Origin of the sequence: Cohnella rhizoplanae, assembly GCF_948329515.1 — a bacterium.
GTDB classification, from domain to species: domain Bacteria; phylum Bacillota; class Bacilli; order Paenibacillales; family Paenibacillaceae; genus Cohnella; species Cohnella rhizoplanae.
Genome location: NZ_CAOJCN010000006.1, coordinates 1 through 57,671, shown reverse-complemented (window position 1 = coordinate 57,671; position 57,671 = coordinate 1). Strand labels below are relative to the sequence as shown.

At 62.2% G+C, this 57,671-nt stretch carries 48 protein-coding genes, 7 tRNA genes and 1 rRNA gene (1 of these 56 running past the window's edge); 4 read left to right on the top strand and 52 right to left on the bottom strand.

Features of this window, described 5'->3' with window-relative positions; translation table 11 throughout:
- The 15 genes from PQG80_RS11715 to PQG80_RS11645 all read right to left on the bottom strand — a co-directional run.
- Positions 1–2,875 carry the 5' portion of a beta-galactosidase gene (locus tag PQG80_RS11715; protein ID WP_271751528.1) on the bottom strand. 299 nt of this gene lie to the left of the window's left edge, so 2,875 of the gene's 3,174 nt are visible here — the first part of the coding sequence; it begins with the start codon at positions 2,873–2,875; its stop codon lies beyond the left edge, outside the window.
- Entirely contained in the window at positions 2,868–4,193 is a 1,326-nt protein-coding gene (locus tag PQG80_RS11710; protein ID WP_271751526.1) for a glycoside hydrolase family 125 protein, read from the bottom strand. Before PQG80_RS11710 ends, PQG80_RS11715 begins: the two co-directional genes overlap by 8 nt.
- A 288-nt stretch (positions 4,194–4,481) precedes the next feature.
- Positions 4,482–7,622, bottom strand: coding sequence for an alpha-mannosidase (locus PQG80_RS11705; RefSeq protein ID WP_271751745.1), 3,141 nt, complete (start codon positions 7,620–7,622; stop codon positions 4,482–4,484).
- 14 nt (positions 7,623–7,636) lie between these two features.
- Positions 7,637–9,937, bottom strand: a complete 2,301-nt coding sequence (locus PQG80_RS11700; protein ID WP_271751525.1) for a glycoside hydrolase family 3 N-terminal domain-containing protein — start codon at positions 9,935–9,937, stop codon at positions 7,637–7,639.
- 18 nt (positions 9,938–9,955) lie between these two features.
- On the bottom strand, positions 9,956–10,861 hold the full coding sequence (locus tag PQG80_RS11695) for a carbohydrate ABC transporter permease (RefSeq protein ID WP_271751744.1): 906 nt from the start codon (positions 10,859–10,861) through the stop codon (positions 9,956–9,958).
- 41 nt (positions 10,862–10,902) lie between these two features.
- Positions 10,903–11,835 carry an ABC transporter permease gene (locus PQG80_RS11690; protein WP_432432750.1) on the bottom strand — a complete coding sequence of 311 codons (933 nt, stop codon included), beginning with the start codon at positions 11,833–11,835 and terminating at the stop codon, positions 10,903–10,905.
- A gap of 101 nt (positions 11,836–11,936) precedes the next feature.
- On the bottom strand, positions 11,937–13,409 hold the full coding sequence (locus PQG80_RS11685) for an ABC transporter substrate-binding protein (RefSeq protein WP_271751521.1): 1,473 nt from the start codon (positions 13,407–13,409) through the stop codon (positions 11,937–11,939).
- Between the two features lie 161 nt (positions 13,410–13,570).
- Positions 13,571–15,103 carry a response regulator transcription factor gene (locus PQG80_RS11680; protein WP_271751519.1) on the bottom strand — a complete coding sequence of 511 codons (1,533 nt, stop codon included), beginning with the start codon at positions 15,101–15,103 and terminating at the stop codon, positions 13,571–13,573.
- A 7-nt stretch (positions 15,104–15,110) separates the two neighbouring features.
- Complete coding sequence (locus PQG80_RS11675; protein ID WP_271751517.1) at positions 15,111–16,955, bottom strand: sensor histidine kinase; 1,845 nt, start codon at positions 16,953–16,955, stop codon at positions 15,111–15,113.
- A gap of 168 nt (positions 16,956–17,123) precedes the next feature.
- On the bottom strand, positions 17,124–18,416 hold the full coding sequence (gene eno / locus PQG80_RS11670; protein ID WP_271751515.1) for a phosphopyruvate hydratase: 1,293 nt from the start codon (positions 18,414–18,416) through the stop codon (positions 17,124–17,126).
- 358 nt (positions 18,417–18,774) lie between these two features.
- Positions 18,775–20,322: a 2,3-bisphosphoglycerate-independent phosphoglycerate mutase gene (gene gpmI, locus PQG80_RS11665; RefSeq protein ID WP_271751513.1), complete on the bottom strand. Its 1,548-nt coding sequence runs from the start codon at positions 20,320–20,322 to the stop codon at positions 18,775–18,777.
- 1 nt (position 20,323) lies between these two features.
- On the bottom strand, positions 20,324–21,079 hold the full coding sequence (gene tpiA / locus PQG80_RS11660; RefSeq protein ID WP_271751511.1) for a triose-phosphate isomerase: 756 nt from the start codon (positions 21,077–21,079) through the stop codon (positions 20,324–20,326).
- Between the two features lie 10 nt (positions 21,080–21,089).
- Positions 21,090–22,271: a phosphoglycerate kinase gene (locus tag PQG80_RS11655; protein WP_271751509.1), complete on the bottom strand. Its 1,182-nt coding sequence runs from the start codon at positions 22,269–22,271 to the stop codon at positions 21,090–21,092.
- Between the two features lie 100 nt (positions 22,272–22,371).
- A complete protein-coding gene (gene gap, locus PQG80_RS11650) occupies positions 22,372–23,379 on the bottom strand; it encodes a type I glyceraldehyde-3-phosphate dehydrogenase (RefSeq protein WP_271751507.1) in 1,008 nt (335 codons plus the stop codon).
- A 123-nt stretch (positions 23,380–23,502) separates the two neighbouring features.
- Entirely contained in the window at positions 23,503–24,531 is a 1,029-nt protein-coding gene (locus PQG80_RS11645; RefSeq protein ID WP_271751505.1) for a sugar-binding transcriptional regulator, read from the bottom strand.
- 299 nt (positions 24,532–24,830) lie between these two features.
- On the opposite strand from PQG80_RS11645, the gene PQG80_RS11640 reads away from it, so the two are divergent.
- The 3 genes from PQG80_RS11640 to PQG80_RS11630 all read left to right on the top strand — a co-directional run bounded on the left by PQG80_RS11640 (position 24,831) and on the right by PQG80_RS11630 (position 26,387).
- Positions 24,831–24,905 (top strand) — tRNA-Arg (locus PQG80_RS11640).
- 209 nt (positions 24,906–25,114) lie between these two features.
- A complete protein-coding gene (gene clpP / locus PQG80_RS11635) occupies positions 25,115–25,696 on the top strand; it encodes an ATP-dependent Clp endopeptidase proteolytic subunit ClpP (RefSeq protein ID WP_090117073.1) in 582 nt (193 codons plus the stop codon).
- A 520-nt stretch (positions 25,697–26,216) separates the two neighbouring features.
- Positions 26,217–26,387: a sporulation histidine kinase inhibitor Sda gene (locus PQG80_RS11630; protein WP_271751502.1), complete on the top strand. Its 171-nt coding sequence runs from the start codon at positions 26,217–26,219 to the stop codon at positions 26,385–26,387.
- A gap of 70 nt (positions 26,388–26,457) precedes the next feature.
- Here the strand turns inward: PQG80_RS11630 and PQG80_RS11625 are convergent, their stop codons facing one another.
- The 27 genes from PQG80_RS11625 to PQG80_RS11495 form a co-directional block, all read right to left on the bottom strand.
- Positions 26,458–27,210: a MerR family transcriptional regulator gene (locus tag PQG80_RS11625; protein ID WP_271751500.1), complete on the bottom strand. Its 753-nt coding sequence runs from the start codon at positions 27,208–27,210 to the stop codon at positions 26,458–26,460.
- Positions 27,211–27,342: 132 nt separating this feature from the next.
- Entirely contained in the window at positions 27,343–28,116 is a 774-nt protein-coding gene (locus tag PQG80_RS11620; protein WP_271751498.1) for an SIMPL domain-containing protein, read from the bottom strand.
- A gap of 125 nt (positions 28,117–28,241) precedes the next feature.
- Positions 28,242–28,511 (bottom strand): HPr family phosphocarrier protein, encoded by a 270-nt coding sequence (locus tag PQG80_RS11615; RefSeq protein WP_090117078.1) that lies wholly within the window; start codon positions 28,509–28,511, stop codon positions 28,242–28,244.
- Positions 28,512–28,613: 102 nt separating this feature from the next.
- Positions 28,614–29,549, bottom strand: a complete 936-nt coding sequence (gene whiA, locus PQG80_RS11610) for a DNA-binding protein WhiA (RefSeq protein ID WP_271751495.1) — start codon at positions 29,547–29,549, stop codon at positions 28,614–28,616.
- 7 nt (positions 29,550–29,556) lie between these two features.
- Positions 29,557–30,543, bottom strand: a complete 987-nt coding sequence (locus tag PQG80_RS11605) for a gluconeogenesis factor YvcK family protein (RefSeq protein ID WP_271751493.1) — start codon at positions 30,541–30,543, stop codon at positions 29,557–29,559.
- Positions 30,536–31,432 carry an RNase adapter RapZ gene (gene rapZ / locus PQG80_RS11600; RefSeq protein WP_271751491.1) on the bottom strand — a complete coding sequence of 299 codons (897 nt, stop codon included), beginning with the start codon at positions 31,430–31,432 and terminating at the stop codon, positions 30,536–30,538. Before rapZ ends, PQG80_RS11605 begins: the two co-directional genes overlap by 8 nt.
- A 72-nt stretch (positions 31,433–31,504) precedes the next feature.
- Positions 31,505–32,455 carry an ROK family glucokinase gene (locus PQG80_RS11595; protein ID WP_271751490.1) on the bottom strand — a complete coding sequence of 317 codons (951 nt, stop codon included), beginning with the start codon at positions 32,453–32,455 and terminating at the stop codon, positions 31,505–31,507.
- A gap of 84 nt (positions 32,456–32,539) precedes the next feature.
- The gene (trxB, locus tag PQG80_RS11590; RefSeq protein WP_271751743.1) at positions 32,540–33,490 is read right to left on the bottom strand and encodes a thioredoxin-disulfide reductase; all 951 of its coding nucleotides are present in this window, start codon (positions 33,488–33,490) and stop codon (positions 32,540–32,542) included.
- A 61-nt stretch (positions 33,491–33,551) separates the two neighbouring features.
- Positions 33,552–35,291 (bottom strand): tetratricopeptide repeat protein, encoded by a 1,740-nt coding sequence (locus PQG80_RS11585; protein WP_271751488.1) that lies wholly within the window; start codon positions 35,289–35,291, stop codon positions 33,552–33,554.
- Positions 35,292–35,563: 272 nt separating this feature from the next.
- Positions 35,564–36,514 carry a ribose-phosphate diphosphokinase gene (locus PQG80_RS11580; protein WP_090117084.1) on the bottom strand — a complete coding sequence of 317 codons (951 nt, stop codon included), beginning with the start codon at positions 36,512–36,514 and terminating at the stop codon, positions 35,564–35,566.
- A 245-nt stretch (positions 36,515–36,759) separates the two neighbouring features.
- A complete protein-coding gene (gene hisIE, locus PQG80_RS11575; protein WP_271751485.1) occupies positions 36,760–37,419 on the bottom strand; it encodes a bifunctional phosphoribosyl-AMP cyclohydrolase/phosphoribosyl-ATP diphosphatase HisIE in 660 nt (219 codons plus the stop codon).
- Positions 37,416–38,174: an imidazole glycerol phosphate synthase subunit HisF gene (hisF, locus tag PQG80_RS11570; protein WP_271751484.1), complete on the bottom strand. Its 759-nt coding sequence runs from the start codon at positions 38,172–38,174 to the stop codon at positions 37,416–37,418. The genes hisIE and hisF overlap by 4 nt, the downstream gene beginning before the upstream one ends.
- 126 nt (positions 38,175–38,300) lie before the next feature.
- Entirely contained in the window at positions 38,301–39,032 is a 732-nt protein-coding gene (gene hisA / locus PQG80_RS11565; protein WP_271751483.1) for a 1-(5-phosphoribosyl)-5-[(5-phosphoribosylamino)methylideneamino]imidazole-4-carboxamide isomerase, read from the bottom strand.
- 359 nt (positions 39,033–39,391) lie between these two features.
- Positions 39,392–40,009 carry an imidazole glycerol phosphate synthase subunit HisH gene (gene hisH, locus PQG80_RS11560; RefSeq protein WP_271751482.1) on the bottom strand — a complete coding sequence of 206 codons (618 nt, stop codon included), beginning with the start codon at positions 40,007–40,009 and terminating at the stop codon, positions 39,392–39,394.
- A gap of 1 nt (position 40,010) precedes the next feature.
- Positions 40,011–40,631, bottom strand: coding sequence for an imidazoleglycerol-phosphate dehydratase HisB (gene hisB / locus PQG80_RS11555; protein WP_271751481.1), 621 nt, complete (start codon positions 40,629–40,631; stop codon positions 40,011–40,013).
- Positions 40,632–41,921, bottom strand: coding sequence for a histidinol dehydrogenase (gene hisD / locus PQG80_RS11550; RefSeq protein WP_271751480.1), 1,290 nt, complete (start codon positions 41,919–41,921; stop codon positions 40,632–40,634). It lies immediately after the preceding gene.
- A gap of 50 nt (positions 41,922–41,971) precedes the next feature.
- Positions 41,972–42,616, bottom strand: a complete 645-nt coding sequence (gene hisG, locus PQG80_RS11545) for an ATP phosphoribosyltransferase (protein WP_271751479.1) — start codon at positions 42,614–42,616, stop codon at positions 41,972–41,974.
- Entirely contained in the window at positions 42,613–43,848 is a 1,236-nt protein-coding gene (locus PQG80_RS11540; RefSeq protein ID WP_271751478.1) for an ATP phosphoribosyltransferase regulatory subunit, read from the bottom strand. The genes hisG and PQG80_RS11540 overlap by 4 nt, the downstream gene beginning before the upstream one ends.
- Before the next feature lie 293 nt (positions 43,849–44,141).
- Complete coding sequence (locus PQG80_RS11535; RefSeq protein WP_271751477.1) at positions 44,142–44,651, bottom strand: acyltransferase; 510 nt, start codon at positions 44,649–44,651, stop codon at positions 44,142–44,144.
- Positions 44,652–44,654: 3 nt separating this feature from the next.
- A complete protein-coding gene (ppaX, locus tag PQG80_RS11530) occupies positions 44,655–45,329 on the bottom strand; it encodes a pyrophosphatase PpaX (protein ID WP_271751476.1) in 675 nt (224 codons plus the stop codon).
- A complete protein-coding gene (gene lgt / locus PQG80_RS11525; RefSeq protein WP_271751475.1) occupies positions 45,292–46,419 on the bottom strand; it encodes a prolipoprotein diacylglyceryl transferase in 1,128 nt (375 codons plus the stop codon). The genes ppaX and lgt overlap by 38 nt, the downstream gene beginning before the upstream one ends.
- Before the next feature lie 49 nt (positions 46,420–46,468).
- Entirely contained in the window at positions 46,469–47,401 is a 933-nt protein-coding gene (gene hprK / locus PQG80_RS11520; protein WP_271751474.1) for an HPr(Ser) kinase/phosphatase, read from the bottom strand.
- Between the two features lie 178 nt (positions 47,402–47,579).
- Entirely contained in the window at positions 47,580–48,686 is a 1,107-nt protein-coding gene (locus PQG80_RS11515; RefSeq protein WP_271751473.1) for an ABC transporter substrate-binding protein, read from the bottom strand.
- Between the two features lie 16 nt (positions 48,687–48,702).
- Positions 48,703–49,035, bottom strand: coding sequence for a 4Fe-4S dicluster domain-containing protein (locus PQG80_RS11510; RefSeq protein ID WP_271751472.1), 333 nt, complete (start codon positions 49,033–49,035; stop codon positions 48,703–48,705).
- Entirely contained in the window at positions 49,032–50,636 is a 1,605-nt protein-coding gene (locus tag PQG80_RS11505; protein ID WP_271751470.1) for an FAD-dependent oxidoreductase, read from the bottom strand. The genes PQG80_RS11510 and PQG80_RS11505 overlap by 4 nt, the downstream gene beginning before the upstream one ends.
- Before the next feature lie 29 nt (positions 50,637–50,665).
- The gene (locus PQG80_RS11500; RefSeq protein WP_271751469.1) at positions 50,666–51,511 is read right to left on the bottom strand and encodes an ABC transporter permease; all 846 of its coding nucleotides are present in this window, start codon (positions 51,509–51,511) and stop codon (positions 50,666–50,668) included.
- A gap of 13 nt (positions 51,512–51,524) precedes the next feature.
- Positions 51,525–52,328, bottom strand: coding sequence for an ABC transporter permease (locus PQG80_RS11495; protein WP_271751468.1), 804 nt, complete (start codon positions 52,326–52,328; stop codon positions 51,525–51,527).
- Between the two features lie 204 nt (positions 52,329–52,532).
- Here PQG80_RS11495 and PQG80_RS11490 point away from each other — a divergent pair, with 204 nt between their 5' ends.
- Positions 52,533–53,309, top strand: a complete 777-nt coding sequence (locus tag PQG80_RS11490; protein WP_271751467.1) for an ABC transporter ATP-binding protein — start codon at positions 52,533–52,535, stop codon at positions 53,307–53,309.
- A gap of 85 nt (positions 53,310–53,394) precedes the next feature.
- Here the strand turns inward: PQG80_RS11490 and PQG80_RS11485 are convergent, their stop codons facing one another.
- From PQG80_RS11485 to PQG80_RS11440, 10 genes are all read right to left on the bottom strand, one after another.
- Positions 53,395–54,516, bottom strand: coding sequence for an ABC transporter ATP-binding protein (locus PQG80_RS11485; protein ID WP_271751466.1), 1,122 nt, complete (start codon positions 54,514–54,516; stop codon positions 53,395–53,397).
- Between the two features lie 90 nt (positions 54,517–54,606).
- Positions 54,607–55,704 carry a PucR family transcriptional regulator gene (locus PQG80_RS11480; RefSeq protein ID WP_271751465.1) on the bottom strand — a complete coding sequence of 366 codons (1,098 nt, stop codon included), beginning with the start codon at positions 55,702–55,704 and terminating at the stop codon, positions 54,607–54,609.
- Between the two features lie 72 nt (positions 55,705–55,776).
- A complete protein-coding gene (locus PQG80_RS11475; RefSeq protein ID WP_271751463.1) occupies positions 55,777–56,730 on the bottom strand; it encodes an MraY family glycosyltransferase in 954 nt (317 codons plus the stop codon).
- A gap of 129 nt (positions 56,731–56,859) precedes the next feature.
- Positions 56,860–56,935: transfer RNA gene (locus PQG80_RS11470), tRNA-Lys, on the bottom strand.
- Between the two features lie 8 nt (positions 56,936–56,943).
- Positions 56,944–57,028 (bottom strand) — tRNA-Tyr (locus PQG80_RS11465).
- 62 nt (positions 57,029–57,090) lie between these two features.
- A tRNA-Phe gene (locus tag PQG80_RS11460) sits at positions 57,091–57,166 on the bottom strand.
- A 20-nt stretch (positions 57,167–57,186) separates the two neighbouring features.
- Positions 57,187–57,263 (bottom strand) — tRNA-Asp (locus PQG80_RS11455).
- 15 nt (positions 57,264–57,278) lie between these two features.
- Positions 57,279–57,354 (bottom strand) — tRNA-Val (locus PQG80_RS11450).
- A gap of 14 nt (positions 57,355–57,368) precedes the next feature.
- Positions 57,369–57,445: transfer RNA gene (locus tag PQG80_RS11445), tRNA-Met, on the bottom strand.
- A 141-nt stretch (positions 57,446–57,586) separates the two neighbouring features.
- Positions 57,587–57,671: ribosomal RNA gene (locus tag PQG80_RS11440) — 23S ribosomal RNA — on the bottom strand; the annotation flags it as partial.

Below are 57,671 nucleotides of genomic sequence, written 5' to 3'. Positions count from 1 at the left end.
CGTGCGCGTACAGCGCGGCGATCGGCTCGCCGCGGTCGTTCAGCTCGACGGGCAGCGGGCACCAGAGGATGCGGCCGCTGCCGCAAGGCGCCTCGACGACGGCATCCCCGCCGCGGCGAGCGGCATCGTCAGCCGCAACCGCCGGGACTTCCTTGGCGACCTGCGCGATGCGCCGGCTGCCGTAGCTGACCGCGTACTGCTTGCCGCCGACGTCGAGCCTCTCCTCGCGCACCACGTTGGCGGGCGTCCGTTCGCCGAGCGCCGCGGCCAGGCGATCCGTATGCCGCCAGTAGGCGTCCAGACCGGCGGGACCGGTGACGAGCAGCGTCGCGCCCGTCCGGCCGACGATGTCCAGCAGCTCGGCATAGGCCGCGTCGTCCACGTTGTGGGCCGACGGCAGCACGATCAGCTTGGCCGGCTCGTCCAGCAGCGGCTTCAGATCGTACTCGGATACGCCGCGGAACGGCACCTTCAGCTCATAGGACAGCACGCGCGTCAGCCTGGTCGTGGCGTCGAAGGCCAGCTTGCGGTTGGACAGATCGTTCGAGTACGGGAAGATCACCGCTACGTCCTCGAGCTCCCGGCCCTTGAACAGATCGCGCGCCGCTTCCATGAACGCGCCGAAGTCGTACGAGACGTCCGCTTCCGGCTTCTCCGTGCCGTCCGCGCGAAGCGCGCCGATATGGGACTCGTTCGCGTTGTCCATATAGAAGTTCGTGTTCCAGATCCAGTGGATCGCGCCCGCGCCGCCCGCCGCGAAGGCGTAGGCGTACTTGCGCTCCAGCATCGCCTTCAGCTCCTGCTCCGAGCGCTTGGCCAGCCCTTCGGGCGTCTCCACGTACATGATGCCGGTCTCCTGGACGACGTTCGGCTTGTCCGCCGTCTTGGCGAAGATGCCGTCCCACAGCAGCTGGTCGTTCAGCCACCAGGAGTGCACCGTCGTGTAGTCGACCGCCTCTCCGTAGAAGAACGGAGAAGGCCGCTGCGCGCCGAGCGCCTCGTCTTGACCCACGGTCACGAGATGGTCCGGGCACAGGTCCTTGATCGCCGCGACGAGCTGCCGCGCCCACCGGTTGTGCATCTCCATCGAGAACAGCGCGTAGTCGAGCCAGCGCGTTCCCCGCTTGCCCGTGTGCATATCCTGCACGTCGAAGTTGATCTCCTCCGGCTCCGGCACGACGGCGGACGCGAAGTCCGGCAGCTCGCCGGGCGTCATGCCCCAGCGCTCGCGCAGCAGCGAGATCGTCCCGTGACGGGCTTCCAGCCACTCCGAGAAGGCCGCCTGCTCGAACGGATCGCGGCTCGAACGCGGACCGTCCGCGAAGATCCGCGCGGGATCGAACATCGACGGCTCGTTGATGAGATCCCAGTCGACGTGGGTCGTCTTCCGGTGACGGCTGACGATCGTGCGGATGAACCGCTTCTGCGCCTCCACGCTGCGGGGATCCAGGTACGGGTTGACGCCCTCCCAGGTCTCGGGCGTGAAGGAGAAAAAGGTGAAGGTAATTTGCAGCCCGTGCTTCTTGGCCGTCAGCAGGAAGGCGTCGACCGCGCGCAGCGCTTCCTCGGAGACATGGCCGTCCACCTGCATCATGTTGCGGTAGGCCGTCCAGATGCCCGTGCGGATCCAGTTGATGCCGGCGCGGCGCATCTGCGCCATGTCGCGGTCCCATACCGATACGTTCGGAAGGAAGAGGAACTTCCGCGCGACGTCGCTCGTCATGTACGTCATGCCGACGATCGGCAGCGGTCTTCCGTCCTTCTCGAAGTAGTCGCGTCCAGCCCGGATCGGCGTCCCTTCCGCCAGCAGGGCGGGATCGGCGCCCCAGAAGCCCTGGCGGAGGTAGCGGACTTCGCCGTCCCTCGACTCGGCCCGGCATACGACCTTATAGTAGCCGTTGCGTACGTCCGCCTGAACGGGGATCCGCCATACATCCAGCTCCGCCCCCGCCTCGGCTTCGAGTTCGTGCCGGTACACTTCGCCCGTGCCGCCGGCGCCTATCGAAGCACCGTCAGCCTCCCGCTCCACGCGGATGTCGAACGACCACTTCTGCTTGCCGCGATTCGCGCCTTCGCTGCCGAGACGGAGCGTCTGCGCCTGCAGCGTGAGCAGCGGGCGCTCATGCGCCTCATAGACCGCGTAGCTTGTCTTCAGCCAGAGCTCGGTCACGCCGACCGCGCAGAATCGCGCCCACGCCGCCAGCGCCACGAAGCCGCCGCGCGCCACGAACGAATCGCTCAGCGGTTGGCTCACGAACATCCAGCGCGCGCCGGCGAATTCGCCCTTGGTATTCTCCCACAGGACGACCGGGGCGGAGCGCTCGCGGCCGTCGTCCGACACGCCCTTCAGCAGCGCGTATACATGCGCGTCCATAGGCCCAGCGGAGCCCATCTGATGCGGCAGATCGCTTGATTTGCTCACGTGCGGCACCAGATTCCAGGTATCGGCCACCTCGAGCAGCGATTCCTGTCCGGCCAACAACGGGATATCCGCATGCGCCGCGTGCCGCGTCACGCGGTCCGCACGCACCCGCAGCATCTCGTGAATCCGCAGCTGCCGGTGATACGCCGTCTGCTCCGTTTCCGCATGCCAGACGCCGCCCTCGCGGCGAACCGGCCTGCGGAACGGCGCTCCGCCGGCGCTCAAGAGTCCGCCGCCCCTTTTCAGGTACGCGAGGATATCCTCCCAAGCGCCGATCGGGAAGTAGGGAGCGTGCAGGGATACGAAGCCATCCACGTCCGGCCGGCGCAGCCGCTCGCCGAGCTCCTCCGCGTTCGCCACTTCGCCGACCAGACGCACTTCTTCAAGCGTCAGCGCCGGCGCGCCCGGAAATGACGGGTCGAAGAAGACGACGATTTTCAAAGAATTATTCATCGAGCAATCCATCCTTCATCGCGCGGTAGACGAGCTGCGAGAACAAGCTGTTGGACCAGGCGAACCACTTGCGCGTGAACACGGCCGGATCGTCGGCGTGGAAGCCCTCGTGCATGAATCCGGTGTCTCCGTCCGTCGCCTCAAGCATCGCGATCATCTCGAGCTTCTCCTCGGCGGTCGACGCCGTGATGCCCTGCATGGACAGCGCCATATGCCAGATATAATCCGGCGGCGTATGCGGGCTGCCGATGCCGCGCGCGACCTTGCCCTCGTAGTAGAACGGATTCTCCTTGCTCAGGGCGAAGCGGCGCGTGTTCTGGTAGATCGGGTCGTCCGCGGACACGTAGCCGAGGTACGGGATCGACATGAGACCCGGCGTGCCGGCGTCGTCCATCAGACAGTAGTTGCCGTAGCCGTCCGTCTCGTACGCGTAGATCGGCCCGAACTCGGGATGCCGGTAGATGCCGTACAGCTGGATGCCGTGGTCGATGTCGGCTTCGAGCGCCTTCAGCTCGGCCAGCAGATCCATGTCGCGGAACACCCACTCGGCGAATTCCTGCATATGGCGAAGCGCGACGACCGCGAACATGTTGCCCGGGATGTTGTAGTGGAAGTCGCAGGCGTCGTCGCTCGAACGGAAGCCGGACCAGACCATGCCCGTGTAGTTGACCGGCATGCCCAAGCCGCCGTTGCGCAGGGAATCCGTCGGGATGCCGTTGTTGCGCGTGAAGCGGTACGGGGATTGCTCGAAGTGGCGCTGCTCGGTCTTGAACAGGTCGACGATCAGGCGCATCGCCTGCTTGAAGCCGGCGTCGAACACGTCCGCGCGCCCGGTTTCCTTCCAGTACAGGAAGGCGAGGCGCATCGAGAAGCACAGCGAGTCGATCTCGAACTTGCGCTCCCACACCCACGGCGACATCTCGGTGACGTCGGTCGTATTCCAATGCCAGTCGTTGGCGGATTCGTTAAACGCGTTGGCGTAAGGGTCTATCTGAATGTAGGCGATATGACGGCGGATGAGACCCGCGATGATGCGCTGCAGATCGGCGTCGTCCTTGGCCAGCGGCACGTAGTGGACGACCTGCTCGACGGAATCCCGCAGCCAGGACGCCGGGATGTCGCCGGTGATGACAAAGGTCGTGCCGTCGTCCAGCAGTTTGGTGGTCGTCTCCAGCGTGTTGGGGAAGCAGTTTTTGAAAAGCTGGAGCAGCTTCGGACGGTGCGCCAGCCGCTGCTCGGCCTCGGCGAGCACGTCGCGGACGGCCGCCGGCAGCGTCAGCTTCGGCATCGCGATCTGTGGCAATCTGAATTGTTCCATGGCAGGCAGTACCCCGCTTCTATATGAATTAACGAGCTAAATTAATGTGATGACTGTTGCGAACCACCGATTCGCACGATATAAGACGCTGGCGCATTGCTATTTCATTGCGAATCGCCGATTCCCACAATATAAGACGCTGGCGCATCGCTATTTCGTCGCGAACCACCGATTCACACGATATAAGACGCTGGCGCATCGTTATTTCATCGCGAACCACCGATTCACACGATATAAGACGCTGGCGCATCGCTATTCTGTTTCTCCGCCAGCGTCATTTCATTCTCTTTAGCGATCTAAAAGCTTAATGGTCTTAATCTCGAACGGCGCGAACGACAGCGCGATCCGGCCGCCCTCGGCGTCCAGCGCCTCGCCGTCCGACTCGAGCGCGTCCGAGAGCACGGCCCGCTCGAAGGGACGCGGCCAATGCAGCGTCGCGGAGCCGCGGCCGCCGGACGATTCGTACAGGCGCAGCACGACGCCGTCACCGTCCTCCGCAGGCTTGACGGAATCGAGCACGACATGCTCGCTCTCGAACGGCAGCAGCGCGCCCGCCGGCGCGAGCGAACCGCTCTGACGTTCAGCCGCTAGGACGACGTCCCCGGCATTGAGCTCTGCAGCCCGGCGCGCGGTATGCGCGCTCCGCCAGTCGCCCGCGTGCGGGTAGAGCGAATAGGTGAATTCATGCTCGCCCAGGTCCGCGGTGGTGTCCGGCCACTTAGGCGCGCGCAGCAGGGACAGGCGAATCGTCGTGCCTTGGATGTCGTAGCCGTATTTGCAGTCGTTCAGCAGGCTGACGCCGTAGCCGTGCTCCGACACGTCGACGAACCGGTGGCCGCACACTTCGTATTGCGCCTGCTCCCAGCTCGTATTGCGATGCGTCGGACGCTCGAGCGCCCCGTAGGGAATCTCGTATGTCGCCTTGGACGCTACGACGTCGACCGGGAAGGCGACCTTGAGCAGCTTGTGCGCTTCGTTCCAGACGACGCGGGTGCGGAAGTCGATGCGCCGGTCGCCGTGGCAGAACACGACGTCCTGGCTGATCTCCGACCGATGGAGCTTCCAGCGGAACCGCAGCACGTCCATCGTCGCGCCGCGCAGCACGACGCGCTTCTCCAGCAGTTCGGCCTCGCCGGCCGGCTGCAGCTCGTAGCGCTCGTCGATATCCCAGGCGTCCCACAGCGTCGGACGGTCATGGTAGAAGCCGAAGCGGTTCGCGGCGTCGCCCGCCTTTACGATCTCCCGTGCCGCGGCCTTGTCGTACAGGCTGACGATCTCGCCCCGCGCGTTGAACCGTACGCTGTAGGCATCGGTCTCCCAGCTGTCGCCCAGAGCCTGACCGGCCTCCGCTGCGACCGCGCTTGTATCCAAGCGTGCGGCTTGCGAAGCGGCGACTTCGTCCTCGCGCTCGCGCAGCCAGATCGTCTTGTAGCCGAACGCCGGCACCGAAGGCACCCGCACGGACAGACGATCCGCGCCGGCAGTGTCGGCCGCCAGCAGGCCGCCCTCCGCGTCGTACGCGGCGAGCGCCGCCGCGGTCCGGCCGCCGGTCGCCACGGTCGTCAGAACGTCGCGCGCCCAGCCGAGTCCGTTGAAGACGACGTACGCCGTGCCTTGCCCGGCCGTCGTATCGATGCCGGCCGCGAGCGCCGGCAGGATGGCGTCCAGGCTCGCGCGCCCCTTTTCGAAGATCGTCCCGTATTCCTTGTCCGAGGTCGCGTACGCTTCGGTAATCGCCGACCCCGGGATGATGTCGTGGAACTGGTTGAGCAGGATCAGCTTCCAGCCGTCATGCAGGTCGCCGTGCAGCCGTCCGTCCAGTCCGGCGTCCAGCTTCGGCAGCGCAAGGGCATGCCACAGCTCGGCTTCCCGGTACAGCACCTCGGCTTTGCGGTTGCTGCGCTTGTTGCGGCCATGCGTCGTGTACGTGCCGCGATGCAGCTCCAGGTACAGGTCGCCATGCCATTCCGGCAGCTCGCCGCGCCGCGCCTCCGCGCCCGCGAAGAAGTCGGCGGCCGTGCTGTGCTTGCTGGCCGGCTGGCCGACCATGAGATCCCCGCGCTCGACGTACTCCAGCATCTCGCGCGTCACGCCGCCGCCTCCGTCGCCGTGCCCGTACAGCAGCATCTGCTCCGGATAGACGTTTTTCTGACGGTACGATTGCCAGTGCTCGTGAATGTCCTTGGGCGTCGTATGCTCGTTGATGCCGTGGTTGAGATACGACAGCATCGGCGTGCCATCGATGCCGACCCAACGGAACAGGTCGTAAGGGAACACGTTGGTGTCGTTCCAGTTGAGCTTGGTCGTCATGAAGTAGCGCACGCCGCCGTGCTTCAGGATCTGCGGCAGGGACGCGCAGTAGCCGAACGTGTCCGGCAGCCACTCGATGTCCGAGCCCCGGCCGAACTCCTCCCGGTAGAAGCGCTGGCCGTACAGCATCTGCCGCATGAGCGATTCGCCGCTCGGGATGTTCAGGTCGGGCTCGACGTACATGCCGCCGACGAGCTCCCAGCGTCCCTCCGCAACCCGCTCCTTGACGCGGGCATACAGCTCGGGATCGTTGTTTTTCAGAAACTCGAACAGCAGCGGCTGGCTCTGGGCATACCGGAACTCGGGATATTCGCGCATGAGGGCATCCACCGTGGAGAACGTGCGGCTCGTCTTGCGCACGGTCTCCCGGACCGGCCACAGCCAGGCGATGTCGATGTGCGATTGCCCGACCATATGCTGGACGCCCTCGGCGTTGCCGCCGACCGCGCGGACCTCATCCGCCAGCCTCGTCTCGATCTCGGCGACCGCCGAGCCTTCGCGGATGTCCCCTTCGCTCAGGGAGACGTACCCGTCCATTGCGCGCAGCAACGCTTCAAGCAGCCGCGCCCGGCGGAAGTCCGTCTCCGGCAGCAGCACCGCCGCGTCGCGCACGACCGTCGCCGCGTACATCAGACGCTGCACCGGCGCGTTCGCGAGCACGAGCTCGCTGCGGATCGCGGAGATCGGCGGCTGGATGACCGCCTGCCGGTTGAGCGGATCGACCGGCTCCGGGATCGGGTCGTAGAGCTCGATCTCCAGCTCCGGCGCCGCGCCGACGCGGCCGGCATCCAGCGTGACGAACGTATGGTTCCGGTCAAGACCTTGGTACGAAGCGCCGTTCACGCGGAGCAGCCCCTCGCCGCCGGACTCGAACACGAGGCCGATGCGGCCGCCCGAGGCGATCCAATCGACGGGCAGATCTATCTTTTTGCGGAAGAAGTAAGTCGTCCCCTGCTTGCTCGGGAACGGGGCGAGCCCCTCGGTCTTATAGGGAGCGATCCCCTCGTACTGCCCCGGCAGCATGTAAGTCGCGCATTCGATCGTCCAATCGCTTACCTCCGCGCGCTCGAGCCACTGCGCCTCGGACAGCTCGCGAAGGAAGCGGCGCAGGCGTTCCAATATATCGTTAGCGTTCATCGGTCTCCGTCCTCTCTGACGAGCAGATCCGCTGCCAGCGTATCCGCCGAATGCCGTCCGACCAGCACCTTGAAGCGGCCGGGCTCGACGACCCGCTCGTAAGCCGGGCCCACGTATTCAAGCTGCTCCCTGCCTACCTGGAACGTAACGGTGCGCGTCTCCCCGGGCGCCAGCCCGATCTTAGCGAAGCCCTTCAGCTCCAGCGCGGGCCGCGTGCATTCGCTCGCGACGTCGGAGATGTACAGCTGCACGACCTCGGAGCCGGCGACGCCGCCCGCGTTGGTCACGTCGACGGTGACGGTCGCTTCTTCGTCCGGGCCGATGACGGCAGGCGCGACTGTGAGATTCGCGTATTCATAGTTCGTATAGCTGAGTCCGTAGCCAAAGGGATACTGCGGCTTGAGGTCGCTCTCCAGGTACCGCTTGCCCCGCGAACGTTTGCCGTTATAGTACACCGGCAACTGTCCGACGTCCTTGGGGATCGACACCGTGAGGCGGCCGGACGGATTGACGTCGCCGAACAGAATGTCGGCGATCGCATGGCCGCCTTCCTGTCCCGGATACCATGCCTCCAGGATCGCGTCCGCATGCGCGTCGATCCACGGCTCGGCGATCGGCCGGCCGTTGACGTACACGACGACCAGGCGCTTGCCCAGCTTGTAGATCTCCTGCATCAGCTCCAGCTGCACGCCCGAGAGCCGCAGAGACATGCGGTCGATGCCCTCGCCACAGTCCATGTCGTTCCAGGCATCGTCGGTCACTTTGGACGCGCCCGTGCGCAGATCGATCGTGCCGTCGCCGAAGTCCCTCGCGCTGGAGCCGCCGACGACCATGACGACCGTGTCGGCCCGCCTCGCCGTCTCCAGCGCGACCGGGAAGCCGTCCCGGTCCTCGCCGCGGATCCGGCACCCCGGCGCGTACAGCACGCGCTCGGCGCCCAGCTTGGCGCGGATGCCCGCAAGCACCGTCGCGACCTGGTTCGCCGGCTGAGGCGACGTGTAGTCGCCCAGCTGGTTGTAGCCCAGGTCGGCGTTCGGGCCGATGACCGCGACCGTGCCGGCCGACTGCGCGAGCGGCAGCGCGCCGCCCTCGTTCTTCAGCAGGACGATGCCCTCGGCCGCCAGCTGCCGCGCGAGCGCGGCGTGCGCATCGGCGCCGATCGTCTCTGCGGCGAGCTGCGGATCGACGTACGGCCGTTCGAACAGGCCGAGCTTGAACTTGAGCGTCAGGACGCGCCGGACCGCCCGGTCCAGCGCGTCCTCCTTCAGCTTGCCTTCACGGAGCGCCTGCAGCAGATACCGGCCGAACATCTCGCCCGACATCTCCATGTCGATGCCGGCCTCCAGCGCCCGCGCGGCGGCCTCCATGCCGTCCTCAGCGACGTCATGCCCCGCAGCCAGCATGTCGATCGCGCCGCAGTCGGTGATGATCATGCCGTCGAAGCCCCACTCCCGGACCAGCACCTCGTCCAGCAGCTTCGCGTTCGTCGTACACGGGACGCCGTCGATCTCGTTGTAGGCCGGCATGATCGACGCCGCGCCCGCCTCCACCGCCTTGCGGAACGGATAGAGATCCACCTCGAGCAGCTCGCGCCAGCCCATATGGACGGGCCCGGCGTTGCGCCCGCCCTCCGAGCTGCCGTAGCCGACGAAGTGCTTGAGCGTCACGGCGACGCTGTCCGGCGCGTCGAGACGCTCGCCCTGCATGCCCTCCACCGCGGCGACCGCCAGGGCGCCGACTAGATAGGGATCCTCGCCGAAGCACTCCTCCGTCCGTCCCCACCGGGGATCGCGGACGATGTCCAGCACCGGCGAATACGTGACCGCGCCGCCCTGGGCGCGCGTCTCCTTCGCGACCGCGCGGCACATGTCGCGGTACAGCTCGACGTTCCAGGCGCTGCCGATGGACAGCGGCACGGGGAATACGGTCGCGCCGATCGCCATGTGGCCGTGCGAGCACTCCTCGCCGATCAGCAGCGGGATGCCGAGCCGCGAGTGCTCGACGGCATACCGCTGGATCTCGTTCACCGCTTCGGCGCCCCGCACGGGCGAGAGGCCCGTCTCGAGCGTGACGCCCGTCCACGGGTCCGCGCGCAGCGTGCCGTACAGCGAGCCGATGCCGCCTCTCGCGACCTGTTCCTTGAACGTCTCCTTCAGGACGACGTTCCCGTCTTTATGATTATAGGCCTGCCATCCGAACGGCTGGATCAGCTGGCCGACCTTCTCTTCCGCCGTCATCTGCCGAAGCAGCAGCTCCGCGCGTACGCGGGGCGGCTTCGACGGGTCCTTGTAATCCATTTTCTTCTCACATCCCGCTTATTCTTTAACTCCACCGACCGTCAGGCCCTGCACGAAGTAACGCTGGAAAAACGGATAAGCGAAAATAATCGGAAGCGTCGCCAGCACGACCATGGCCATGCGGGCCGTATCCTGCGGCATCGACTGCAGAATCTCCAGGCTGACGGAGCTGTTGGCGGAGTTCTGCTGGATAAACTGCATGCTCGATTCGATCCGCATCAGCATCGCCTGGAGCGGCACCTTGTTCGGATCGTCGATGTACAGCAGCGCGTTAAACCAGTCGTTCCAGTAGCCGAGCGTGCTGAACAGGCCGATCGTGGCCAGGCCCGGCAGCGAGAGCGGCAGCACGATTTGGGTGAAGATGCGGAATTCCCCGGCGCCGTCGATCTTGCCGGACTCGACGATGGCGTCGGGAATGCCGGTGATGTAGAACGTCCGCAGGATCATGATATAGAAGGCGTTGACGGCGAGCGGCAGGATCAGCGCCCAGACGCTGTCCTTCAGACCGAGCAGCTGCGTCACGACGATATAAGTCGGGATCATGCCGCCGCTGAACAGCATCGTGAAGATCGCGAACAGGGAGAAAAAGCGGCGGTACGCGAAGCTGCGCCTCGACACGGCGTAGGCGTACAGCGAGATCAGCACCAGGCTGACGATCGTGCCGATGACCGTCACGAGGATCGTGACGCCATAGGAGCGCAGCAGCGTATCGCCGGTTTTGAAAATATATTGATAAGCATCCAGGCTCCACGCCTTGGGAATGATGCGGTATCCGTCCGTCGCCAGCGTCTTCTCCTCGGTGAAGGAGATGATGACGACGAACACGAAGGGAAACACGCACAGAAAAGCGAATATGCCGGCGATCAGGTTGAACACGATGTTCCAACCCGGCGATGCCTGGTGGAAGTTGCGTTTCTTTCTCATCACGTTGGGCACCGGGTACGCCCTCCTTTCGAATCAGGGATTTAGAACAGCGCGCTGTCCTTGTCGACCTTGCGCACGACGTAGTTGGACACCATGACGAGCACGAAGCCGACGACGGATTGATACAGTCCGGCAGCCGTGCTCATGCCGATCTCGCCGGTGGTCTTAAGGCCTCTGTACACGTACGTGTCGATGACGTTGGTCACCGAGTAGAGCGTGCCCGAGTCGCGCGGCACCTGATAGAAGAGGCCGAAGTCGGCGTAGAAGATTCTGCCTACGGCGAGTAGCGTCATGATGATGATGATCGGCTTGAGCATCGGCAGCGTGATGTTGCGCACCTGCTGCATCTTGCTCGCGCCGTCGATCATCGCCGCCTCGTACAGCGAACGGTCGATGCCCAGGATCGAGGCCAGGTAGACGACGCTGCTGTAGCCGATCGATTTCCACAGATAGACGAGCACTAGAATGTAGGGCCAGACCTTCGGGTCGTTGTACCACTGCATGGCATCCAGGCCGAAGTAATCGAGCGTATGGTTAAGCAGACCGCGGTCCATGCTCAGGAAGCTGAACGCGAAGTAGCCGACGATGACCCACGACAGGAAGTACGGGAGGAACATGCCGGTCTGGTACAGCTTGGCCAGCTTCTTGTTCGCGAGCTCCGACAGGAGTATGGCCAGGGCTACGGAGAATACGAGTCCGAGAACGATAAACGCGATATTGTAAAACAGCGTGTTGCGGGTGATGGACCATGCGGCGTCCGTGCTGAAGAGGAACTTGAAGTTCTCCCATCCGACGTTCTTGCTGTGGACGAGGCTGTACCAGAAGCCGTGGCGGCTGAAACGGTATTCCTTAAACGCGGCGATCGTGCCGACGAGCGGCAGATAAGAGAAAAAGAGGAACCAAAGGGCGCCGGGAAGCACCATGAGCAGCATTACCTTGTTGCGGTTGAACGAGCGGAAGAACGATCCGACCATGTTCGTCATTCCCTCCTATGGTCATTTGTGAATACGGCAAAAAAGAACGAAAGACCGGGCGAATTGCTCACCCGCCCGATCTCGCGATATACGTCCGAATATTAAGCTTTGTTGGCTGCGACCCAAGCGTCCAGCTGGGTTTGCGCCTCGGCGATGACCTTGTCCAGGCCGGCCGACTTGAATTGCTCGATCGCCTTCGGCAGATACGTCGCCGGATCGACCGTGCCGGTCATCAGCGAGGACCAGAATTGCTCCTTGACGTTCTGGATGGCCGCCATCTCGGAGGACACCTTCGTGCTGTCGAAGTTAAAGCCCAGGATCGGGGAGGCGACGCCTTCCGCGTTGAACTTCTTGAACTGCTCCCACTTGTCGTCGGGATCGTTCTCGTTCAGGAAGAGCAGCATGTTGTTGCCCAGCGAGTACGAAGGCATGTTGTAGTTCTGGGAAGCGTCGAGATTCTTCATGTGCTTGTCGTCGATCTTCTCGTAGTGCGTGCCTTCGATGCCCGAGTCGACCATGTTGCGGAGGACCGGATCGGTATTGAGCAGGTTCAGGAATTCCATCGCCTTGTCCGGATGCTCGGAGTTGGCCGAGATCGCCATGATCGAGCCTTGTACCGACGTGTTGGTGATGACTGCGTCGCTGGCAGGCGTCGAGGTGACCGGATAGCCGTTGGAAGCCGACCAGGAGGTCTCTGCGAGCGGCTGGGTTTGCGCGCGGTCGAGCAGCCACTTGCCGGAAGTCATCAGATCTTGCGTCGAGCCGGTCGTCGCGGCTTCAGGCGCTACGTAGCCCGCCTTGTAGTACTTGTGCATGACGTCCAGCGCCTGCTTCATCTCGTTCGTCTCGAGGATGTCGACGACCTTCAGGTCCGATCCGTCCAGCTTGACGGCCATCGGCATGTTCGTCACGAGATAGTCGTACGGCACGTAAGGCACGTAGTTCTTATCCATGGCGAAAGGCGTGATGCCCGGCTCTTTTTCCTTGATCGTCTTGAGCAGCGGCTCAAGGCTCTCCAGCGTGCGCACGCCGGACGTGTCCAGCTTGTACTTGTCCACCAGGTTCTGGTTGAAGCGCCATACTTCGAGCTGCGGCAGCTCCTTGTTCGCCGGGATGCCGTAGTTGTGGCCGTCGACCTTGGATCCGCTCAGGAAGCCCGGATCGATCGTGTCCTTGATGCCTTGGCCGTACTTCTCAATCAGCTCGTCCAGCTCGAGGAACGCGCCTTTACGGGCGTTCTGCACGTAGTCGAAGCCGCCAGCGGAAGTGAACATGATATCCATCGGCTCGCCCGAAGCGACCAGCACTTGCATCTTCTGCGTGTAGTCGCCCCAGTCGATCATCTTCATCTTGATCGTGGCGTTGATCTTCTCTTGGGTGTACTTGCTGACTTCCGCCATGACGGTGTCGACATCCTTCTGCGGCGTGCCGATCGTGTACCAGATCAGTTCGACCGGCTTGTCCGACGCGCTGTCGGAGTTCGCATCGTTGCCCCCGCAAGCGCTCAGCGCGAGCGACAGCGCCGTTACCGTAGCCGCGGCCGTCAGCCCGGCTTTTTTGTTGAATTTACTCATGTTTCTTGTACCCTCCCTTTAATGCATTTCCCTTTAGCAACAATTCAACTTTAATTCATGAAAGCAGTTTCAAATAGAAGACAAAGCTAAGAAATGCTGTTCAAAATAAAGAAAAGACTGCCCACGCGGCAGTCCGGATATACCTATGGGTTCGGCGCGCGTCAGCGCAGCCCTTTGAACTCGGTCGGGGAGATGCCGACGTACTTCTTGAACTGCTTGTAAAAGTAGCCCGTCTCCCAATAGCCCGCCTGGCGGGCGATATCGTGCACCTTGAGCGTGGAGGACTTCAGCAGCTTCTTGGCCTGCTCGATCCGGTATTTATTGATGTATTCCGTGAAGCTCTCGCCCGTCTCCTTCTGGAACAGCTGTCCGAGATACACCGGATGAATATGGTACCGGACGCCCAGCTGCTTCAGGGACAGCTCGTCCGCGTAGTGACGGTGTATCTCCTCGAGCACCTGCAGCACGACCGGGCTACGGCTGTCCTGCACCAGAGAGTCGACGCAGCGCTCGGCGACGGACCGCACCGTCCGCGAGAGCTCCGCATAGTCCGTCGCCGCGTAGGCTTGCCCGATGCTCTGGGAGAACATCTCCGGCTCGTCCGCGTGCTTGATCGCCTTCAGCTCCATCTTGAATCGGACGATGAGCTCCACGGACACTTCGTGCAGGTAAGCCGGCGTGACGCCGTCCAGGCGCCGCAGACGCTCGAAGTCGGCCTCGATGGCCGACGACAGGCCTTCCTTGTCCCTGGCGACCAGCAGCTTGCGGTAGGCTTCCCAGTCGATCGGGAATTCGGCCGGCTCCGCACCGATGAACGTCTCCGTCTCCGCGTAGTCGATCCAAGCCCGCTCCGGATAGATCATGAAGAATTCCTGGGCCTTTTTCGCCTCGCGGTAGCTCGCCGCGATCTCCGTCCGCAGCGGGTGCACGCCGCCGAGAGAGAGTCTCGCCCCCTCGCCGGCGCCGGCTTGCCCGAGGAGCGGCAGCAGCCTGCCGACCAGGTCCCGCTTGCCCTCCTCCTCGGACCGAAGGCCTGCCACGAGGACGATATCGCCGTCCATATCGCGGAAAGGGTACGCGTCCTCGCTTCCCTCGAACGCGCGCACGATGCGTTCGAACGCCTTTTCCTGCGCCTCCGAGAGCGCATCCGGCCATCGCATCAGGGCGATGACGCCGCTCGGGAGCGTCAGCGAGATGCCCAGCAGGGCGGCGCGCTCGTTGAACTCGGCCTCCGAGATCCGGCCGGAGATCCACCGGTACAGCGTATTGTCCTTCATGATCTGAACGTTGTATTGCGACAGCAGCGCGTCCGGCTTGACGCTGTTCAGCTTCTCGACGGCATTGCCGAGCGTATCGTGCAGCTCCTTGACATTGATCGGCTTGAGCAGGTAGTTCTCGATGCCGAGCCGCATGCCTTCCTTGAGGTAATCGAACTCGTTGAACCCGCTCAAGATGATCGCCATCAGGTCCGGGCGGCTCTCGCGGGCGGCGCGGATCAGGTTCAGACCGTTCATGCGGGGCATCGAGATGTCGGTAATCAGCAGATCCACGGGCGTCCGACGGATGCGCCTGAGCGCTTCTTCCCCGTTCTCCGCGCTCCCTACGACCTCCAGGCCGAAGGCGGCCCAATCGATCGCGTCCATGAGGCCTTCGGCGATGAACGGCTCGTCGTCCACGATAAATACCTTGTACATGATCCCATCATCCTCCTTCCGGCCCCGCGGCCTGATCCGTCACCGGGATCTCGATCGTGACCCAGGTGCCCTTGCCGTGCTCGCTCTCGAGCGAGATGCCGTATGCCGGCCCGTACATCAGCTTCAGCCGCTCATGCACGCTCCGCAGCCCGAACGAGCTCTCGCCCTGCTCGGGATAATCGAGCTCCGTCCGGATCTGCGCGAGCCTGTCCGGCTCGATCGCGGCGCCGTTATTGAACACCCGGATCTGAATCGCGCCGTCGCTTGCTCCTGAACGAGAGCTTGCGCCGACCTCGATGGATATACGGTTGTCGTCGCGGTCGCTTTCCAGGCCGTGCACGATATAATTTTCCACGATCGGCTGCAGCAGCATCTTCGGGATCGTGACCGAGGCGTACGCCGGCGAGCAGTCGATCTCGTACGAGAACCTGTCCTTGTACCGGATGCGGAACAGCTCCAGATAGAGCCGGCACGTCTCGAGCTCCTCGCCCAGCGAGCTGTCGGAGCCGCCCCGGACGGAGTTCCGGAACAGCGCCGCCAGGCTGTAGATCATCTCGCCGACATCGCCCGCGCCCTGCGACATCGCGCGCATCCGGATCACTTCAAGCGTGTTGTACAGAAAATGCGGGTTGACCCTCGCCTGGAGCGCGGCCAGCTCCGTCTGTTTGAGGCGGATCTCCGCCTTGTACTCCCGCTCGATCCGCCGGTTCAGCTCCTCCACCATCTCGTTGAAGCTCTGGGAGATCTGTCCGAGCTCGTCCTCGCGCGCGTCCTGCAGGCGCACGTTCAAGTCGCCGCCCTCCACCTTTTTCATGAACCGCACGATCTTGTTGGTCCGCTTGGCGATGCTCACGATGAGCAGGGACGGGATCATGACGGCGAACGCGATGCAGACGGCCCCTACGAGAATAATCGTGCTTCGGAGCCTCGCGTAGGCCTCGGCGATCTCGCGCTTCGGCGCGATGCCGACGACGGTATAGCCCGCCGCGTTCTGCGTCAGCCGCGAGATGTACGAGGGCTCCTCCGCGTCGACGGTGTCCTGGGAGGCGTTGATCTCGTCCATGTACGGATAGGTGCGCCCGTAATACCTGCCCGAGGAGTCGAACATGACCTTGCCGTCCGGCGTCAGGACGAGAATCGTGCCTTTGAATGGAGAAGAGTTGCGCAGGAGCGACTGGCGCACCATCTCCGAGTCGAAGTAGACGACCAGCTGGCCGACGTTTTTAAGCGTGCTTTTGTCGTTGATCTGGCTCCGCATCGAGTACAGGCGCGTATCCCACTGGCCGATCGTCTTGCGGATCCACACGTTCGGCGTCGAAGCGTTCGGACCCTCGAGCGACATGATGTCCGGGATGTAGGAGCGGGCGGCGTTCGTCTGGTACAGCTTCGGGTTGCCGGCGTACTTGTACGCGTACATAAGCTGCTGGTCGGCGCTGTACAGGATCATGTTGCGGATATCGGAGTCGGTGCCGAGCTTGCTCCCAAAGTACTCCAGCGCATTGGCCGCGCTGGCCCTTCCGTTCGCGTTGCTCTCGCCCAAGGTGTACTGGATATAGGCCTGGTAAGAGTGCCTCAGCAGGTACGATACGTTGTCGGCGAGCAGGTTGTTCCGGTAGATATCCTGCACGACGGTCTGGACCCATTCGTACTTCTGCTCCATGTACAGGTTGACCCGGTCCATCGCCTCGCGCTGGTCGTTCAGCTCGCTCCGCACGATGGACGCCGAGCTGAAGTGGAACAAAAAATAAGAAAACGCGATGATCGTCAGATTGACGATCACGGCGAAGACAAGGATGACCTTTACGAACAGATTGTTCTGAAAATAGTTACGATATACTTTCCTGATTCTCACTTGGGAGATCCCCCGCAGTCTGGATGCACGGCTATCATTATAGCATGAAACAAAACAAACAATCCCCGAGGAACGGCCGTAAAGGCAGCGTTCCCCGGGGATCGGTCGATCATGCTATAGGCAAAAACCGCGGCGCGTGGCGCCGGGACTGCTCGGGCAGGACAGGGCTTACTTGAAATTCTTCAGGTTGTAGAACGCCTTCTTGCCCGCGTATACGGCGGAGCCTGCCAGACGGTCTTCGATGCGGAGCAGCTGGTTGTACTTCGCGACGCGGTCCGTACGGGAAGGCGCGCCCGTCTTGATCTGGCCTGCGTTGGTCGCGACCGCGATGTCGGCGATCGTGCTGTCCTCGGACTCGCCGGAACGGTGAGAGATGACGGCCGTGAAGCCGGCGGTCTTCGCCATTTCGATCGCTTCGAACGTCTCGGTCAGGGATCCGATCTGGTTGACCTTGACGAGGATCGAGTTGCCGATGCCTTGCTCGATGCCGCGGGACAGACGCTCGGTGTTGGTGACGAACAGGTCGTCGCCGACGAGCTGGATCTTGTCGCCGAGCTTCTCGGTCAGCAGCTTCCAGCCTTCCCAGTCGTCCTCGGAGCAGCCGTCTTCAATCGTGATCAGCGGGTACTTGTCGACCCAGCTGGCGAGCAGGTCGACGAACTCGGCGGACGTGTAGGACTTGCCTTCGCCCTCGAGGTGGTACTTGCCGTCCTTGTAGAACTCGGTGGAAGCGACGTCCATGCCCAGGAACACGTCGACGCCCGGCTTGTAGCCGGCCTTCTCGATGGCCTCGATGATCGTGGACAGCGCTTCTTCGTTGGAGCCGAAGTTAGGCGCGAAGCCGCCTTCGTCGCCTACGGCGGTGTTCAGGCCCTTGGACTTCAGCACGCCCTTCAGCGCGTGGAAGATCTCGGCGCCCGTACGGAGCGCTTCCTTGAACGTAGGCGCGCCGACCGGCAGCACCATGAATTCTTGCACGTCGACGTTGTTGTCGGCGTGCGCGCCGCCGTTGACGATGTTCATCATCGGCACGGGCAGCGTCTTGGCGTTGAAGCCGCCGAGGTAAGCGTAGATCGGCAGGTCGAGCGCGTCGGCTGCAGCGCGGGCGACGGCGATCGAGACGGCCAGGATCGCGTTGGCGCCGAGCTTCGCCTTGTTCGGCGTGCCGTCGAGCTCGATCATCTTGCGGTCGATCGCGACTTGGTCGAGCGCGTCGTAGCCGATGATCTCGGGCGCGATGATGGAGTTAACGTTGTCGACAGCCTTCTCGACGCCCTTGCCGAGGTAGCGGTCCTTGTCGCCGTCGCGAAGCTCTACGGCTTCGTATGCGCCGGTGGAAGCGCCGGACGGTACGATGGCGCTGCCGAACGCGCCGGATTCCAGGCGGACTTCCACTTCAACCGTAGGGTTGCCGCGGGAGTCCAGTACTTCGCGTGCATAGACGTCAGAGATAATCGTCATTTGAGTGAACACTCCTTGGTTTTGTTTTAGTTGTAGGCGGCATTCGCTGCCCATGTGATGCAAATTAAATGTACGTTCCCCGCCCGCTTGAGCCCACTCGGCCGAGAATGAGAATAGCTGCTAAAATGCAGTTATTTGCGCTCCCAACCGCCGAACGCAGGAGGATAGCTGCCAAAGTGCAGCTATTCCTGCCGGTTCGAGCTGTTTGCGTCGCTGCAGTGCGGATTAATTGCATTTTAGCACTTATTTCCGCCTCAGCTGCCGAACCGAGGAAAATAGCTGCTAAAATGCAGTTATTTTACCTGTTCGAGCGCGTGCAAGGCCGCAAGAATCTGCGCCATGACTTTGGCGCTATCGCTTATTCGCCCAGCGGCGCGAGCAGCGAGCGGCCGGTCATCTCGGCCGGCTTCGGCAGCTCCAGCAGCGAGAGCAGCGTAGGCGCCACGTCTGCCAGCATGCCGCCGTCGCGGACCGTCGCGCCGTGCTTGGTCACGATGCACGGGACCGGATTGGTCGTGTGCGCCGTGAACGGGCGGCCCGCATCGTCGATGACCATGTCGGCATTGCCGTGATCGGCGATGATGACGGCGACGCCGCCCTTCGCGAGGATCGCGTCGACGACGCGGCCGAGGCACGCGTCCGTCGCTTCGACGGCCTTGATCGTCGGCTCCAGCATGCCGGAGTGGCCGACCATGTCCGGGTTCGCGAAGTTCAGGATGATCGCGTCATGCTTCTCCGACTCGATCTCCTTGACCGCCGCGTCCGCGACCTCGTAGGCGCTCATCTCCGGCTGCAGGTCGTACGTCGCGACCTTCGGGGAGTTGATCAGCACCCTCGTCTCGCCCGGCAGCTGCAGGTCGCGTCCGCCGCTGAAGAAGAACGTGACGTGCGGGTACTTCTCGGTCTCGGCGATGCGCAGCTGCGTCTTGCCCTGCTGCACCAGCACCTCGCCCAGCGTGTTGTCGAGCTCCTTGGGCTTGTACGCGACGTAGCCGCCGACCGTCTCGCTGAACAGCGTCAGGCAGACGAAGTACAGGCCGACGGGACGTCCCTCGCCGCGCTCGAAGCCGCGGAAGTCCTCGTTCGTGAACACGTTGGAGAGTTGGATCGCGCGGTCCGGACGGAAGTTGAAGAACACGACCGCGTCCTCGGACTCCACGAGTCCGACCGGCTTGCCGTCCGTGCCGACGATGACCGTCGGCAGCACGAACTCGTCGTATACGGACGCTTCGTACGACGTCTTGACCGCCTGGATCGGATCGACCGCCGTCGGGCCGTCGCCGTATACCATCGCGCGGTAAGACTTCTCCACGCGCTCCCACCGCTTGTCGCGGTCCATTGCGTAGTAGCGGCCCTGCACGGTAGCGATCTTGCCGATGCCGAGCTCTTCGATCTTGGCCTGCAGCTGGGTCAGATAGCCGACCGCGCTGTCGGGCGCCACGTCGCGTCCGTCGAGGAACGCATGAATATATACGTCGGACAGGCCTTCGCGCTTCGCCAATTCCAGCAAGGCGAACAGATGCGCGATATGGCTGTGCACGCCGCCGTCCGACACGAGGCCGTACAGATGCAGCTTTTTGCCGGTCTGCTTGGCATGGTTCACGGCGCCGAGCAGCGTCTCGTTGGCAAAGAAGTCGCCCTCGCGGATCGACTTGGTAATCCGGGTCAGGTCCTGATAGACGATGCGGCCCGCGCCGATGTTCAGATGTCCGACCTCGGAGTTGCCCATCTGGCCCTCGGGGAGGCCGACGGCCTCGCCCTGGGCGGTTAATTGCGTATGCGGGTAGGTCGCCCACAGACGGTCGAAGTTCGGCTTGTTCGCTTGGGCCACGGCGTTGCCGTGCGTCTCCTCGCGGAGGCCGAACCCGTCCAGAATGATGAGCGCGACCGGCTTGGGTGCGGCCATCTTACTTCGCCCCCTCGACGAGGGCGATGAAGGATGCCGGCTCCAGGCTGGCGCCGCCGACGAGCGCGCCGTCGATGTCGGATTCGCCCATGTACTCGGCCACGTTGTTCGGCTTTACGCTGCCGCCGTATTGGATGCGAACCTTCGCGGCCGCTTCGGCGCCGAACAGCTCGGCTACGACGCCGCGGATCGCCTTGATCGCGTCGTTGGCATCCTTCGCCGTGGACGACTTGCCCGTGCCGATCGCCCAGATCGGCTCGTAAGCGATGACGACCTCGGCCGCTTGCTCGGCCGACAGGCCGGCCAGCGCAGCCGTCGTCTGCGCGCGGTTGACTTCGTCCGTCTTGCCGGCTTCGCGCTCTTCGAGCTTCTCGCCGACGCAGACGATCGGCGTCAGGCCGTGCTTGAACGCCGCGTGCGTTTTCTTGTTCACCGTCTCGTCGGTCTCGGCGAAGTACTGCCGGCGCTCGGAGTGGCCGATGATGACGTAGTCGACGCCCAGGTCCTTCAGGAAGACGCCGCTGATCTCGCCGGTGAAGGCGCCGTTGTCTTCGTAGTGCATGTTTTGCGCGCCGACCTTGATCGACGTGCCTTTGACTGCCTCGACGAGCGCCGGCAGCGCCGTGAACGGCGCGCAGACGACGGTCTCGACGCCGGCGACTTCCGCCTTGCCCTTCACGTCGGACACGAAGGCGCCCGCTTCGGAGACGGTCTTGAACATTTTCCAGTTGCCTGCGATGATCGGAGTTCTGCTCATAGGTTCACCCTCACTTGTCGTTCAGGGCTACGACACCCGGAAGCGCCTTGCCCTCCATGAATTCGAGCGACGCGCCGCCGCCCGTGGAGATATGGTCCATCTGGCCTGCCAGCTTGAACTTCTCGGCCGCTGCAGCGGAGTCGCCGCCGCCGATGACCGTGTACGCGGGCGTGTCCGCGCAGGCTTGCGCGACCGCGCGCGTGCCTTTGGAGAAGCCTTCGACTTCGAATACGCCCATCGGTCCGTTCCAGACGACCAGCTTGGAGTTCTTGATGACTTCCGCATAGATCTCGCGGGTCTTCGGGCCGATGTCGACGCCTTCCCAGTCGGCGCGGATGCCGTCGATGCTGACGATCTCGGTGTTCTTGTCGGACCGGAAGTCGTCGGAGATGACGAGGTCGACCGGCAGGTACAGCTTCTTGCCGAGCTTCTTCGCTTTTTCGACGAACTCCTTGACCTTCTCCAGCTTAGACTCGTCGAGCAGCGATTGGCCGATCTCGTAGCCCTGGGACTTGAAGAACGTGTAGGAGATGCCGCCGCCGATGAGGATGTTGTCCGCGATCTCGATCATCTTGTCGATGACGTCGATCTTGTCCTTGACCTTGGAGCCGCCGACGATCGCCGTGAACGGACGCTCTGGATTGTTGAGCGCCTTGCCCAGCACGTCGAGCTCCTTCTCCATCAGGAGACCGGAGACGGCAGGCAGGTGATGCGCGATGCCTTCGGTGGACGCGTGCGCGCGGTGAGCTGCGCCGAATGCGTCGTTGACGAACAGATCGGCCAGCGCCGCGAATTGCTTCGCCAGCTCCGGATCGTTCTTTTCTTCGCCCGGGTAGAAGCGGACGTTCTCGAGCAGCAGGACGTCGCCGTTTTGAAGCGCGTCGACCTTAGCTTGAACGGCGGCGCCTACGGCTTCGTCGGCCTTGGCTACCGGCTTGCCGAGCAGCTCGGACAGGCGCGCCGCGATCGGCGTCAGGCGCAGCTCCTCTACGACTTCGCCCTTCGGACGGCCAAAGTGGCTCGCCAGAATAACCTTCGCGCCGCCCTCGATCAGGTACTTGATCGTAGGCAGCGTTTCGCGGATGCGCGTATCGTCGGTGATCGCGCCGTTCTCGACCGGTACGTTAAAGTCGACGCGGACGAATACCTTCAGACCGGAGACGTTAACGTCGCGGACACTCTTTTTGTTCATAGGACAGACTCTCCCTCCGATTTCTGATGATGCCCGTACGGACGGAAAGAGGAGCGCCAGGTCTCCTCTTTGCCGTCTTCAATCTTCTATAGAGTAACTCTTACAGGCCCTTGGAAGCGACGAAAGCAGCCAGGTCTACGACGCGGTTGGAGTAGCCCCACTCGTTGTCGTACCAGGAAACGACCTTCACCATGTTGCCTTCGACGACCATCGTGGACAGCGCGTCGATCGTGGAGGAAGCCGGGTCGCCGTTGTAGTCGCTCGATACGAGCGGCTCGTCGGAGTAGTTCAGGATGCCCTTCAGCGGGCCGTCGGCGGCTGCCTTCAGCGCGGCGTTGACTTCGTCGACCGTGACGTTGCCCTTAACTTCGGCTACGAGGTCGGTGACGGAGACGTTAGGGGTAGGTACGCGGAACGACATGCCGTTCAGCTTGCCCTTGAGCTCAGGCAGAACCAGGGATACAGCCTTGGCTGCGCCCGTCGTGGACGGAATGATGTTCTCTGCTGCGGCGCGGGCGCGGCGCAGATCCTTGTGAGGCAGGTCGAGTACGCTTTGGTCGTTCGTATAGGAGTGGATCGTCGTCATCATGCCCTTGACGATGCCGAATTGGTCGTTGATAACCTTAGCGAAAGGCGCCAGGCAGTTCGTGGTGCAGGAAGCGTTGGAGAGGATCGTGTGAGCGGCCGGGTCGTACTTGTCTTCGTTGACGCCCATGACGATCGTGATGTCTTCGTTCGTAGCCGGAGCGGAGATGATAACCTTCTTCGCGCCGCCCTTCAGGTGAAGCTCGGCCTTTTCCTTCGCCGTGAAGATACCCGTGGATTCAACGACGATCTCGGCGCCGACGGAAGCCCAAGGCAGGTTGCCCGGATCGCGCTCCGCGAATACTTTGATGGTCTTGCCGTTCACGATCAGCGCGCCTTCGCCCGCTTCGACCGTCGCGTTCAGCTTGCCGTGCGTCGTGTCGTATTTGAGCAGGTGCTTCAGCGTGTTAACGTCCGTCAGGTCGTTGATGGCGACCACTTCAACCTCAGGGTTATTAAGGGAAGCGCGGAATACGTTGCGACCGATGCGTCCGAAGCCGTTGATACCGATTTTGACCGTCATTGATAGTTCCTCCTTGGGTTTTGAAAATAGAATTTGATCTATGTCAGGCGCACGGGGCGCCGAGACCACTTGTATCGGCCGGAACCGGCTCAGGGGGCCGATTCCGGGGTGCCGTCGTCAGCGTCAGACGCCGGCATGCTTCAGCGCTTCTTCGGCCGCGGCCTCGTCGGTGACGAGCATGTCGTCATGCCCGAAGCGCATGACGGCGGCGATCGCCTCGCCCTTGCTGCGTCCGCCGGCGATGCCGATGACCGACTCGGCGGCCTCGATGTCCTCGAGCCGCAGTCCCGCCGTCGCCATGCGGTGGACGACCGCGCCCTGGCGGTCGAAGTAGTAGCCGAACGCCTCTGCGAGCGCGCCGTCCCGCAGAATCTCCTTCACCGTGTCGGCGTCGAGCTTGCGCCGTCTAGCCATGGCCGTAGCGTCCCCGATGCCGTGAATCACGATACGCGCGCTGCGGATCATGTCCACGACCTCCCGCACGTTCGGCTCCTGCATGATCGTCTGGTAGGCTTCCTCGCTCAGATGATCGGGGACGTGCAGCATCCGGTATCTGGCGCCCGTCCGCTTGGCCAGCTCGGAGGCGATCGTGTTGGCCTGGTAATCCACGCTCTCGCCGAGGCCGCCGCGCGCCGGCACGAACCAGTTGTCGCGGAGCGGAGACGGCACCGAGAACTGGGAGGCCATGCGCGCCATCGTCGTGCCGCCCATGACGGCGACGACGTCGCCGGGTCCGATCACGCGCCGCAGCACCTTGCTCGCGGCGCGCCCGAGCTCGCGCTTGGCCTCCTCGGAGGTGTCCGAGTCGCCCGGCACGACGACCGCCTGCTTCAAGCCGAACCGCTTGCGCAGCGCGGTCTCGAGATCGGACAAGCCGAACAGCTCCCGCACCAGCGGCTCCATCTCTTCGAGCAGGCGGCGTCCCCGGTCGGTCAGGCTGACGCCCGCGGCGCCGGCCTCGACGAGCCCCTGGGCCCGCAGCAGGTCAAGCTCGGCGCGGAGCGTCCGCTCCGTCAGATCCAGGCTGGCGGCCAGCGTGCGCCGGCCGCCGGTGCCGGTGACCGAGATGCGCCGCAGGATGTCGTAGCGCTTCTGCAGCACCTGCATCAGGTCGGGCACCAGCTTCTTCTGAATCTCGAGTATGTTCCGCATCTTCTTCCGTCTCTCCCTTGATTGCCGGATGACTATGGCCGGAATGCGACGGGGAATCACGGCATGGGACCGATTAAGTCCCACTGTGACATTTTAAGTCCCACTTCCTGTTTTCATTTTATCGGATTCATCCGCGCGTTGCAAGCCCAAGATAGGGAGTCCGGAAGACGTTTCGATTCGATCACCATTTACGCAGACAGGAGAAGACCATGTACCCTTTATACCCTGTCCGAATCCTTTTCAAAGCCCTTGCTTTTCCTATCCCTATCGCATATAATGAATCTTGCTGTTATCGACATGCGCCCGTGGTCCAACGGATATGACGCAGGCCTCCGGAGCCTGAGATTGGGGTTCGATTCCCTACGGGCGCGCCATATTCGCTTAATAGGCATTTTGCCGACACTTAGGATACAGCAGACGCGTCCGTGCCATACGGACGCTTTTTTTGACCAATGTTTGACTTTCTTTGACATTGGGTTCATGATCCATTAGAATGGATTCACGGACGATCCGCACCCCTTCGGGACACGTCGGAGTCAGGACCGCCACACCACTATTCACAACCCCGAGGAGGGATCACGCAATGAGCTTTGTCCCTATGGTCGTCGAACAGACTAATCGAGGAGAGCGGGCTTACGACATCTATTCCCGTCTGCTCAAGGACCGCATTATCTTCCTGGGCACCCAGGTCAACGATGTGGTCGCCAACTCCATCATCGCGCAGATGCTGTTCCTCGCGGCCGAAGATCCGGAGAAAGACATCCACTTATACATCAACAGCCCAGGCGGCTCCATCACCGCCGGCATGGCGATCTTCGATACGATGCAGTACATCAAGCCGGACGTCTCCACGATCTGCGTCGGCATGGCCGCCTCCATGGGCGCGTTCCTGCTCGCCGCGGGCGCCAAGGGCAAGCGATTCGCGCTGCCTAACGCCGAGGTCATGATTCACCAGCCGCTCGGCGGCGCCGAGGGTCAGGCCAGCGACATCGAGATTCGCGCCCGCCGCATCCTGAAGCTCCGCGACAAGCTGAACCGCATCCTCTCGGAACGCACGGGCCAGCCGCTCGAGCGCATCGAGAAGGACACCGACCGCGACAACTTCATGGAAGCGGAGACGGCAAGAGAGTACGGTCTGGTCGACAAGGTCATCGAGAAAGTTTAATGGTTTTAATAGAACCGCCGGAGCGCATGCTCCGGCGGTTCTTTTGCGATGCCGGCAGACGGAGTCGGCTTGCTTGGATAAGGCTAATATCGTTAAGGGTCATGGTTAACGGTTGCCGGCGCGAATCAGCCATGCGCTTTCGATGCCGCTCAGCTTGACTTTAATTGGGTAAGCAACTGTAGATTAGGTTCCCTCCCTTGTGAGGCGATCACAACCATCCCGTCTCAAAATGAGGCGGATTATCCTTTTAAACGATGAATTGTTAACACAATGAAGAAGGTCTGTCAAGCAAAACTTAACAACTCGAGTTCCCCCTCTTCGGATCCGCTCTTGCATGTTATTCTATAAACACAAGACGTACCATTTACCTCCATATATTGCTATGGAATAGGAATTAGACAGCAAGTCGGAAAGGAGAATCACCATGAACCAATCCTATCATTCCTTGCACCTGGTGCCCCGTCATATGTCCGATAATCCGCTTCCGCCGACTCATAACTTTAACGATGATTCAAGCCATATGATCGCACGTACGCTTAAGGATAAGGCCTCGCTGCTCCGTCCGTTGAAGGACGAGCATCTGCTCGAGGTTTACCGCGAAGCGAAAAAAATGAATTTGTCCAACGAATTCATCGAGTTGCTCGAGGACGCTATCGAGGTACGCAACCTGGAGCACCGCCTCAAAGCCTAATATGACGCTCACGAGCAAAGCCTCCTTACCGCCAGCGGCGGGCAAGGAGGCTTTTTCGCGTTACGATTGATTATACCTTCGCTTCAGCGTATGCTTCCGCCGCCAGACAGAGATAGTAGGCAAGCCCGGTCTGCATCGACTCGAGCATTCCTCTGTGGAATGCGTCGCTTAGGAAAAAACGGGACTGGGCGGCGAACGCGGCCACGCTTGACGGCAGTCCCTCCTCCTGCTGGACAGAGAGATGGCGCTCGATTCGAGCCTGCGTCTCCGCGCCGTCATGCGCCAGCCCCTCGCGCAGCGCGCGCGACATCTCGTCCATGAACCGGGCGGCTTCCGCCGCCTGGCGGTTCAGCCGATCGGGATCGATTGCGGCCGCGCCCGGGAGTTCGAAGCCGTACGTTTCCTTCAGATGCTTATTCTGCTCGGCCAGCGCTGCTTCCCACTCCTCCGCCGTACCGAATCCCGCGAACAATTCGGCGACCGGCATCGATCCGCCCTCCCTCTCCGAGACGATCGAAGCCTCCAGCGTCACGGACAACCGCTCCAGCCGTTGCTGCCGCTCGTGCAGGATCGCCTGCTGGCTTTCGAGTATACGGAGCCGGCCCTGCCCTTCGTCGAGCAGGCGCTTGATCTCCTCCAGAGGAAACTCCAGCTCCCGATAGAACAGAATCTCCTGAAGCCGCTTGACCTCGTCTTGCCCGTACAGCCGATACCCGGCTTCGCTCACCTCGACCGGCACGAGCAGACCGATCTTATGATAATGATGCAGCGCTTTGATCGTTACCTTGGACAGCTCCGACATTTCCTTGACCGTATATCTCATGGGACACCTCCTGTGTGATAAACGCATCGTACGGCCTCCTCCAAGGGGAGAGTCAAGGACCATCTCGTACACGGCAAGAGCCGCTCCCCGATGGAGAGCGGCTCTTATTGACGCATAATGATGTCCAATCGTTTACTTCAACGCGTACTGCACCGTCACGCTCGCCGAGATCTCGATCTGGCCGGTCTGCACGGACGAGGATGCGCCCGCCGCATCGGACGCTGGCGCAAACTTCACGGCCGATTCGTTCTGGAAGATCACCGGTACGTCCGCCGCGTTGCCCTGCACGATATTGATGACCGGCCCCAGCGTTCGGTTCGCCGACGTCGCCAGCACCGATGCCTTGGTGCCTGCGTTCGTCATCGCCTTCTTCAGCGCCTCGAGCTCGTATTGATCCTGCTTCTCCGTGCTGAACTGCACGCCGTCAACCCGGTTCGCCCCCGCCGCCGACACGGCGTCCAGCAGCTTGCCGATGCCTGCGAGATCGCGGTACGTCACGCGCACCGAGTGCGTCGCGAGGTAGCCCTTGAGCACCTGGCCGTCCTTCTCCGTATAGTTGTACTCCGGCTGCACGCCAAAGCCCGTCGTCTGCACGTCCTTCTTATCGATCTTGAACGTCTCGAACAGCGCCTTCTCGACCGCCGCGAACTTGGCCGCCGAAGCCTGCTGGGCCTCTTGCGCCGTCTTGCCCCGCGCGTCGACGCCGAAGTTCAAGTACGCGACGTCCGGCTCCACCTTGATCGAGCCTTCCGCGCCTACCGTCACCGCGTTTTGGACGCTTGCCGCCTGCACGGCCGCCGTCGTTTCCGCCATCGCTTGATCAGCTCCCAGCTTCGCCTGTCCGAACCAACCTGCCGCCGCCATCGTGACTGCGAGTACTGCGACCTGCACTGTCCTTTTACCCATTATAGACCCCTCCATATTCAGGTTTGTCTACTCAACGGCTATTATAGGCAAAAGGTTGCAGATCAACCAAAAAATAGTTCCGAAAAAGCAAAAAGCCCCCGTCCGGGAGCTCGCGCATCTGCTTGTTATTGATTCTCCAGCTCTTCCTTGCTGACCAGTTGGACTAAAGCGGTTACAGCTTGCTCTGCGTCCGAACCTTCGGCACTGATGGATACTTCGGTGCCCGAGCTGATCGCCAGACTCATGATACCCATGATGCTCTTGGCGTTGACGCGCTTGTCTTCCTTCTCCACGAACACGTCGGAGGAGAATTTATTGGCTTCTTGCACGAATAAGGCCGCCGGTCTGGCGTGAAGCCCCGTCTTAAGCCGAACAACAACCGGCTGTCTCGTCATGGAACGAATCCCCCTGTCTTTGTTCTCGTCCCGGTGAACGGGACCCACCGCACATGGTTTGTTATCTATTATAGCATTAGAGCGCTTGGTTGTGCCACAGGCTTATAAAGCGCCGCCCCTGATTTTTTCGGCCCATTCGTCGATCTTGCGGAGCCGGTGGTTCACGCCGGACTTGCTGACCTGCCCCTTCAGCATGTCCCCGACTTCCTTCAGGTTCATGTCCGGATGCATCAGGCGGATCTCCGCCACCTCGCGCAGCTTGTCGGGCATGTTCTCGAGACCGACTTCCTTCTGCAGCAGCTTGATATTGTCGATCTGCCGGACGGCGGCCCCGATCGTCTTGTTCAGGTTCGCGGTCTCGCAGTTGACGATCCGGTTGACCGAGTTGCGCATGTCCCGCATGATACGCACGTCCTCGAACTTGAACAGCGCCTGATGCGCGCCGATGATGCTGAGGAACTCGATGATCTTCTCGCCTTCCTTGATGTACAGGATGAAGCCCTTCTTGCGCTCGATGCACCGTGCATTGAGATGGAACTTGTTCGTGAGATCCACGAGCGCCTTGCAGTGCTCCTCGTACATGGAGGCGATCTCCAGATGGTACGACGAGCCTTCCGGATTATTTACGGATCCGCCGGCGAGGAATGCGCCGCGCAGGTAGGCCTTTTTGCAGCAGGACTTGCGCACGAGGTCCTTGTCGATATCCGAGTTGAACTGAAATCCCGCGCTCGCGATCTTCAGGTCGCCGAGCAGCTGCTCGACGCCGGCCGGGACGCGGACGATATAAACGTTGTTTTTCTTGAGCCGCATTTTTTTGCGCACGAGCAGCTCGGTCGGCACGGAGTAATGCCGCTTCATTAAGGTATAGATACGCCGGGCAATGGCCGCGTTCTCCGTCGAGATGTCGAGCACGATCCGTTTGTTGGTCAGCGATACCGACCCGTTCATGCGGATCAGCGCGGACAACTCGGAGATATCGCAGCAGCCATCGGACTCCACGAGCGTCAATTCTTTTTTAGTCTGTGCGGCGAACGACACTCCGCCCTCACTCCTTCCTCAGCATCCAATCCTCCACCAGCTGGTAAATGTGCTCACTCAGCTTGGCGGCGTCATGGCGCAGATAGGTCCGGAACAGCACCAGGCGGTCTGCGATCACCTTGTAACCGCGTCTCTCCACCTCGTCCAAGTCGAGATGGACGGCCGCCGAGCCCTGCTCCGCGTACATGCTGTGCACCTGCGGGGGAATCTCCCCGTTGTTCACGATGACGTAATCGAATAAGTGATGACCGATATGCGCGTGGATCGCGTCCAGATGGTCGCCGACCGAGTAGTTGTCGGTCTCTCCCGGCTGCGTCATCACGTTGCATACGAAAATCTTGACGGCATTCGAATTCAGAATCGCATCCGCCAGCTTGGGGACGAGCAGGTTCGGCATGATGCTCGTATACAGGCTGCCCGGGCCGATCAGGATCGCGTCGGCGGAGACGATCGCCTCGACCGCTTCGTCCAGCGGCTCGACGTCGGCCGGCTCGATGAATACCCGCTTAATCGCGATTCCCGCCTTTGGAATCTGCGATTCGCCCTCGATGAAGCTGCCGTCCGCCATCTCGGCCTTCAGCAGGATCGCCTGATTGGCGGCCGGGAGCACGCGGCCCCGGACGGCGAGCACGCGGCTCAGCTCTCTCACGCCTGCGACAAAATCGCCGGATATATCCGTCATCGCCGCCAATATCAGATTACCCAAGCTGTGTCCTGCCAATCCCGCCCCGTTCATAAAGCGGTAGGAGAGCATGTCGGCCAGGAGCGGCTCCGCGTCGGCAAGCGCGGTGAGCACGTTGCGGATGTCGCCCGGCGGCGGCATCTGCAGCTCCGACCGCAGAATGCCCGAGCTCCCTCCGTCGTCCGCCACCGTGACGATCGCCGTGATGTCGAGCGGCTTTTGCTTCAGTCCCCGCAGCATGACCGACAGTCCCGTACCGCCTCCGATGACGACGATACGGGGCTTCCTGGCGCCCTGCCCCGCCTTAGCCATGACGGTCTCTCTCCGCGTCGCGATGGCCTACGCGCACCGCCTCGGTCTCGCCCGCGCTCAGCATGCGGCCCAGGTATTCGGCGATCGCCACGGAACGGTGCTTGCCGCCCGTGCAGCCGATGCCGATGACGACCTGGCTCTTGCCTTCCTTGTGGTACAGCGGAATGAGATACTGCAGCATGTCGAGCAGCTTCGCGAGGAAGGTCTGCGTCTCCGGCCACTTCATCACGTAGTCGTAGACCTCGCCATCCTGCCCGGTCTTGGGCCGCAGGTTCTCGACGTAGTGCGGATTCGGCAGGAAACGCACGTCGAAAATCAGATCGGCGTCGATCGGCACGCCGTACTTGAAGCCGAACGACGTGACGTTGACGGCGAGCGAGTTGCGGTCGAGATCGGTAAAGCGAGAGGCGATCTTATCCTTGAGCTGCCCCGGCTTAATGTTGCTCGTGTCGATAACCTGCGTGGCCCAGCCCTTCAGGTCCTCCAGCAGTTTGCGCTCCGCGTGGATACCTTCGAGGGGCATGCCTTCCGGCGCGAGCGGATGCCGGCGGCGCGTCTCCTTGTAGCGCTGCACGAGCACCGAGTCGGTCGCGTCCAAGAATAGAATCTCGTAATGCAGCGTATAGTGCTCGCGAATATAGTTCAGCGATTCCGACAATGCCGTAAAAAACTCCCGGCCGCGAAGGTCGATGACGAGCGCGACCTTGCCGATCCGGCCTTGGGACTGATCGATCAGCTCGGCGAACTTCGGGATCAGTACCGGCGGCAGGTTATCGACGCAGAAGAAGCCGAGATCCTCCATGCTCTGCACCGCGATCGTCTTGCCCGCGCCCGACATGCCGGTGATGATGACCAGCGTCGGCCTTGATATCGTGCTCGTATTGTCCACGTGCGGTCCCTCCCCAGCCAATGCGAAGCGCCTGACCGCCGTTGACCGGACAAGCAGGCGCCTCTCAGCGATTTAAGCGTATAAGAAAAGTCCGGCAGCGCCGACGACGCCCGCATTGTTGCCCAGCTCGGCGGGGACGATGTCCACGCCTTCCTTCGCGGTGTCCGTCGAGAACTTCTCGAAGGTCTCGCGGATCTGCTCGAACAAGTACTCGCCCGCCTTGCTCACCCCGCCGCCGATGATGAACCGCTGCGGATTCACGATGACCGCGAGAGCCGCCATGGACTTGCCCAGGTAGAAGGCCGCGCGCGTCACGATGCGCTGGGACACTTCGTCGCCCGCCTTGGCGGCGTCGAACACGTCCTTGGCCATGATCTTGTCGACGAGGGAGAGCGAGGTGCGGTCGCCGCGCGCGACGGCGTCGTTCGCCATGCGGATGATGCCGGTCGCCGACGATACCGTCTCGAGGCATCCCATCTGTCCGCAGCCGCACTGGATCGCTTCCAGATCGGGGACGATGGAGATATGGCCCAGCTCGCCCGCCATGCCGCTGAACCCCTCGACCAGCCGGCCGTTCACGATGAGGCCGCCGCCGACGCCCGTGCCGAGCGTGTAGCACACGCAGTTCTGCACGCCGCGGCCGGCGCCGCCCCACACTTCGCCCAGCGCGGCTACGTTGGCGTCATTGTTGATCTTGACCGGCTTGCCGAGCTTCTCCTCCATAATATGCCTGACCGGCACCTGGCGGAAAGGCAGGTTCGCGGAAAACTTGATGATGCCGCCCGGAATGTCGAGGAAGCCCGCGATCCCGATGCCGACGCCGTGAACCTGCTCCCACTCCGGCGTGCCCGGAGGCACGAGCGAGTGCACGTATGCCGCGATATTGTCCAGGATGCGGTCGGTGCCGAGTTCCGTCTCGGTCGGCCCTTCATAGGTGCGCAGCAGCTCGCCGAGGCTGTTGCATAGACCGATCTTGATCGTCGTGCCGCCCAGATCGACGCCAACGTATAGCAATTGAGACATAGTGTTAGACACCTCTTGAAAGTATTGGATAAGTCCTCGCGCGAGAAGCGCCGGCCTCTTAGCCGGCGCGCTCATGCCTGCCGATCAACCCAGCGTCTGACTCCAGTCGTGAACCATGTGGCCCTCGAGATATTTCTCGCAGTCGAGGGCGGCCATGCAGCCGCTCCCCGCGGCGGTGATCGCCTGGCGGTACTTCGTGTCCTGCACGTCGCCGCAAGCGAACACGCCCGGGATATTGGTCTCGGAGGAGTCCGGCTTCGTGACGATATAGCCGTTCTCGTCGGTCTCGACCTGACCGCCGAGGAACTTGGTGTTCGGCGTGTGGCCGATGGCGATGAACACGCCGTCCGTCGGCAGCACTTCTTCTTCGCCCGACTCGTTGTCCCGTACCTTCAGGCCGGTGACGCCCAGCGGACCCGCGACGACCTCGAGCGGCGTCTTGTTGAGGCCCCAGTCGATCTTCGGATTTTCCCGCGCGCGATCCTGCATGATCTTCGAGGCGCGGAGCTCGCCGCGTCTGTGGACCAGCGTGAGCTCGGAGGCGAAGCGCGTCAGGAAGTTCGCTTCCTCCATCGCGGAGTCGCCGCCGCCGACGACGATGATCTTCTTGTTGCGGAAAAAGAAGCCGTCGCAGGTCGCGCAAGTGCTGACGCCGCGCCCGACGTTCTCCTTCTCGCCGGAGATGCCCAGGTACTTGGCCGAGGCGCCGGTAGAGATGATCAGGCTCTCCGCCTTCAGCGTCTCGCCGCCCTCGAGATTCAGCGTGAACGGCCGCTCGCCGAGCTCGACCGAGTTAATCCAGCCCGTGCGGAACTGCGCGCCGAAACGCTCCGCCTGCTTGCGCATGTTCGTCATGAGCTCGGGGCCCATGATGCCCTCGGGGAAGCCGGGGAAGTTCTCGACCTCGGTCGTCGTGGTCAGCTGTCCGCCGGGCTCCGGTCCTTCGATGACGAGCGGGTTCATGTTCGCGCGCGCCAGATAGATGGCGGCCGTGAGGCCCGCCGGTCCTGTTCCGATTACGATGCTCTTGTAGATGGTCATGCGTCTGGTCCTCCTCGGCCTGTAAAAAATTCGATTGTACTGAACCTCGTCTTGCCTAGGTCCCCTCCTGAAAGGAACGGTTCGTCAGCTTCAGCTTCTCGCGGATGCCGCAAGCCTCGTCGATCCGGCCCGCGTAGCGGCTGATGCTCGCCTGCGAAGCGCCATATACGTCCATCAACTCGGCGTATGTAATGCTCCTGCGGTGCATTTTCGCCGTCCAATATTCAAGCGCCGCGGCCCACCCCTGGGCGTTGCGCAACTTGGGCACGTCGGGGTATACGCGGGAAAGATAGTCGACCCAGAGCGTCATCATGTCGTGCTGCTGGACGACGTCGTACCGTCCGGCCATCCGCTCCATCGCCTGCTCCAGCACGCCCTGCCAATCGCTGTCCCACACGGGCAGCCTGGCGGACCTGCGCCTTGCGTCCAGCTGCAGCGACCGGCCGTCGAAGACGACGGCGAGCGCGTCCTCCACGCCGATCGACCGCAGCACGAGCACGGCCACGCGCTTGAGATCGTCCTCTTCCTCCGCGTCGACGAGAAATGCCTTCAGCGCCTCGATGACCTCTTCGTCCGCGACCAGGCCCAGAGCCTGGATGACCTGCATCTTCGTGCGGCGGTCTCCGTGGCGCAGCGCCCAGAAGAAGGAGGAACGCACGAGCGGGTCCTTCTTCAGCGTCTCCGAGATGCGCTCGGGGTGCTTCTCCCACTCGCGGAACTGCTCGTCGAACGGCATATGGTAATGGTACTGGGTCGGCGGGCTCGCTTCGCCCTCCCTTACCTTAGCCAATTTGCCCAAATAGAAATCGGCGACCGCAGGCGAAGCGTCCAGGCGCTTGGCCTGCAGCCAATGCCGCTCGGCCTCGTCGTAGCGTCCGATGTTCGCGGAGGCGACCGCCGCGAAGTGATGCAGGCTGGGCTCCGCGGACAGCTCGCCCTTGCGGAGCAGGCGGGTGAAGTGAATGTAGGCTTCGCGATGCTCGCCTACGATCCCCATCGTCGTGCCGAGCTTGAACACGTGCTCGGGATGGATCGGGATCGTCTTCTTGAGCAGGCTCAGCAGCGCCTCGAGATCCTCGCGCCGGTTCACGTGCTGATAGAAAATCGCGAGATTGCACAGCGCGTGGAGATTGCCGGGCTCCGCCTTCAGCACCTCGCCGATCGTCTGCACCGATTTGTCGAACAGACCCATGTAGTAGTATGCGAGTCCGAGATTGTTGCGCGCGGCGAGAAAGTCCGGCTTTTTGACCAGAATGTCCTCCAGCAGCCGCACCGCCTCGGAGAAGCGCCCCGCCTCCAGCAGCTCCCTCGCCTTGTCGTGCTCGTAGAGACTCTCCTTGGCCTTGATCGTGGACAGCTTGGTCGGGCGCTTCAGCTCGTAGACGAGCAGGTCGAGCAATTCGTCCGCCTCGTCGAGGAACTGGCCCTCAGGATCGTTCTCCAGATAGGTGACGAGCGATTCCTCGGCCGCCTCGTACAGCTCCATGTTGGCGTAGTTGTTCGCCAGATAGTAATGGCACTCCGTCATGCCCGGATCGATGCGGTCGAGCACCGAACGCAGGATATCGTTGGACTCCTCGTAGCGGCCCATCTCCGACAGGATGCCGGCCATATTGCAATGGTTCACCGGATTCTCCGGCTCGTATTCGACGGCCCGGCGGAAATACTTCAGCGCCTTGTCGTAATGATAGCGATCCAGCGACTGGACGGCGCGCTCAAAGAAAAACGTCGCGTCCAGCGACAACGGGATGACTTTGGTGCGGCGGCCGGCGACCATTCGCTTGCGCGGATTCATCGTCAAGGCACCTCCCCCCGGTATTATATTGGTTGAATTCATAGCTTCCGGACATTGCTTCCCAGCCGCCATATCGGGCGGAACGCCGGTCCTCGGCCGGACCGGATCATGTTACACCGATTATAACACAGCAAGGGCATCCATCAAATAAAAAGGACCGCCCGGGCGTGCCGCTAGACGACTTCCCGCTTGCGACGGCCAAACCAAGGCGGGCAAACAAAAACGCGGCGCCCCGCGCAAATCGCGCAGAGTGCCGCGCCTACCGGGCCGGCTTATACGCCGGCCGTCTTGAACAGCGTGCTGATCGATCCGCCCTCGGTAATGATGCGGGTCGCTTCGGCCAACATCGGCGCTACGGACAGCACCTTGAAGCGGTCGGAGCGATCGTTCGGCAGCAGGATCGAATCGGTCACGACGACCTCGCGGATGCTCGGATGATCGAGCTTCTGCAGGGCGCTGCCCGAGAACAGCGGATGCGTCGCGCAGACGTATACGTCCTCGGAGCCGCGTTCCTTAAGGCCCTCGACGACGTTCACGATCGTCGTCCCGGTGTCGATCATGTCCTCGATGATGATCGGCGTGTAGCCCTCGACCTCGCCGATGACGTGCGTGATGACCGACTCGTTGTGCGCGGGACGCTTCTTGATCATGATCGCGAACGGAGAATCGAGCTGGTTGGCCAGCTTCTCCGCGGTGGAGGCTCGTCCGGCGTCCGGAGAGACGATGACCGGGTTGCGGATGTTCTTCGCCCGCAGGTAATCGCTGATCAGATCCAGCGCGGTCAAGTGGTCGACCGGGATGTTGAAGAAGCCTTGGATCGCGGGCGCGTGAAGGTCGATCGTGACGATCCGGGTCGCGCCGACCGTCGTCAGCACGTCCGCGACCATCTTCGCGGAGATCGGTTCGCGCGGCGCGGCCTTGCGCTCTTGGCGGGCATATCCGTAGTAAGGGAGCACAATGTTGATCGTACGCGCCGATGCCCGCTTGGCCGCGTCGATCATGATCAGCAGCTCTACGAAGAAGTCATTGATCGGATGTGACAAAGATTGCACTAGAAATACGTCGCAGTTGCGGATGGTCTCCTCGTAGTGCACGTACACCTCGCCGCTCTTGAAGCGAGACAGCGTAATCTTGCCTAGCGGCAGCCCGAGCTGCTCGGCGATCTTCTCCGCCAGCACGGGATTCGACGATCCGGAAAAAATACGAAGCTTGCTGCTGTACATTGTGCGCCTCCAAGAATATTCACTAGCGGCATCGCCGCTTTATCCCCTCTATTATACATGACGCCGATCCGATAGCCAAAGGGTTCTCTGTCATATATCGACCGGTAAATAGCGTCATTTGGCACATTTTCGCCACTTTTGGCGCATCTTGCGCCGGATCGCGGTCCAATCGGTCCGGCAGCGCGAATAAGCCGCCGGCCTCCCGCCGCCTCGCGGCGCGCCGAAGACCTGCGGCCTACAGCCGGTCAGTTTTTTTTGGTCGGCTTGCGATGGCGGAACTCGAGCTCCGCCAGCACGTCGTCGAGCGGGATGCCTTCTTCGCGCAGCAGGACCATCAGATGGAAAATGAGGTCGGCGGCTTCCGCGCGCGTCTCAGCCCGGTCGTGATTCTTGGCGCCGATGATAACCTCCGCGGTCTCCTCGCCGATCTTCTTCAGGATCTTGTCCAGACCCTTGTCGAACAGATAGGTCGTATAGGAACCCTCGGGCCGCTCGGCGTGGCGCTTCGCGATCGTAGACTCCAGTTCGGAGAGCGGCGCGAAGCGGTCGGCCGCGGGCAGGGAATCCTGCGGCAGCTCGCCCGACGCGTCCCGGTAGAAGCAGCTGTAGCTGCCGGTATGGCAGGCCGGACCGTTCGGGATCGCCTGCACCAGCAGCGTGTCGCCGTCGCAATCGTAGCGCAGCGACACGACCTTTTGCGTATGGCCGCTCGTCGCGCCCTTGTGCCACAGCTCCTGCCTGGACCGGCTCCAGAACACCGTCTCTCCTTTTTCCAGCGTCAATGCCAGAGATTCCTTGTTCATATAGGCCATCATCAGGACTTCCTTGCTGACCGCGTCCTGCACGATCGCAGGCACCAGGCCGTCCGCGTCCCACTTGATCGAATCCGTCAGCGTCTCGCTCATCTCACGTTCACTCCTTGGCTCCGCAGCGCGTCCTTGACCTCGCGGATCGTCACTTCTTTGTAGTGGAAAATACTCGCCGCGAGCGCCGCGTCCGCATGCCCTTCCGAGAAGGCGTCCGCGAAGTGCGCAGCGTTGCCCGCGCCGCCGGAGGCGATCACGGGGATGCCGACGCCGTCCGACACGGCGCGGGTCAGCGCGTTGTCGAAGCCGTCCTTGGTGCCATCCGCGTCCATGCTCGTCAGGAGCAGCTCGCCCGCCCCGCGCCGCTCGGCCTCCTGCGCCCAGGCGATCGCCCGGATGCCCGTCGGATTGCGGCCGCCGTGCGTATAGATCTCCCATTCGCCCCACTCGGCGTTGTACTTCGCGTCGATGGCGACGACGATGCACTGCGCGCCGAACACGCGCGAGCCGTCCGAGATCAGCTGGGGATTGCGGATCGCCGCCGTGTTGATCCCGATCTTGTCCGCGCCCGCGCGCAGCAGCCGCTTCATGTCGTCGACCGTGGAGATGCCGCCGCCCACCGTGAACGGAATCGTGATCTCGCCGGCCGTCCTGCGCACGACGTCGACCATCGTGGCGCGGCCCTCGACCGATGCCGAGATATCGAGGAACACCAGCTCGTCGGCGCCTTCGCGGTCGTAGATCTCGGCCAGCTCGACCGGATCCCCTGCGTCGCGCAGATTGACGAAGTTGACGCCCTTGACGACCCGCCCCTCCTTCACGTCGAGGCAGGGAATAATGCGCTTTGCCAGCATAAGCTTGCCTCCTGTCCGCGGAGCGTCCGTGCGCGAAGTCACTTCTGCCGGGCCGCCCCGCGTTTGCGATGCGCTGCAGTCATGCAGTTATTCGGTTGCGGTCCGCCCGCGGCGGCCGCTTCGTCTTTACTTGTACGCCGCGACTGCCTCGGTCAGCGAGATGCTGCCCGTGTACAGCGCCTTGCCGACGATCGCGCCGCCGACGCCGTCCGCCGCATGCTTCGACAGGTTGGCCAGATCCTCCGGCTTGCTGACGCCGCCGGAAGCGATGACCGTACGGCCGGATACCTGCGCCAAGCGTACGATCGCCTCGACGTTCGGGCCCCCCATCATGCCGTCGCGCGAGATGTCCGTGAAGATGAACGTCTCCGCGCCTTCGGCCGCGAGCTCTCTCGCCAGATCCTCGGCGCGCACCTGCGACGTCTCGAGCCAGCCGCGCGTCGCGACGTAGCCGTCGCGGGCGTCGATGCCGATCGCCACCTTGCCGCCGTGCTTCGCAAGCACCTTGGCTACGAAGGCGCGGTCCTCGATCGCCGCCGTCCCCAGGATCACGCGGGAAACGCCGAGCGACAGCAGCCGCTCCACGTCCGCCTCCGTGCGGAGACCTCCGCCTACCTGCACGGGTACCTGCACGGCGCGCGCGATCCGGCCGATCAGCTCGTCGTTCACCGGATGACCGGCCTTCGCGCCGTCGAGATCGACGAGATGCACCCACTCGCCGCCTTGCGCCTCCCAATCCTTGGCCGCGGACACCGGGTCGTCGTTGTATACCGTCTCGCGGTTATAATCGCCCTGGACCAACCGGACGGCCTTGCCGCCCCGGATGTCGATGGCCGGGTAGATGATGAACTTGGACAAAGGATATGACCTCCAACTTGTTAACGTTCCTATTGTTGCGTCGCTCGAGCAAGAACGCAGCACCCGCAAAGCCGCAATTTTGGACGCTGTAGGCTTACATTTTGCGCTTGCAGCATCCGAGCGCGCACCGCTGGTCGCTGTAAGCTCACTTTTTGCGCCTACAGCATCCAAGTAAGCTCCTCTGGTCGCTGTAAGCTCACATTTTGCGCTTTCAGCATCCTAGCGAGCACCTTTGCCTGCGGTAAGCTCACATTTTGCGCTTGCAGCATCCAAGCGAGCACCTCGGGCAGCTGTAAGCTCACTTTTTGCGCCTACAGCACCCTACCAGCAGCTTCAGCCGCTCCATCGGAGGTGCCCGCTTAGGCCTTCCCGCCTTCGGCCGTCTCCACGAACCGGCGCAGCAGCGACACGCCGAGATCGCCGCTTTTCTCCGGATGGAACTGCATGCCGCTCACGTTGTCTCGCCCGACGATCGCCGTCACCGGCTGATGATAGTCCGCCGTCGCCAGCAGGTCCTCCCGCCGCTCCGGCAGCGCGTGGTACGAGTGCACGAAGTACACGTGTCCCGGCGCCAGCCCCTCGAACAACGGATGCGACGGCTGCTCAAAGTTCAGCTCGTTCCAGCCCATATGCGGCACCTTATAGTCGCCTCGGAACCGCACGACCCGGCCCGGCAGCAGACCGAGCCCTTCGTGCGTGCCGTGCTCCTCGCTCTCCGCGAACAGCAGCTGCATGCCCAGACAGATGCCCAGCAGCGGCTGGCCCGCGGCCGCCGACTCGCGGACGACCGCGTCCAGCCCGGTCTCCCGCAGGTTGCGCATCGCGTCGCCGAAAGCGCCGACGCCCGGTAAGATAACGCCGTCCGCCGCGAGGATCTCCTCCCGCGAAGACGTCACCCGCGCCTCTCGGCCAAGCCGCTCGACGGCCTTGCTGACGCTGTGCAGGTTGCCCATGCCGTAGTCGACGATCGCGATCATCCTACAGCACTCCCTTCGTCGACGGCACGCCCTTCACGCGCGGGTCGATCTGCGTCGCTTCGTCCAGCGCGCGTCCCAGCGCCTTGAACACTGCCTCGATCATATGGTGCGTATTTTTGCCGTAGTGGACGATGACGTGCAGCGTGATCCGCGACTCCAGCGCCAGCTTCCACAGGAATTCATGCACGAGCTCCGTGCTGAAGCTGCCTACCGTCGGCGACGGGTACTCCGCGCGGTACTCGAAGTGCGGCCGGTTGCTCACGTCGACGATGACCTGCGCGAGCGCTTCGTCCATCGGCACGAACACGCTGGCATAGCGCTTGATGCCGGCTTTGTCGCCGAGCGCTTCCCGCAGCGTCTGCCCGAGGCAGATGCCGATGTCCTCCACCGTATGGTGGTCGTCGATGTCCACGTCCCCGCGGGCCTCGACCTTCAGGTCGAACTGGCCGTGCTTGGCGAACAGGTCGAGCATATGGTTGAGAAATGGAACGTCCGTCTCGAGGTTCACCTCGCCGGTGCCGTCCACGCCGAACGCCAGCTTAATGTCCGTCTCGTTCGTCGTGCGCGCGACCTCCGAGCGCCTAACGCCGGCCGCAGCCGCATTATTGTTGTCCTGTGCCATCTATTGATCTCCGCCTTCCTTGAAGCGAATTTCTACCGCTCTTGCATGGGCTTCCAAGCCTTCGTGCCGCGCCAGCGAGGCGATGCCTGCCGCGTCGCGGCGCAGCGCCTCCCGGCTGTACCGGATCAGGCTCGACTTCTTGACGAAGTCGTCCACGTTCAGCGGCGACGAGAACCTGGCCGTGCCGTTTGTAGGCAGGATGTGATTCGGTCCGGCAAAATAATCCCCGACGGGCTCCGAGCTGTACGGACCTAGGAAGATTGCGCCCGCGTTCTCGATCCGTCCCAGCAGATCGAGCGGGTCCGCGGTCATGATCTCCAGGTGCTCCGGCGCCAGCTTGTTCACGACGTCGATGCCCTCCGCGAGATCCGCGACCGTCAGGATCGCGCCGTAATCGGCGAGCGACCGCTCGGCGATCTCGCGCCGCGGCAGCGTCGCGACCTGCCGCGCGAGCTCCGCCTCGACCTCGCGCGCGAGCCGCTCCGACGGCGTCACGAGCATCGCCGACGCCATCTCGTCGTGCTCCGCCTGCGACAGCATGTCGGCGGCGACGAAGCGCGCATCCGCGCTCTCGTCGGCCAGCACGACGATCTCGCTCGGCCCGGCGATGCTGTCGATGTCGACGGCGCCGAATACGGCGCGCTTCGCCAGCGCCACGTAGATATTGCCGGGACCGCAGATCTTGTCCACGGCGGGGATGCTCTCCGTGCCGTAGGCCAGCGCGGCCACGGCCTGCGCGCCTCCGACCCGGTACATCTCGGTGACGCCCGCCTCGGCGGCGGCCACGAGAATATACGGGTCGATACCTTCGCGCCCGCCGGTCGCCGGCGGCGTCACCATGGCGATCTGCGGCACGCCCGCTACTTTGGCGGGCAGCACGTTCATGAGCACCGACGACGGATAAGCGGCCTTGCCGCCCGGTACGTACAAGCCTACCCGCGCGAGCGGGCGCAGCGACATGCCGAGCATCGTGCCGTCCGGCTGCACGTCGATCCACGACTGCCGCTTCTGCTTCTCGTGGAAGGCCGTCACGTTCGCCGCCGCGCGGCGGAGCGCGTCCAGAAATTCAGGCTCGACGCGATCGTATGCGGATTGGATCTCCGACTCCGTCACGCGCAATTGCGACGCATCCAGCCGCACGCGGTCGAACGTCTCGGTATACCGCAGCAGCGCAGCGTCCCCTTCCGCACGGACGGCCTTCACGATCTCGGCCACGGCCGCGTTTTGCTCCGGAGAGCCGTAGTCGCTCTCGCGCTCCAGCTTGAAGCCGCTCGCAGGTCCTTTGTACATGGCTTTTCCTCCCTGCCGTTGAATGAGTAATAGCGCGTCCGTTCTCCGGCTTAAGCCTGCGCGGCCGCCAGCGTATCGGACAGCCGGTCGCACAGCGCCTGGATGGCCGCGTTCTGCAACCGGTAGCTGACGCGGTTCGCGATCAGCCTGCTCGTCACCTGGAACAGCGACTCCATCTCGACGAGTCCGTTCTCCTGCAGCGTCTTGCCCGTTTCGACCATATCCACGATCCGATCGGCCAGGCCGATGAGCGGCGCCAGCTCGATCGAGCCATTAAGCTTGATGACCTCCACCTGCTGTCCGCGCTCGCGGAAGTACTGCGACGCCACCCTCGGATACTTGGTCGCCACGCGCGGATGGATGACCGGCTCCCAGTCCGGCAGACCGATGACCGACATCCGGCATCTGGCGATGCCCAGGTCGAGCAGCTCGTAGACGTCCTTGTTCTCCTCCATCAGCACGTCCTTGCCGACGATGCCGATATCCGCCACGCCGTATTCCACGTAAGTCGGCACGTCCACGGGCTTTGCCATGATGAACTCCATGTTCGCCTCCGGGACCGGTATGATGAGCCGCCGGGAGTCGTCGAAGTCCTCGGGAATCGGCAGACCCGCCTGCCTGAACAGCCTGCTCGCCTGCTTGTAGATGCGCCCCTTGGGCATCGCGACCTTAAGTACCGAACCGCCGTCCGTCATGCCGGGTCCCCTCCTTCTCCGCCGTCGAGCGTGATCACCCTGTCGTAAGCGGCGCCCCGATGCGCATAACGCCCGGTCTTCGACTCCGCCCTTCCTTCGTTCGCGGTCTCCAAGTCCCCGCTGCCGATCTGCCCGATGACCTCGGTCACGACCGCCAATCCCTCGGCGCGCAGTTCTGTCGCGGCCTCCAACGCTTCCCGCCTGCGGCCCGGCGCGTACCGGATCAGCGCGCGGACCTGCGCTTCCTGCCCGACCTGCGCGACCTCGAGCATGCGCGTTGTCTTCAGCGCGAAGCCCGTCGCGGGCGCCGGCCGGCCGAACTGCGCGAGCAGATTGTCGTACCGCCCTCCGCTGCATACCGGGAATCCGAGCTGCGAGGCGTAGCCCTCGAACGTCATCCCCGTATAATAGGAAAAGTCGCCGATCATCGTCAGGTCGATCAGCACATGCTCCTGCACGCCGTATGCGCCGAGCACGTCCCACATCTCGCATAGATGGCGGATCGCCTCCCGCGCGCCTTCGCTCACGCGAAGCTGCAGCGCCTGGTCGCACACTTCTTGTCCGCCGCGCAACCTCAGCAGCCCCTCGAGCTCGCCAAGCACGGGCTCCTCGAGGCGCAGCTCCCGGAGCACCGCCCGGTAGCCTACATAGTCGCGCTGCAGCAGACAATCCTTAAGGCGCTCCTGCGCCTCCGTACGGCCGGGCAGCGTATCGCCGAACAGCCCGTTCAGGAAGCCCACGTGTCCGACCGCCATCTTGAACGCGGGCACGCCGGCCGCCTTCAGCGAGGCGATCGCGAGCGCGATCACCTCCGCGTCGGCCTCGGGCGACGGATCGCCGATCAATTCGACGCCGGTCTGGAAGAACTCGGCTTCGCGGCCGGCCTCCTCCTCGAAGGCGCGGAACACGTTCGCATGGTAGCTGAGCCGCAGCGGGAACGGCTGTTCCTTGAGCAGCGAAGAAGCGACGCGCGCGATCGGCGCCGTAACGTCGGAGCGCAGCACGATGGTCGTGCCCCGCTGATTGAGCAGCTTGAACAGCTTCTGGTCCGAGGTCGCGCTCGCGACGCCTACCGTATCGTAATATTCGATCGTGGGGGTCAAGATCTGCTCATAACCCCAGCCTCGCATGCACGCCAGCACTTCATGCTCGATCCGCCGCAGCTTCGCGACCGCATGGGGCAGATAGTCCTTGACGCCGGTCGGCTTTTCGAAGCCTTTGGGTTTGGACACGGGAAGACACCTCGCTATAATGGAGCGGCCAAGCCGCTTTTACTTTAATACGTTAAAGCGATACCATGTTACCATGCTGCCAAATTAAAGATTAAGTTTCACTTTATCACGAACCTCCACGAGCGTCAAGATGGCCGCGGGCACGGTACAGGGCCTCGCGTCTTACGCCTCCGACAGCAAAAAAGAACCGGAGGCTGACATCGCGCCACCCCGGTTCCCGCTCCTGTCGGCTTTGCCCTTGTGCGTAGTACGTTCGTCCCCTGACCCGTTCACCCTGCGCATGTACGGCATCGCTAGACCTTCGTTTCCGCGGCCGCTTCGCCGCCGGCTCCCAGCTCGCGCAGCGGATTGCCGCCGACCCTGGCATGGGGCGGCACGTCCCGGTGCACGACCGAGCCGGCCGCGATCACGGCATGGTCCCCGATCGTCACGCCCGGCAGGATCGTCACGTTGGCGCCGATCATGACATGCGAGCCGATGACGATGTCGCCTAGCCGGTATTCCTTGATCAGATACTCGTGCGTTAGCAGCGTGGAGTTATAGCCGACGATACAGTTGTCCCCGATGGTGATCCGCTCGGGGAAGAAGACGTCCACCATGACCATCAGCGCGAAAGAAGTCTCCTTGCCCACCTTCATGCCGAGCACGCGGCGATAGATCCAATTCTTCACCGAGAGCTCCGGGCAGTATCGGGCGATCTGGATGAAGACGAAGTTCCGGACGGCCTTCAGCCTGGATACCGTACGGTACACCTGCCATAAAGCGTTGGGCCCTTCGACCGGGTACCGTTCGACCTTCCGCAAAGCTTATCCCTCCAACCCGCTAAGCGGCAGCAGCTCCCGCATGTCGTGAATGACGCGATGCGCGCCGGCCTCCCGCAGCGGAGCTTCGCCCTTGAGCGACCAGGAGACGCCCACGGCGAACGCGCCGGCGGCCAACGCCGAGCCGATGTCCACCGTGCTGTCGCCGACCATGATCGCGCGTTCCGGCGCGACGCCAAGCGCGCGCAGCGCCTTTTCGACCGGCTCCGGGTGCGGCTTGGCGTTCTCTACATCGTCCAGCGTCACGATCGTATCCATATAATCGTAAATGCCCAGCAGCTTGAGCGCCCGCTCCGTCGTCATGCGCATCTTGGTCGTGACGACGCCGAGCTTGATCCCGCCGCGCTTGAGCTCAGGGATGACTTCGATCACCCCGGGAAACAGCGACACCATGTCGTCATGGTGCTTAAGGTTGTACTCGCGGTACCCCGCGATCAGATCGTCGACCTGCTCGCGGCCCGAGAACTGTTGCAGCTGGGAGATCAGCGTCTGTCCCATGATCGGGATGATGTGCTCCCGCCCGAACTCGGGCGGGACGATGCCCTGCAGGCTGTATAAAAAAGATTGGATGATCAGCTCGTTCGTGTCGACGATCGTGCCGTCCAGGTCGAACAATACCGCTTCAATCGGGGTCCCTGTCTTGCTTTGTGTCTGACTCATCTGCAGTCTTCCTCTCTTCCTCCCGCGCGGCTGGCGCGGGATCTTGCGCGGACTCGGCGGTTGGCGCCGGTGCGACATGCGGTGAGACGGCTGCCGGGGCGGCGGCTGCGGCCGAGCTCGCCGGCGCCGCGTCCGGCGCGACCGCATCCGTCTGTTCCACGATCGGCAGCGGGTCCAGGTAACGCGTCCTGTCCGGATTCATCAAGCGACGGACGATGATCGCCACGATGCCCGCGATGACGAGCAGCAGCGCGAGCAGCTGCGAGCTGCGAACGTTGCCGTAGGCCGGATCCAGATCGCCTTGATCGCCGAACATCCATTTCATCGGCGTCCAGAGGCCGTTGATCAACGACGCCAGCCAGTCCGGACCCTTGAAGGCCAGGCTGTCCGTGCGCAGCGCCTCGATGAAGAAGCGGCCGACCGAATACCAGATCAGATAGGAGAAGAACATCTCCCCCACGCGCAAGAACCGCTGACGGCGCAGGATAAACAGGATAATCAGCCCGACTAGGCTCCACAGCGATTCGTACAGGAAGGTCGGATGATGATACGCGCCGGTCCCGGTCGTCGGGTCGACCACGTACATCTGCCTTACGATAAAGGCCGGAAGATGCAGCTCGTTGCTCAGATATGTACCGGTAACCTTTCCGCCGTAGGCCTCCTGGTTCACGAAGTTGCCCCAGCGGCCGATCATCTGGCCGGCCAGCAGCGAAGGCACGCAGATATCGACGATCCGCATGAACGTATATCCCTTGCTGCGGAAGTAGAAGTACCCGCATATGAACGCCCCGATCAGGGCGCCATAGATCGCGATGCCCCCGTTCCAGATCTGGATGATCTCGCCCGGGTGATCTTTATAGTAGTCCCACTTGAAGAGCACGTAATACAACCGGGCGCCGATAATGGCCGAAGGCACGCCGTACAGCATGAGGTCCAGGAAGAAGTCCGCGGAAAGCCCGAAGCGCTTGCCTTCCCAGATGGCGAGCAGCAGCCCGACGAGGGCGCCGGTGCCGAGTATCAGTCCGTACCAGTGCACGGGAATCGGGCCGAGGTTAAACGCAATCGATTCGAGCCGCATGGGCAGCAACATGAGTATCCTCCGTCTCTAACGCAACCGACCGGATGGCCGCGAGCGCGGTTTATTCGTTGTCTTCGTCGGCAATCGCTTCCGTCAGCTTGTTGGTGAATTGAAGGGCTGCATTGTAGCCCATCCGCTTGAGGCGGAAATTCATCGCGGCGACTTCCAGGATGACCGCAAGGTTCCGGCCTGGACGCACGGGGACCGTCACGAGCGGCACGTCGGTATCGATGATGCGCGTCGTCTCCTCGTCCAGTCCCAGACGGTCGTATTGCTTGTCCTGCTGCCAGTTCTCCAGCCGGATGACGAGACCGATCTGCTTGGTGTTGCGCACGGCGCCCGCCCCGAACAAGGTCATGACGTTCAGAATCCCGAGGCCTCTGATCTCCAGCAGATGCTGGATCAGGTCCGGCGCGCTGCCGTACAGGTAATTGTCCGCGGTCTGCCGGATCTCTACGGCATCGTCGGCCACGAGCCTGTGACCGCGCTTCACGAGCTCCAGCGCCGTCTCGCTCTTGCCGATGCCGCTGCCGCCCGTAATCAGCATGCCGACGCCGTACACGTCCACCAATACGCCGTGGATCGTCGTCGTGGGCGCCAGCTTTTTCTCCAGAAAATTCGTGATCCGGCTGAGCAGCGTGGTCGTCGCCGTCGTGGAGCGGAGCACCGGCAGCTGACGCTCCTCGGCGACTACGATCAGCTCCTCCGGCGCGTCCAGCCCGCGCGTGATGATGATGCACGGCGTCTCTTCGGCGCAGATGTGGCGCATCCGCTCCAGACGTTCCTCGGAGGTCAGCTTCTCGAGAAACGCCAGTTCCGTCTTGCCCAGGATCTGCGTCCGATCCGCGGGATAATAATCGTAATAGCCCGCCATCTCCAGGCCGGGCCGGTTCAAGTCATCGGTCACGATCGTACGCCGCATGCCTTCCGAGCCGGCGACGACCTCGAGTTGAAATTGCTGCACGAGCTCGGATACCTTTACTTTTTTAGCCATCGTACAGCTCCCTTCAACGCTCTCTTCATCTTTCTCATCGTATCTAAAATAAGCGCGGAAATCAATGTAAACCGCGGCGGCGCGGGCCGTCCGCGGCTTGAATCGCGATGCGCCCGGCGCTTCCTTCATATAAAAAGCCGGCGCTCTCGGAGGAGAGGCCGGCTTGGCCAAGCATTCGTTATTCGGCTTTCAGCACCCAGTCGCCGATGGCGAAGTCTTTTTTGGCGATCTTCTCCTCGACCAGGAAGTTCTTCGTACCCTCGATCAGCGAGAGTCCTTCTTCCGTAAACGCCGTATCCTTGATGTCCTCGATCGGACTCAGCTTCTTGACGTTCTCGACCGTCGTCTTCTGGATGCTCGCGATAAATTCGTAGTACTCGTCGGGGTGCTCCTTCAGGTCGGCCAGCGCCTTTTCGCGCGCGGCGTTCCATACCTTGGGGAAGTCCGGGAACTTCTTCAGGAATTCTTCGGAAGCCACCGTCGCGCTCGTGCCGAGCAGTTCGGGATGATCCGAGGAAATATCCAGCTGCGGATAGCCGTTCGCGAGCGAAGTCAGCGCGTTCACGCCCGTGTTGGTCATCGCGTCCACGCTGCCGTTCGCGAGCGCCGCCTGCGCGTCGGGGATGAGCATATGGACGAGCTTGTAATCGGTCACGCCCGCGTCCTTCAGCAGACCCACCACGTAGCGGTGCATGAAGGAGCCCTTCTGGATGGCGATCGTCTTGCCTTTCAGGTCCTGCAGCGTCTTGGGGCCGTCCTTCTTGGCGATGACATAACCGATGATACGAGTGCCCGTCTGCGTAATGAGGCGCGTCTTCGCGCCGCCGGCGCGGGCGATGATCGCCGGCGTGTCGCCGAGGCTGCCGAAGTCCAGGCGTCCGCTGATGAGGGACTCGGTCTGGTCCGGACCGTTGGGGAAGCCGGCGAGCTTCACTTCCTTGACGCCGTACTTCTTCAGCTCTTCCTGGATGATGCCTTTGTAAAAACCCCAGCCTTCCGCGCCCGTCGCCTGGTTCTGATCGTTCAAGCCGATGTAGCCGTAGTTGATAACCTCCGGTACGTTCCGTTCCGGCTCCGCAGCGGACGCCGCTCCGGAAGGAGAAGCCGCTCCGGATGATTCCGCCGGCGCGGAAGACGACGATGCCGCCTGCGATGATGCGCCGCCTTCGTCGTTCTGGCTGCCGCAGCCCTGCAGCGCGAGCATGAGCGCCACGACGACCGACAGCAGCGCCAACGTCCAATTGCGCGCGCCGCCCCCCTCAATCCTTCTATCTCTCCGTCCCATCTCCGATTGCTCCTCTCTAGAATCCCGCTCTCCGGGACAGCTGGTACATGAATTGATGTTTGGCCACGGGGACGCGCCCCTTGCCCCATCCTACTTTCTCGCGGTACCCGCCAAGCAGGCCCTGGCGCTCGAGCTCTTCTTCGGTGACGCCCATGACGCCCTCCGAGTCCGGAGATACGTAGAGCGCGTCGACCGGGCAGTACAGCTCGCACATGAAGCAGGTCTGGCAGTCATCCTGTCTCGCGATGACGGGGATGCCGTCTTCGCCGCGGTCGAACACGTTCGTCGGGCAGACCGAGACGCATTGGTTGCATGATACGCACCTGGACTCGCTGACGATCTCGATCATACCGGCACACGCTCCTTTGCCACTTCGTCGCTCCTGACCCACACCTGGTCCAAGCCGCCGCTGATCAGACGGTGGTGCTGGCCCGCATCGCCTGCCGGGTAGTCTTCGCGCTTGTGCATGCCTCGCGTCTCGGTGCGGGCCAGCGCCGAATGATACATCCACCGCGAAGTCGCCGTCATCGCGGCGGCCTCGCGCGCCTTCACGCCTTCGGCCGAACGGCTCGCGCCTGCTTCGCGCTGGCGCCGCCACAGATCGTCGAGTCTGACGAGCGACTCTCCGAGCCCCTTTTCCGTGCGGAACAGATTGCGGTCGTACGGCTTCACCTCGTCCTGCACGGCCCGCACGTATTCCTCCGTGCGCGCGGCGGCGCCGGTCTCCCTGCGCTCGGTCAGCGATTGCGAGGACAATCCCTTCAAGCTGCGATTCGCGGCGGTCCCGCCGAGCTTCAGCGCATACGCAGCCGCGCCTTCGCCGGCGAACGAGCCCGAGGACATGGCCCATGCCGCATTGTGGCTGCCGCCGCCGGTGAAGCCGCCGCAGATCAGCTCGCGGGTCGCGGCGTCGCCTGCCGCATAGAGACCCGGCGCGCTCGTGGCGCAGTTCTCGTCCACGATGCGGATGCCGCCCGTGCCGCGGACCGTGCCCTCCAGGCGCAGCGTGACCGGGAACAGGTCGTTGAACGGATCGATGCCGCGTCGGTCGAACGGCAAGAAGAAGTTCGTCTGCGCCACGCGCAGCAGCGGCTTCAAGTCCTCCGGCGCCTGGTCGAGCTTCGCGTAGACTTGCCTGCCCTGCAGCAGGTTGCGCGCGATGACCGAGCGCCCTCTTTTCGAGCCCGCGCCCTCAACGACCGTACCGTCCTCGTAATAAAAGCTCGCATAGCTGTAGTAGGCCGTCTTCGTAACGGAGGAGAACGTCGGGCAGATCGCGTAGGCGTTCGAGAACTCCATGCCGGACATCTCCGCTCCCGCCTCCGCGGCGAACAGGTACCCGTCTCCCGTCAGCACGTTGCAGCCCAGCGCGCGGCTGAGGAATGCGCATCCGCCCGTGGCGATTACTACGGCTCCCGCGCGGATCTCCCAAGTATCGCCGGTCTGCGTGTTCACGCCGGCAGCTCCGCCCACGCCATGTTCGTCGGCGAGCAGCTCCAGAACGGGACTGTGATCCAGTATTTTGACGCCGGCACGCTGAACCAGCTTCCTCATGAGCCGCATGTACTCCGGTCCTTGCAGTCCGCGCTTGTACGGATTGCCGTTCTCGTCGACGGGGAACGGATAACCGAGATTGCCGAGCTTGTTCATGTTCTCGTACGTGCGGTCGAGCACGCGATCCATCCAGCGATGCTCCGCCAATTGACCGCCCATCGCATAACGGCTGGCCTTGGCCTCTTCGCGTTTGGCCTGGTCGGGCTCGACGTACCAGACCCCCGTGCCCGAAGGGGCGGTCGCTCCGCTGGACCCGCAGTAGCCCTTGTCGACCAGCGTGACCTTCGCGCCTTTGGATGCCGCCGATATGGCCGCCCAGGTCCCGGCGGGTCCCCCGCCGATTACCAGTACGTCCGTCGTTAATGCGATCGATGCGCTTGCCGCTGCGTTTGTCATGATTACTCCTCCTTTAAGCTTGTGTATGCTTAGCCCTTGTAGCCGTCTTGCCAATGAAGCGCGCGCCGTTCGGTCGCCTTGACGGCCGAATCCAACAGCTTGCCTACGACCGCGAAGATAAGGATGCCGACAAAGATGACTTCCGGATGGCCGTTCTGCTTGGCCTCGTTGATAAGGAATCCGATCCCCGAGGTAGAACCGATCAACTCGGCCACGACCAGTCCGATCCAGGATACCGCGAGCGAAGTGCGAAGCCCGAGTAGAATCTGAGGCATAGCCGCGGGCAGGATAAGCCTCGAGATCCTTTTGTAACCGCTGAAGTCGAGCGTGCGCGATACCTCGAACAGCTTGTTGTCCACTTGGCGGATGCCCAGAAAGGTATTGATATAAAGCGGGAAAAACGAGCCTGCCGCAATAATGACCACCTTCGAGACCTCTCCGAATCCGAACCACAGGATGATGAGCGGCGCGATCGCCAGGTGCGGGACGAGCCTTAGCACTTGCGCGCTCGGATCGATCAGGTACTCCGCCCGCCGGAACAAGCCCGTCAGGATGCCGAGCGCCAATCCCAAGCCGCCTCCGATCGCAAAGCCGGCTCCCGCTCTCCGCAAGCTGTCCCCTAGGTGATGGAGCAGTCCTCCGTTCGCCGCCAAGTCCGCGAACGATGCCGCGATCGCGGTCGGCGCCGGCAGGAATTCCGGAGAGATCCATCCCATGCTGCCCGCTGCCTGCCAGATGGCGATCGCCGCGATCGGCACGATCCAGCCCGCCGCGATGTCCGCCAGCGCCGCCCGGATCTTACCCGCGCTGCCCCGGAGGCGTTGCGGCCTTACCTTTTCCGCCGGCGCTATCCATGCTTCTGCCCTCTCGCTCATCGTCTTCGCCTCCTTATCCTCTGTAGGTGTCTTTCCAACGGACGATTCTGCTTTCCATCAGCCGCACCGCCGTGTCCGAGGCCAGCCCGGCCGCCGCGAATACGAATATGCCGACGAATACGACCGGCGTGTCCGCGAACTGCCGCGCATCCGATATCATGTAGCCGATGCCCGACGTAGAGGCGATCAGCTCGGCGACCACCAACCCCAGCCAAGACAGTCCGAGCGACAATCGGACGCCGAGCAGGATGTTCGGTATGGCGGCGGGAATGACCAGTCGCACGATTTGCTTAAACCGGTTGAACCCGAGGACGCGGCTGACTTCGAAGAGCTTGTTGTCGACGTATCGGATGCCGAGGAACGTATTGATATAGAGCGGGAAAAACGCGGCTTTGGCGATCAGCAGCACCTTCGATTCTTCGCCGATGCCGAACCAGAGAATAAATAGGGGGACGACTGCCAGACTCGGAACCATGCGGATCATCTGAATCGTCGGGTCCAGCAGCTTCTCCGACCGGCGGAACAAGCCGACCATAATCCCGAACGCGAGCCCCAAGCCGCCTCCGATCAGGAAGCCGGAAAAAGCGCGGATCGCGCTGATCCGAAAGTTCGCCCACAAATCGCCGGAAGCGGCCAGGTCGGCGAAGGATCCTGCAATGACCGTCGGCGGAGGAAACATCAGCTCCGATAGATATCCCCATTCTGCCAACACCTGCCAGGCCGTTATTACTGTTGCCGGAAGCAGCAGCCCCAGACCGATAAGCTCCCAGCGGCCCGGCACCCCCTCCTCGCGCGCAGCGGTCATTCGACTTGCCATCCACATCCCTCCATGCCGTTTAACTGGAACGCCTTGCATTTAACTTGTTGCCCAGATTATAACCACCACAATTCCTAGCTGTAAAATAGGAATTATCTATCGATGACTTCATTGACATGGGAACGCCTGGATGATACGGTTAACTTATTATTCTCATCGACTTTGTATGATTTAGATCATTCTTCGCTTGGGGAGGCGTTCGTTTTGGGGAATGTCCTACTGGAGATTGCTAATTTAAGCAAACAGTTCGTGGGCGCCAAAGGTACCGTTACGGCATTGCGGAATGTGGATCTATCCGTTGAAGAAGGAGAGTTCGTAACGGTAATCGGTCCGAGCGGTTGCGGCAAGAGCACGCTGCTCCGTATCGTGGCGGGTCTCGATACGCAGTATACCGGGACCGTCCGGCTGAACGGCGCGCCGATCCTGAAGCCCGGGATCGACAAAGGCTTCATTTTCCAGGAGCATCGCCTGTTCCCTTGGTTGACCGTCGAGAAAAACATCGCCTCCGATCTGTCGCTAAGCGATAAAGATGTACGCCGCCGGGTCGACGAGCTCATCGAGCTCGTCCGTCTGCAAGGCTTTGAGAAGGCCTATCCCCGCGAGCTGTCGGGAGGCATGGCGCAGCGGGTATCCATCGCCAGGGCGCTGCTCCGGCAGCCGAAGATCTTGCTTCTCGACGAGCCTTTCGGCGCTTTGGACGCCTTCACGCGCGCGCATATGCAAGAGGTGCTGCTCGAGATCTGGCGCAACAACAAGACGACGATGATTTTCGTGACGCACGACATCGACGAAGCGATCTTTCTGGCAGATCGCGTCGTGATCCTCAAACCTCGTCCCGGCGAGATCAGCACGATCGTTCCCGTGGAGCTGGCTTATCCGCGCAAGAAGACGGGCGTTGACTTTCAAGCGCTCCGTCTCCGCGTGCTAAGCCAATTTGAATCGGGAGAAGCGTTTCAATTCGCAGACGGCGCGGGCATCTAATCCCGCGCATGAAAAAAGAGGCCTGGCTTCCGACCCCGTAGGGTGGAATGCCAGGCCTCTTATTAATTATCGATGATAACTTGGATTAAGCTTCGAGAATGTTCAGCTCGGTATCCTTGTCGAACAGATGGATCTTGTTCATATCGACCGCGAGCTTGATGTTTTGGCCTTCTTGCAGCTGGGAACGGCCGTCGACGCGAGCGATGACGTTGTCCTTGCCCAGTCCGTTCAGGTACAGGAACATCTCGTGGCCGAGGTTCTCGGAAACTTCGATGCTGGCGCTGATGACGGAGTTCGGCGAAGCTTCGATAAAGACCGGCTCTTCGTGCAGATCCTCAGGACGGATGCCGATGATCATCTCGCGGCCGATGTAGCCCTTGTCGCGAAGAAGTTGTGCCTTGCCAGCCGGAACGACGACGTTGAAGCCCGTTGCCTTGAAGCGAACGGCGCCGCCTTCTTCAGTCAGTTGGCCCGTGATGAAGTTCATCGCAGGAGCGCCGATGAAGCCTGCTACGAACAGGTTAACCGGGTGGTTGTAGAGCTCATCCGGCGTAGCTGCTTGTTGAATGAAGCCGTCCTTCATAACGACGATACGGTCGCCCATCGTCATAGCTTCCGTCTGGTCATGGGTTACGTAGATGCAAGTCGTCTCAAGACGCTTCATCAGCTTGGAAATGTTAGCCCGCATCTGCGTACGCAGCTTGGCGTCGAGGTTCGACAGCGGTTCGTCCATCAGGAACACTTGCGGTTCGCGGACGATAGCGCGACCCAGGGCGACACGTTGGCGTTGACCGCCGGAGAGCGCCTTCGGCTTGCGCTCGAGCAGGTGCTCGATCTCGAGCGTGCGCGCAGCTTCGCGAACGCGGCGATCGATCTCGTCCTTGCGGAACTTGCGGAGCTTGAGGCCGAATGCCATGTTCTGGTATACGTTCATGTGCGGGTACAGCGCGTAGGACTGGAATACCATCGCGATATCGCGGTCCTTCGGTGCAACGTCGTTTACGACGCGGTCGCCGATGTACAGCTTGCCTTCGGAGATCTCTTCCAGACCGGCGATCATACGCAGCGTCGTCGACTTGCCGCAGCCGGACGGTCCGACCAGCACGAGGAATTCTTTGTCTTGGATGTCGAGATTAAAGTCGGTTACCGATGCTTTGTCGGAACCCGGATATTTTTTGTATACATGCTCTAAACGTACGCCTGCCATTGGAAAGTTCCCCCTAACGCTTCGTTTAAGGTACGTTCTTATCTTACCTTAGACCGTGACGACTGACTATGCACAATCCGTACAAAAAATTCATTTCCTTTTCGTAACTTTGTACAATAGCATCAGCAGACGCACCAAAATGGCATCATTAAAGGAGCGGACGTCCAAGCCCGCCTCCTGCTTCAGCTTATCCAGCCGGTACAGCAGCGTGTTGCGGTGAATGAACAGGCGCTTCGCCGTCTCGCTTACGTTGCAGTCCATCGCGAAGAAGGCATCGAGCGTCGAGACCGTCTCCGGGTCCGTGAACAGATCCTGGCGTCCGGACATCTCGTCCATGAATCGCGAGCGGACGGGCTCCGGAATTCCGCTTAGCAGACGCTCCAGATGGACGAGCCAAGGCATATGCACATGCATCCCCACGTGGAACTTGCGCCCGAGATAGACCGTTTCCCTCAGCGTAGCCACCGCATAGGCCAGGCTCTCCGTCGGAATGATCGGTTCCCCGACCGCCACATGGCAATCTCCGCCCCATTCCTCGGTTATCATCTGGTGCAGTCCCGTCGCCAGGGAGACGAGCGCCTCCTTGGTCTCGCCACGCTCGATCATATCTCCCTCGTTTGTCTCGACCTCCGCGAGCAACCTGTCCGTGCCCAGGATCAGCCATTCTCTCTCCCTAAGCGGGATAAGCAGCATATCGTCCGATAGATAAGAGCGCAGCACTTTTTCCAGTTCGCCGTAGGATGGTTCCCGGTTCTCCGCTTGTTCGCTCATCAGCAAAAAAGGAATCATCCCGTCGAACAGCCGGTGATGCAGTTCAAACCGCTCCGGGATCTCCGCGCGCCATTCGCCGGCGTCGATCGACTGCTGCAGCCACTCGCCCAATCTGCGGGCCTGCCGCTCGAGTTCGGATGCGCTGGCGCTGCCAGGCTTCATCATGGAGCCCTGCTTCGCCAGCCACCCGAGCAGTTCCTTCTCGAGCTGGGTCAGTTCCGCTTGCGTTCGCAGAATCTGCAGCTGATGGTTGTCCGCCTTGGTCACGAGCAGGAAACGCCCGTTGAGCTGAAGCTGGTCCCCCGCCTCCGGAAGCTTGGCGCCGCCCGACTCGATCCATTGTGCCTTGGTCATGGTGTCGAGTTCTACAGGCGCGTTCATCAATTGCTGCAATTGTTGAAGCCTCGAATTGTTCATTCTGCGAGCCCCTTGTCTGCCTGGCGTTAGCCACATTGTACCACATCGGTTCGCGGCCGGGCCAAGCCGGGGTCAGCGGGGATGCAGCAAGAGGAGCACGACGACCGACAACAGCGCGAATACGGCTGCGATGAGGTACAGAAACGAGACCGTCTGGACCTGTGACAGCCCCCATTTCATTAAACTGTGATGCGTGTGCAGGTTGTCCGCTTGATGCAGGCCCTTCCCCTTCAGCAAGCGCCGGGAGAAGACGATCGCCGTATCGAGGATGGGGACGCCTAGCGCGAGCAGCGGCACGAGCAGCGACAGGAACGTCGCGCCCTTCAATGTCCCGTCCATCGCGATCACCGCCAGCATGTAGCCGAGAAACGTCGCTCCCGCGTCTCCCATAAAGATACGGGCCGGGTGGAAATTATATGCCAGAAAAGCCAGGCAAGATCCGGCGATGGCCAGCGCGGCAAGCGCGGTCGTCTCTTGATGTCCCACGATCGAGGCGACGAATAGCGTCAGTGCCGAGATGACGGATATCCCCGACGCCAGCCCGTCGACGCCATCGATAAAGTTCATCATATTAATGAGCGCGAATACCCAGAGCATAGTGAACAGGATGCTCCAGCCATCGCTAAACAGAATCATCGACGAAGCCGAAGGCGCGGACACGCCCTGGATGGCGATGCCGTACGCATACGGAATGTACGATACCAACGTATAGAGGATCAGGCGGGGCCAGACGGGAAAGTCCTTACCTCTGGACTTGAACGCGTCATCCGCCAAGCCAATCAGCACTAAGAGCGCTCCGCCGGTCGCGATCGTTCTGAACAATGCGGCATGATTCAAAAAAACGGCGGATGTGACGATCACGCCTGCATAGATGGCAACCCCGCCGCTTAACGGAATCGGGGCCTTATGTATTTTGCGCACGGTGGGACGATCGACGAAGCCGATCTTTAGCGCCAGCGCCCGTACGAGGGGGACTAGAACCATCACGCATATAAAGGCGAGCGCGAACGCGTACATATATCTCATGCCGATTGCCTCCGACTTGACGGGATGCGATTAACGTTCCCTTCGGAGCGCTCCATTCATTCGGGGAAATGACAAATAGGCCGGATACGCAAAAAAACAGACGACAATGCGTCTGCTTGACTTTACAAATGGTGAGCCATGAAGGACTCGAACCTTCGACACCCTGATTAAAAGTCAGGTGCTCTACCAACTGAGCTAATGGCTCGGGAAAACTGGTGGAGGCTGATGGAGTCGAACCACCGAACCCAGAGGGAGCAGATTTACAGTCTGCCGCGTTTGGCCACTTCGCTAAGCCTCCACGTTATGAACCCGATCCCCGGTAGCTTGCACACCCGTTGGCTTGCATATACCGGAAATAAATGGTGGCTCGGGACGGAATCGAACCGCCGACACGAGGATTTTCAGTCCTCTGCTCTACCAACTGAGCTACCGAGCCGTAAAGATTGCCATTAAAAATGGCGGAGCTGACGGGATTCGAACCCGCGGTCTCCTGCGTGACAGGCAGGCATGTTAGGCCTCTACACCACAGCTCCATGTGGTTAAATCAATGGTGGAGGCTGAGGGGATCGAACCCCCGACCCTCTGCTTGTAAGGCAGATGCTCTCCCGGCTGAGCTAAGCCTCCACGGGATAAAGGTATGGTAGCGGCAGAGGGGATCGAACCCCCGACCTTTCGGGTATGAACCGAACGCTCTAGCCAGCTGAGCTACGCCGCCACGCCACTTTGCGACCGGAGCTTGTCCGGCACGCTTTGTTTACAGAGCTTGCGCCCTGAAAACCGGATGCGAAACGCATATGCGCTTAGAAATTCTCATTGCCTGTGCGGCTTGCCGTTTGGTCTGCTCGTAAGCAAACCGTAGGATAAGCCCTCGACCGATTAGTACTCGTCAGCTACACCCATTACTGAGCTTACACCCCGAGCCTATCAACCTCGTGTTCTCC

Excerpts from the sequence above, each read along its gene's own strand:
- gpmI (WP_271751513.1), bottom strand. The coding sequence starts at position 20,322 with ATGGCCGCACCCAAGCCGGTCGCGCTCATCATTCTGGACGGGTTCGGC.
- PQG80_RS11475 (WP_271751463.1), bottom strand. The coding sequence starts at position 56,730 with ATGAGATATATGTACGCGTTCGCGCTCGCCTTTATATGCGTGATGGTT.
- clpP (WP_090117073.1), top strand. The coding sequence starts at position 25,115 with ATGAGCTTTGTCCCTATGGTCGTCGAACAGACTAATCGAGGAGAGCGG.
- tpiA (WP_271751511.1), bottom strand. The coding sequence starts at position 21,079 with ATGAGCAGAACTCCGATCATCGCAGGCAACTGGAAAATGTTCAAGACC.
- PQG80_RS11655 (WP_271751509.1), bottom strand. The coding sequence starts at position 22,271 with ATGAACAAAAAGAGTGTCCGCGACGTTAACGTCTCCGGTCTGAAGGTA.
- hprK (WP_271751474.1), bottom strand. The coding sequence starts at position 47,401 with ATGGCTAAAAAAGTAAAGGTATCCGAGCTCGTGCAGCAATTTCAACTC.
- PQG80_RS11680 (WP_271751519.1), bottom strand. The coding sequence starts at position 15,103 with ATGTACAAGGTATTTATCGTGGACGACGAGCCGTTCATCGCCGAAGGC.
- gap (WP_271751507.1), bottom strand. The coding sequence starts at position 23,379 with ATGACGGTCAAAATCGGTATCAACGGCTTCGGACGCATCGGTCGCAAC.
- PQG80_RS11480 (WP_271751465.1), bottom strand. The coding sequence starts at position 55,704 with ATGAACAATTCGAGGCTTCAACAATTGCAGCAATTGATGAACGCGCCT.
- PQG80_RS11710 (WP_271751526.1), bottom strand. The coding sequence starts at position 4,193 with ATGGAACAATTCAGATTGCCACAGATCGCGATGCCGAAGCTGACGCTG.
- PQG80_RS11515 (WP_271751473.1), bottom strand. The coding sequence starts at position 48,686 with ATGGGACGGAGAGATAGAAGGATTGAGGGGGGCGGCGCGCGCAATTGG.
- PQG80_RS11615 (WP_090117078.1), bottom strand. The coding sequence starts at position 28,511 with ATGACGAGACAGCCGGTTGTTGTTCGGCTTAAGACGGGGCTTCACGCC.
- PQG80_RS11495 (WP_271751468.1), bottom strand. The coding sequence starts at position 52,328 with ATGGCAAGTCGAATGACCGCTGCGCGCGAGGAGGGGGTGCCGGGCCGC.
- PQG80_RS11585 (WP_271751488.1), bottom strand. The coding sequence starts at position 35,291 with ATGAATCCGCGCAAGCGAATGGTCGCCGGCCGCCGCACCAAAGTCATC.
- ppaX (WP_271751476.1), bottom strand. The coding sequence starts at position 45,329 with ATGAGTCAGACACAAAGCAAGACAGGGACCCCGATTGAAGCGGTATTG.
- PQG80_RS11510 (WP_271751472.1), bottom strand. The coding sequence starts at position 49,035 with ATGATCGAGATCGTCAGCGAGTCCAGGTGCGTATCATGCAACCAATGC.
- lgt (WP_271751475.1), bottom strand. The coding sequence starts at position 46,419 with ATGTTGCTGCCCATGCGGCTCGAATCGATTGCGTTTAACCTCGGCCCG.
- PQG80_RS11685 (WP_271751521.1), bottom strand. The coding sequence starts at position 13,409 with ATGAGTAAATTCAACAAAAAAGCCGGGCTGACGGCCGCGGCTACGGTA.
- PQG80_RS11695 (WP_271751744.1), bottom strand. The coding sequence starts at position 10,861 with ATGAGAAAGAAACGCAACTTCCACCAGGCATCGCCGGGTTGGAACATC.
- PQG80_RS11580 (WP_090117084.1), bottom strand. The coding sequence starts at position 36,514 with ATGTACAGCAGCAAGCTTCGTATTTTTTCCGGATCGTCGAATCCCGTG.
- PQG80_RS11605 (WP_271751493.1), bottom strand. The coding sequence starts at position 30,543 with ATGGCTAAGGCGGGGCAGGGCGCCAGGAAGCCCCGTATCGTCGTCATC.
- PQG80_RS11595 (WP_271751490.1), bottom strand. The coding sequence starts at position 32,455 with ATGTCTCAATTGCTATACGTTGGCGTCGATCTGGGCGGCACGACGATC.
- PQG80_RS11690 (WP_432432750.1), bottom strand. The coding sequence starts at position 11,835 with ATGGTCGGATCGTTCTTCCGCTCGTTCAACCGCAACAAGGTAATGCTG.
- eno (WP_271751515.1), bottom strand. The coding sequence starts at position 18,416 with ATGACGATTATCTCTGACGTCTATGCACGCGAAGTACTGGACTCCCGC.
- PQG80_RS11620 (WP_271751498.1), bottom strand. The coding sequence starts at position 28,116 with ATGGGTAAAAGGACAGTGCAGGTCGCAGTACTCGCAGTCACGATGGCG.
- hisB (WP_271751481.1), bottom strand. The coding sequence starts at position 40,631 with ATGGCACAGGACAACAATAATGCGGCTGCGGCCGGCGTTAGGCGCTCG.
- PQG80_RS11500 (WP_271751469.1), bottom strand. The coding sequence starts at position 51,511 with ATGAGCGAGAGGGCAGAAGCATGGATAGCGCCGGCGGAAAAGGTAAGG.
- hisH (WP_271751482.1), bottom strand. The coding sequence starts at position 40,009 with ATGATCGCGATCGTCGACTACGGCATGGGCAACCTGCACAGCGTCAGC.
- PQG80_RS11505 (WP_271751470.1), bottom strand. The coding sequence starts at position 50,636 with ATGACAAACGCAGCGGCAAGCGCATCGATCGCATTAACGACGGACGTA.
- PQG80_RS11625 (WP_271751500.1), bottom strand. The coding sequence starts at position 27,210 with ATGAGATATACGGTCAAGGAAATGTCGGAGCTGTCCAAGGTAACGATC.
- PQG80_RS11645 (WP_271751505.1), bottom strand. The coding sequence starts at position 24,531 with ATGCGGAACATACTCGAGATTCAGAAGAAGCTGGTGCCCGACCTGATG.
- hisIE (WP_271751485.1), bottom strand. The coding sequence starts at position 37,419 with ATGAGCGAGACGCTGACGGATTCGATCAAGTGGGACGCGGACGGCCTG.
- PQG80_RS11485 (WP_271751466.1), bottom strand. The coding sequence starts at position 54,516 with ATGGCAGGCGTACGTTTAGAGCATGTATACAAAAAATATCCGGGTTCC.
- hisG (WP_271751479.1), bottom strand. The coding sequence starts at position 42,616 with ATGACGGACGGCGGTTCGGTACTTAAGGTCGCGATGCCCAAGGGGCGC.
- hisD (WP_271751480.1), bottom strand. The coding sequence starts at position 41,921 with ATGTACAAAGGACCTGCGAGCGGCTTCAAGCTGGAGCGCGAGAGCGAC.
- hisF (WP_271751484.1), bottom strand. The coding sequence starts at position 38,174 with ATGCTGGCAAAGCGCATTATTCCCTGCCTCGACGTGAAGGAGGGGCGG.
- PQG80_RS11630 (WP_271751502.1), top strand. The coding sequence starts at position 26,217 with ATGATCGCACGTACGCTTAAGGATAAGGCCTCGCTGCTCCGTCCGTTG.
- PQG80_RS11700 (WP_271751525.1), bottom strand. The coding sequence starts at position 9,937 with ATGGATTACAAGGACCCGTCGAAGCCGCCCCGCGTACGCGCGGAGCTG.